Annotated in this window: 29 protein-coding genes and 2 pseudogenes; 10 read left to right on the top strand and 21 right to left on the bottom strand. The window is 58.0% G+C overall.

The genetic code is table 11. The features are described from left to right. A pseudogene (locus AruPA_RS17665) lies at positions 1-114 on the top strand (IS5/IS1182 family transposase); the annotation flags it as partial. Here AruPA_RS17665 and AruPA_RS17670 read toward each other — a convergent pair. The 16 genes from AruPA_RS17670 to AruPA_RS17745 all read right to left on the bottom strand — a co-directional run bounded on the left by AruPA_RS17670 (position 94) and on the right by AruPA_RS17745 (position 32954). Then, positions 94-1263: an AAA family ATPase gene (locus tag AruPA_RS17670; RefSeq protein ID WP_265638075.1), complete on the bottom strand. Its 1170-nt coding sequence runs from the start codon at positions 1261-1263 to the stop codon at positions 94-96. The pseudogene AruPA_RS17665 and the gene AruPA_RS17670 overlap by 21 nt on opposite strands. Continuing rightward, positions 1263-2549, bottom strand: a complete 1287-nt coding sequence (locus tag AruPA_RS17675; RefSeq protein ID WP_265638076.1) for a DNA repair exonuclease — start codon at positions 2547-2549, stop codon at positions 1263-1265. Before AruPA_RS17675 ends, AruPA_RS17670 begins: the two co-directional genes overlap by 1 nt. 1164 nt (positions 2550-3713) lie before the next feature. Beyond that, positions 3714-9611: a DUF3320 domain-containing protein gene (locus AruPA_RS17680; protein WP_265638077.1), complete on the bottom strand. Its 5898-nt coding sequence runs from the start codon at positions 9609-9611 to the stop codon at positions 3714-3716. 242 nt (positions 9612-9853) lie between these two features. Further along, on the bottom strand, positions 9854-11908 hold the full coding sequence (locus AruPA_RS17685; RefSeq protein WP_265638078.1) for a UvrD-helicase domain-containing protein: 2055 nt from the start codon (positions 11906-11908) through the stop codon (positions 9854-9856). 124 nt (positions 11909-12032) lie between these two features. Then, the gene (locus tag AruPA_RS17690) at positions 12033-12605 is read right to left on the bottom strand and encodes a hypothetical protein (protein WP_265638079.1); all 573 of its coding nucleotides are present in this window, start codon (positions 12603-12605) and stop codon (positions 12033-12035) included. Positions 12606-12688: 83 nt separating this feature from the next. After that, a complete protein-coding gene (locus AruPA_RS17695) occupies positions 12689-13156 on the bottom strand; it encodes a DUF6508 domain-containing protein (protein WP_265638080.1) in 468 nt (155 codons plus the stop codon). A 5-nt stretch (positions 13157-13161) separates the two neighbouring features. Further along, the gene (locus AruPA_RS17700; RefSeq protein WP_265638081.1) at positions 13162-13791 is read right to left on the bottom strand and encodes a hypothetical protein; all 630 of its coding nucleotides are present in this window, start codon (positions 13789-13791) and stop codon (positions 13162-13164) included. A 12-nt stretch (positions 13792-13803) separates the two neighbouring features. Further along, positions 13804-16713 carry a site-specific DNA-methyltransferase gene (locus tag AruPA_RS17705; protein ID WP_265638082.1) on the bottom strand — a complete coding sequence of 970 codons (2910 nt, stop codon included), beginning with the start codon at positions 16711-16713 and terminating at the stop codon, positions 13804-13806. After that, positions 16713-18581, bottom strand: a complete 1869-nt coding sequence (locus AruPA_RS17710) for a DUF262 domain-containing protein (protein ID WP_265638083.1) — start codon at positions 18579-18581, stop codon at positions 16713-16715. Before AruPA_RS17710 ends, AruPA_RS17705 begins: the two co-directional genes overlap by 1 nt. After that, entirely contained in the window at positions 18578-21580 is a 3003-nt protein-coding gene (locus AruPA_RS17715) for a BPTD_3080 family restriction endonuclease (protein ID WP_265638084.1), read from the bottom strand. The genes AruPA_RS17710 and AruPA_RS17715 overlap by 4 nt, the downstream gene beginning before the upstream one ends. A 1024-nt stretch (positions 21581-22604) precedes the next feature. After that, positions 22605-23663 carry a PD-(D/E)XK nuclease family protein gene (locus tag AruPA_RS17720; RefSeq protein ID WP_265638085.1) on the bottom strand — a complete coding sequence of 353 codons (1059 nt, stop codon included), beginning with the start codon at positions 23661-23663 and terminating at the stop codon, positions 22605-22607. Then, positions 23656-24672, bottom strand: a complete 1017-nt coding sequence (locus AruPA_RS17725) for a YafY family protein (protein ID WP_265638105.1) — start codon at positions 24670-24672, stop codon at positions 23656-23658. The genes AruPA_RS17720 and AruPA_RS17725 overlap by 8 nt, the downstream gene beginning before the upstream one ends. 16 nt (positions 24673-24688) lie before the next feature. After that, positions 24689-26494 (bottom strand): ATP-binding protein, encoded by a 1806-nt coding sequence (locus tag AruPA_RS17730; protein WP_265638086.1) that lies wholly within the window; start codon positions 26492-26494, stop codon positions 24689-24691. Positions 26495-26820: 326 nt separating this feature from the next. Then, complete coding sequence (locus tag AruPA_RS17735) at positions 26821-27138, bottom strand: hypothetical protein (RefSeq protein ID WP_265638087.1); 318 nt, start codon at positions 27136-27138, stop codon at positions 26821-26823. Between the two features lie 369 nt (positions 27139-27507). Then, positions 27508-32034 carry a hypothetical protein gene (locus AruPA_RS17740; protein ID WP_265638088.1) on the bottom strand — a complete coding sequence of 1509 codons (4527 nt, stop codon included), beginning with the start codon at positions 32032-32034 and terminating at the stop codon, positions 27508-27510. A gap of 431 nt (positions 32035-32465) precedes the next feature. After that, on the bottom strand, positions 32466-32954 hold the full coding sequence (locus AruPA_RS17745; RefSeq protein ID WP_265638089.1) for a hypothetical protein: 489 nt from the start codon (positions 32952-32954) through the stop codon (positions 32466-32468). A gap of 154 nt (positions 32955-33108) precedes the next feature. Here AruPA_RS17745 and AruPA_RS17750 point away from each other — a divergent pair, with 154 nt between their 5' ends. The 7 genes from AruPA_RS17750 (at position 33109) to AruPA_RS17780 (ending at position 38451) form a co-directional block, all read left to right on the top strand. Continuing rightward, positions 33109-33564 carry a hypothetical protein gene (locus tag AruPA_RS17750; protein ID WP_265638090.1) on the top strand — a complete coding sequence of 152 codons (456 nt, stop codon included), beginning with the start codon at positions 33109-33111 and terminating at the stop codon, positions 33562-33564. 296 nt (positions 33565-33860) lie between these two features. Continuing rightward, a complete protein-coding gene (locus AruPA_RS17755; RefSeq protein ID WP_265638091.1) occupies positions 33861-34493 on the top strand; it encodes a tyrosine-type recombinase/integrase in 633 nt (210 codons plus the stop codon). Positions 34494-34687: 194 nt separating this feature from the next. Further along, positions 34688-34942: a FitA-like ribbon-helix-helix domain-containing protein gene (locus AruPA_RS17760; RefSeq protein WP_265638093.1), complete on the top strand. Its 255-nt coding sequence runs from the start codon at positions 34688-34690 to the stop codon at positions 34940-34942. After that, complete coding sequence (locus tag AruPA_RS17765; RefSeq protein WP_265638094.1) at positions 34939-35364, top strand: type II toxin-antitoxin system VapC family toxin; 426 nt, start codon at positions 34939-34941, stop codon at positions 35362-35364. The genes AruPA_RS17760 and AruPA_RS17765 overlap by 4 nt, the downstream gene beginning before the upstream one ends. Positions 35365-35595: 231 nt before the next feature. Further along, positions 35596-36489 (top strand): DUF4238 domain-containing protein, encoded by an 894-nt coding sequence (locus tag AruPA_RS17770; protein WP_265638095.1) that lies wholly within the window; start codon positions 35596-35598, stop codon positions 36487-36489. 501 nt (positions 36490-36990) lie between these two features. Continuing rightward, positions 36991-37755, top strand: a complete 765-nt coding sequence (locus tag AruPA_RS17775) for a hypothetical protein (RefSeq protein WP_265638096.1) — start codon at positions 36991-36993, stop codon at positions 37753-37755. Between the two features lie 15 nt (positions 37756-37770). After that, positions 37771-38451, top strand: coding sequence for a hypothetical protein (locus tag AruPA_RS17780; protein WP_265638098.1), 681 nt, complete (start codon positions 37771-37773; stop codon positions 38449-38451). A 465-nt stretch (positions 38452-38916) separates the two neighbouring features. Here the strand turns inward: AruPA_RS17780 and AruPA_RS17785 are convergent, their stop codons facing one another. From AruPA_RS17785 to AruPA_RS17795, 3 genes are read right to left on the bottom strand one after another with little or no spacing between them, the layout of a single operon-like run. Continuing rightward, positions 38917-42183 (bottom strand): error-prone DNA polymerase, encoded by a 3267-nt coding sequence (locus AruPA_RS17785; RefSeq protein ID WP_265638099.1) that lies wholly within the window; start codon positions 42181-42183, stop codon positions 38917-38919. After that, a complete protein-coding gene (locus AruPA_RS17790) occupies positions 42180-43610 on the bottom strand; it encodes a DNA polymerase Y family protein (RefSeq protein ID WP_265638106.1) in 1431 nt (476 codons plus the stop codon). The genes AruPA_RS17785 and AruPA_RS17790 overlap by 4 nt, the downstream gene beginning before the upstream one ends. A gap of 7 nt (positions 43611-43617) precedes the next feature. Beyond that, entirely contained in the window at positions 43618-44397 is a 780-nt protein-coding gene (locus tag AruPA_RS17795) for an ImuA family protein (RefSeq protein ID WP_265638101.1), read from the bottom strand. Positions 44398-44756: 359 nt separating this feature from the next. Here AruPA_RS17795 and AruPA_RS17800 point away from each other — a divergent pair, with 359 nt between their 5' ends. Both AruPA_RS17800 and AruPA_RS17805 read left to right on the top strand, forming a co-directional pair. Next, entirely contained in the window at positions 44757-46853 is a 2097-nt protein-coding gene (locus tag AruPA_RS17800) for an ATP-dependent helicase (protein WP_265638102.1), read from the top strand. Further along, a complete protein-coding gene (locus AruPA_RS17805; protein ID WP_265638103.1) occupies positions 46846-47526 on the top strand; it encodes an SOS response-associated peptidase in 681 nt (226 codons plus the stop codon). The genes AruPA_RS17800 and AruPA_RS17805 overlap by 8 nt, the downstream gene beginning before the upstream one ends. A gap of 364 nt (positions 47527-47890) precedes the next feature. On the opposite strand, the pseudogene istB reads toward AruPA_RS17805, so the two are convergent. Both istB and AruPA_RS17815 read right to left on the bottom strand, forming a co-directional pair. Further along, positions 47891-48576, bottom strand: a pseudogene (gene istB / locus AruPA_RS17810) (IS21-like element helper ATPase IstB); the annotation flags it as partial. Positions 48577-49079: 503 nt separating this feature from the next. Then, a partial coding sequence (locus AruPA_RS17815) for an ATP-binding protein (protein WP_265638104.1) occupies positions 49080-49337 on the bottom strand: 258 nt, incomplete at its 5' end.

A 49337-nucleotide genomic window follows, 5' to 3' on the forward strand; every position in this document is an offset into this window, starting at 1 on the left:
TGGATCAACCGAAACCGGCGGCTCGCGAAGGACTTCGAGGCCACGATCGAGAGCGTCGAAGCCTTCCTCTACGCCGCGTCCAGCGTCATCCTGCTACGAAGGTTGGCACGTTGATGAACCGATTCGAAATGGACTCTGAGGTCCGGCGGCGATGATCAGATCATCTGGCTCTGCCGTATCGGCGCAGCCGATCCGGTTCAAGATCTGACGAATTCTAAGGTCCGCCGTCTCCAGCTCGGTTTTCCGGAGCGGGATATCGGCCGCGGCTGTGATATGTCGAGCCCGAAGTTCGCTCAAGGCGGCAATCGCGCCGCCGGCGTCGAGTGCCGTTTGATTGATCGTGATGGACTTGAGGACCGTGGTCAGGTTTGCTGTGTCAACTGCGTTGATGGTCAATTTCGTGGCGAGTTGGACCTCGTCGTCCCGCAGACCGGGTAGATCGGTCTGCCATTGCGGAGGTACGGCGGGCAGATCGGCAAGCGGGGCGAGTTGTGCACGAAGCCGGTGCAGGGCGGCAAGGCGTGGTTGGGCGGCGAGCAGGCGTTGGATTTCCGCCTGGCGCGAGAGGATGGCGGATCGATTGTTCAGCGCGGTATCGTAGCGGCTGCGCAGGAGTTTACGTTCGGCCCGGAGCCGGGCGTATTCCGTGGCCAGCACGTCGATACTGTCGCGTTCGGTCTTGAGTGCAGCCAGTTGCTGCTTGAGGCCATAGAGCTCATGGGCACGTGTGCCGGGCCGATAGAAGCGGTCGGCGGTTTCCCGCACCGCCGCAATGCTCTGGCTAAGATCAGTGACGCCGGCACTGGCCGCGTAGAGGAGTCGGCCGACATCGCCCCGGCTGGCGATGATATCCTCCCCGCCGCTTTCGAGACTATCGTCATCGAGCGAGAACATCGCCCGATAGGACTCGCGGTCGATCGAGCCGAGATCACCGCGCAGTACCGAGTCCGACACCGGCTGTCCCGCCCCATTCAGCAGGCTATTCTGCTGGGATTTCACCCTCATGAGGTCATGCACCCCCGCGTTCAGGGCGAGTGTGGCGCCAATGCGCATCGTGCGGTTGTCATGGATAAAATTATAGCGCGTGCGCACTTCGATACCGAACAGCAGATCGAGAAAGGCGGCGAGCAGGGTTGATTTGCCTGCCTCATTCGGACCGTAGATCAAATGGATGTCCGGTTGGCCTCCAACAAGCGTGCCGAAATCGATCATGCGATCGGTGAATTTGCCGAAACGCATGAGGTTGAGGCGATCGATGCGCATCAGGTCCGCCCGGCCTCGGTCCCGGCGTGCAGCCGCGCCAGGACATCGGCGATGCCTTCATCGGCGAGGGCGGTTAGGGCGGCGTCGAGCCCGGCTTCGTCATCGCCGAATGCTTTTCGGCATTCTGGCGGCAGTTGCGCCAACAATTCCTCGGCGATTTCGGCGATTTCGGTGCCGAAGGCGGGCGTGCCGATGATCCTCGTTTCGATGAGGCTGCGCAATTCCGTCAGCGGATGATCGGGAGCGGCCGGACCGCGATCGGGCATCGTGCAGCCGATTTCGACGGATTCAACCCAGCACGTGCCGATGGTCTCGCATACCCTGTCCAATTCAGTGCGCATCACGTCACGATCTCGCCGGATCAGCCAAGCCAGCGGGGTCTGCCCGGTCAGATATAAGCGAGCGACCAGATGCTCGGCTTTGACAGTGCTCCTGGCGGCTGCCAAAGTGCGACTAAATCGACGGATCAAGTCAGGCCATTCGGTGAGCGCCGTGACATCAACGGTCAGTCGTTCGAACTGGGCGACGCTGGTGAAGCGCTCCTCGATGGTCAACCGACGATCGTCGTGGATCGTCACAAGAGTTACCGATTTCGCGCCGGCCTCGCCGATATCGCGTCCCTGCGGAATGCCCGGCATGACAATGGTACTGGTGTCCGCCCGCGAATCGACCGAACGTAGATGAATGTGGCCTAGCGCCCAGTATTCGAAACCGGTCGCGCGCAGGTCCGCGATGCTGCATGGCGCATAGCGATCATGACCGGCGGCACCTCCCAGGCTTGTGTGAAGAATTCCGATGTTGATCGATCCGGCTACTGCCGGCTTGTACTTGCCGAGCAGACTCTCAGGTGCGTCCGGCTGCGCGAAGCTGACACCGTGGATATGGATCGGAACGTCGACGGCCGATCGCTGGACAGGGACCGCCTCGGCATGGCCGCGATAGAGTTTCACACTATCGGGCAATACCAGCTCGGGCGTGATCTTGGACAGCGCGTCGTGATTGCCACGAATGACGAAAGTGCAAATTCCGGCTGCGTGAAGGCGACCCATCTGGTCTGCGAGGAAGCGCGCAGTCTTCATCGAGGTCTGGCTGCCGTCGTAAAGATCGCCGGCGAGGACCAAAGCGTCCACCCGTTCTTCAAGACAGGTATCGATGAGCCGGACGAACGCCAACCTTGTGGCGGTGCCGATCAGGTCCGCTAGCGCAGGATCACGAAGGGCCAGTGATCGCAGAGGCGAGTCGAGGTGAATATCAGCGCTGTGTATGAACCGAAACGCCAACTTCATCTCTCCTTCGTCTACTTCGGTTTATCTTCATGTACCGACTGAAATTTCTTGTGAGGACTCGTAATCTTCTGCACGGTAGTGGTGTTTCTTATAGGTTGGTTGGACGCGGCAGTGATGGAGTTACTTTGGTTAGATTTCTCATCTTCAGATAGCCGGTACGATCCATGAGCGTCAATGCAACTTTAGTTGCGATTCAGTGAGATGCAATGTTTTGGCGTGCGCAGAAAAAATTTTGGCGTCCCTACACCTAATGGTGGACGCGGTGGGGAATCTTTAAAATCACCCTACCCACGGCGATGGGAATTTTTTCGAAAAATGATCCCATCGCAGTGAGTAATTTTTTCCATAGTGGTACCGCAACGAGATTGTCATAACCGCACGTTAATTTATAACTACGTCCATGTCTTTTTCTTACTCTAATTCTTGGTAAGATCTCGTTATAATCTTGCTATAATCTTGCTATAATCTTGCTATAATCTTGGTAAAATCTTACTGAAATCTAACTCACATCGGGGTTACCTGAAGAGTCGCGAAGGTTGCAAGAAAGTCTCCGCTGTGTTCGATGGTGGACGGGTGACTGCCAACGGCGGGATCTTGATTCTGGGGGCGGTGAAAGCGCCGCTCGGCTTTGCAGCAAGGTTCTGGGGGAATTTTCGATCCATGGGACCCTCGGCTCACCACTCATAGCGCTGCCAATATCCTACGGGCACGCATGCTGGCTATCGGGGCGGGTATGAGGATCGCGGTGACCTTGATCAAGTATGAACCGATCCAGGCTTCAAACTGGCCTGCGGACAACTGCCTGACAGAGACACCGATCGGTGGTCGCCGCCAACCATCTCGCGCTGGGGAAATAAGTCGGATCTGTGCGCGATGATCATCCGCATGAGCTACGCCATGAAGCGTATTCCGTTGATCGCGATCGACCGGAATAGATGATCGCGATCAACGGAATACGCAGACACCCTTCCGCGAAATCCCAAACTACCCCACCAACGGGGTCCTCTTTCAACGCCGAGTCATAACCGGTCAAAGTCGTGGCTCCTGCGATGGAGCCAGACCCTACCCGGTCGATCACGGCCAGTCAGACAGGTCTCGAAAGAAACCCGTTCCTGGGTGAAATCCAGCTCGGGTTATTCCCTCACAGAACCCCACCCGGGGTTCTTATCCTGATTGTCGCGCATTCTCATGATGATTGTTGCGCGGCAGGAAATGTTTTAGCGCATCTTCAATCCGCCTGCGTGCAGACGCGCTGAGTCGTCGAACCTCAAAAAAGCGGGCGATCTCGACGATGGTATCGCTTTCACTGCCAATATGGTTTGCCGCGGCAGCCAATTCGGCGAACGCAATGTCATCAATCAAACGGATGTCATCTGCGCTATCGGGCCGACGGCAGATTTGCCAGCCGGAGGCCGACGCGGAGTTCTGCCAAACGAAGGTCCCCTCATTGGCCACATCGGTTACGTGGTACGAACTACGCGTAATTCGCATAATGCGTTCGCGGATAACGCGCCCGGCGCGTTGGAACCCGTGAGCCCGTGCTATCCGCTGAATGAGGGACGATTCGGAAATTGGTGCCTCGACTCCAAGAATATGCTCGATTAGGCTGGACAATGTTTGGTCATAGGTCGACTCGTAGAACTGTTCGGGTTTGAGTTGTTCACTGAAAATGGTGAGATCCGCGAGTCGGTATCGGGGCGATATGGAACTTGGTTTGCCCACCGCGCGTGAGAACTCAACATCACGCGCAGGGGAAAACTCCGGGTCCCGGGAATCGATTCCCGCAATTTCAACCTCGGGGTTTGGGACTTTCGAAATGGATGCGCTGCTGGTGTCCAACGCTGCAGTCGCAGGCTCGTCCGCCGATTCTGCTGCGAGACCGACATATCGCGCCGCTTCAACGGCGGCGCGATCGTTGGCAAGGTATTGCTGAATGGCTCGGTGCAGTCGATCGGCAGCTCCTTGCTTATCGACCCACCAGTCGGTCGACCAGATACGAAGTAGCTTCCATCCCAGATCTTCTAGGATGGCTGTCCTGATTTTATCACGATCCCGCGCTGTAGCGGCGCTATGATAAGTTGCGCCATCACACTCGACGCCAACGAGATAGTCCCCGGATCGATCGGGATGGATGATGCCGAGATCGATCCGGAACCTGGAGACTCCGACCTGAGGCACGACGACCCAGCCGCGTTGTCCCAACTCGCGGGCTACGGCGGTTTCGAACGGCGATTCGTAATCGCCAACCGATCCTCGAACAGCGGTGACTAGTGCGCGCGGCCCGCGCTCGGCGAATTCGAGAAAATGTTTGAGATCGGCGATTGCGCGTGCGCCGGTGCGGTTTAGATCAATCATGGCAGGGCCAAACGATGTGAAGATGATCATTTCTTCCCGTGCTCGGGTCAGTGCGACATTGAGTCGTCGCCAGCCCCCCGCAGCATTCAACGGCCCAAACGACATCGCCATGGTCGAGGAACCTGCTTCAGTCGGCCCAAAACCGACACCAAGCATGATAACGTCACGCTCGTCCCCCTGAACCGTTTCGAGGTTTTTCACCACCACCGGTTCGGCAAGGTCATCAGCGAAATGTGCTTCGAGGGCTGGATTTTCACGTCTTGCCTTGTCGAGCAGATCTTCAACCAATCGCTGTTGCTCGGCATTCAGAGTGATGATGCCTAGCGTCCAGCCACGCGCGATGAAATCCGGATCGGTCAGTCGAGCAACTGCAGACTCGACCAGGGCGCGGGCCTCGACCTGGTTGGTTCGCCCCGCGCCGCGCGCATACGCGCCATCGACCCGCTGCCAAGATACCGCGCTAGGTCGGGTCTGCGGTGCCGGAAACGTGACCAGCCGATTTTCATAGTAACGATGATTAGAAAACGTGATCAGGCTTTCATGACGGCTGCGATAATGCCACGTTAGACTGTGTTGCGTGACACCTGCGGCAAGACATTCGTCAAGAATGCTCTCCATATCTGCCCCGCCGTCGTCATTGCCCTCGTCGCTTTTACGCGCGAAAAAGCTCGTTGGCGGCATTTGGCGCGGATCGCCAGCAATCACGACCTGTCTGCCTCGCGCCATCGCACCGATTGCATCCCATGGCGCGATCTGCGAGGCTTCGTCGAAGATGACAAGATCGAACAGTGCCTGATCGGGCGGCAAATATTGCGCGACTGACAAGGGGCTCATCAACATGCAAGGCGCAAGACGCGTAAATGCGTCGCCCATTTCGCTGGCAAGCTGCCTGATCGGTTTATGAGCCCGTTTGAGTTGGAGCTGATGTCGCAGTACGCCGTAACCTCCTCCCTTGCTGGCAGTCGCCTTGTCCGGGATCAACCCACACAGTTTCGCCTTGATGTAGCGGACCGACAACGCCGCTAGATTGTGATCGAGACGACGAAAGGCCTTCACCTTGTCCAAGTGGTCGGTCGCGGCAAAACGACGGAGATCAGGCTCAGCATCGATCTCGCCGCTCGCAAACCAATATGCGTAGGCCGTTTCAAAGCACGATTGAGCCGTTTCCGGCGATATCTGATCAGATTCTATCGCTGCAACAACAGGAGATAAGCCAATCGCAATTGCTTCATTGCGCGACCGCTGCCAGTCGGTCCAAGGTTTGAGGCGACGGGCAACGCTGATGACGGCCCGTGCGCTGTCACGAAGTGCAGCGAAGGTTTCGCCGTCACGCAATTCACCCCCTCTTATAAAAATCTGGGCCTTGCTTTCGCAGTCTTGCGCTGTATCCGACAAACGCCCAACTGCACGGCAGATCGGTCCATCCGGTGCCAGCAGATCGTTGCCGTCAGACAGCAAAAGTGAAAGCGTTTGGCGGAGTTGTGTCAGCGCCGGTAAGTCGCTGGCTGCGGCTGATGTGGCCAACCGCAGTGCTTCGACGACGTCCACCCCGGCTTGTAAATGATTGAGATCCGTCGCGGTGCCCTTCCAACTCGAAACATTCGCGAGCGCCGAGGTCATCCCATCAAGCGCAGCGAGTTCGTGCGCCATTGCTTCAAGACGAGGAAGGTCCTTGGCTGGGTCGGGTGGTGCGGATGTGCCTCCGACCGTCGCCAGCGTCTGCATCACTTTTTTCCGAACAGCGCCTTTAAACAAGAAAAACTTCTTGCTTGCGGCTATCCATTCGGCATTTAGCGCGGCATGGTCGATCCGCCGTGCAGCTTCAGTTGCGTAGCCTGTCGAGAGGGTTGCTTCGATCTCACGATAGCGCTGTAGGCGCGTCGTCGCCTCACCCAACTTCGACATCAATTCAGTGAATTGCGGTGCGAAAGCAAAGCTCAAATCGTGGCCATGAGCTTTAGGCAACAGCATGGCGAGACGTAGCCAAAGACCAAGTTGCGCACTGGTGTCGGTGATCGGCTCAAGACCAGTCGCGGCAGCGAAGCTCTCGCATGCTTGGCGCAAATTGCTTTCAGCAATGATGAACGCCCGTGCCGCTTCCACAACCGCGTCCTGCCAAGCGTTCGACCATTCCTGCTTCGCCAGATTGCCGAGTGCGGTTGGCACATCGAGGACTTCGCAGCGTGCGAGGTAGAGGCTCCGCACCGCTTCACGCATTGCTGCCAGTTCTACTGAACTATGATGACAATCGGGGGGAAAGACCAACCGCGGCGTCATCTCGGTCCAATCGCGCACGACGCGGCCGATCGCGCCATGCAACGTCAGTCCGTTCGCATGTGGACGATGCAATAAGTTGACGATCCGGTTCAATTCGTCGCGCAGTCTTTTGACTTCTGCTGCTTCACGTACCCACATTTCGGCAGCCATCTGGTCCCGCGTGGTCCAGGCGACATCGAGTTGGCGCAGCACTTCGGTCTTGGTTGCTTTCGCCGAATGCAATTCCAGGCAGAACGATCCAAGCCCAACCGTCGTAAGTCGCCGTTGCACCACCTCCAACGCTGCCATTTTTTCAGCGACGAACAACACGCGACGGCCCCGGGCGAGGTTATGGGCAATAATGTTGGCGATGGTTTGCGATTTGCCGGTACCAGGTGGCCCATCGAGCACGAAATCATGACCCTCGCCGGATGCGACGATCGCAGCAATCTGAGAACTGTCCGCCGGCAGCGGGATGAAAAGATCTGCTGGATCTGTACGCTGGTCGAGTTGCTCCGGGCGCGGAAACTCTCCCGTCGTGGGAAACGCCTCCTGACCCCGCTCAATCAGATGACGCACGACCGGGCTCTCCTTCAACAATTCCGCGCGATCGACCAAATCCTTCCACATCAGATATTTTGCAAAGGAGAACGTACCGAGCACCACGCTGGGAACGACCTCGAATCCCGTCATATCGCGGATTGCCGTTCGTACCGTAGTCCAGATTGCCGCAACATCGATGCCGCTGCGATCTTCTGGCAACGCCCCAGCCAGAGCCGGTATGGTCAAGTCGAAATCCTGGCGCAACAGTTCAAGCAGCGTCAGATTAAAGCAAGCTTCATCCTCGTGCCTTGTCATAATGACTTTCGACACGGCACTTTTCCGTTCAAGCCGAACCGGTACCAGCAAGAGTGGTGCCTGATAGAATCGTTGCTCAGTTGGTGATTTTCGCCATTTCAGAAATCCCAATGCCAAAAAGAGCGTATTGGCTCCACCCTCGGCAAAGTCAGCTTTGGCCTGGCGGAACAGTTCGATCAGCGAGGTGTCGAGCTTTCCCTCCTCGCCCTCGGCCAGAATCTCATTCCGCGCCAGCGCTTCGGTTGCCAGCTCGGTGCGCAGATTCTCGTTGGTTTGTGTCGCGTAGAGTTTTTCATCGCGCCCGCCTGGCTGCAAATCAGGCATCGCGACGATCCGGATTTTCTTTCCGTCGGCCAATTGATCTTCGAGCAGGGCCGGTTCCGGGCAGATCAATCGGATGAATTTGGCACTTGCCGGCACGTTGAGTAGCCGATTCGCAGTCGTGAGATTGAGCAATTTGCGCTGCCACTGCACAATGCGATCGGAAGGACTAAGTGTCGCATCCGGCTCTAAACCCTCCGCATCGAAGTCCGGCAAATTCGGCGGCGCCTCCAAACCCTCAAACGCTGCGGATGCATCGGGCTTGGAAGGTTGGGACGGGTCAGCCATTGCGGCCAAGGGACGGATACGCTGCATCCGCGCACGAGCAATGTCGATCGCCATTTCAAATGGCGCTTCGGCATCCTCGGCGAGCTGGCGACGTCCCTGAGCGATTGCAGCAGAGAGGCCGGGTGGGTGCGCATTGGCAGCGAGGGTCGTTTCGAACACAATCAACTCATCGAGGTCGAGTCGCCTGCGTAGGGCGGCAGCCTCGCCGGTTATCAGGCTCGGCATCACCCCGGGCTGCAACCATACACCGGTAAACGCATGGCCACGTGTGAGGATAATCATCGGATTCAGACGCGCCTGCTCCAGGGCTGCAGCGAACAGCACGGTCGTATCGAGGCAGGTCGCAACGCGTCCTTGCAGGATTGCGCCGGGCGATCGGACTTTCTGACCCTGCTGCTCGAAACTGGCCGGCGGTAACGCGTAGCTGAGCCGCAATTCGCATACCGCAGCCCATATAGCCGCCACCAGTTGCCATACCCGTTGGCGCGATTTGCTTTCATACCCATCGATCGCATCTGGTTTGCCCGAGCGCCGCAGCACGTCCGATGCAGCCTTCAGAACCCGGTCGATCGCCGGGTCGTTCGGCATCACAAATGCTGGCAGCAGTTCCGCCATAGAGCCGATCCCGCCCCATTCGGTACGGGCGAGCAGATCGATCGGATATGACATCACCGCGAGCTCAGCTTCGTCCTCGATCAGGCGCAGCGTGATCGTCCCGGTTATGGCTTCATCAAGCACTCCCAGAAATGCGGCGTTAAGCGCAACATCACGATCCATCACCTGTCGCGTATCGCCAGGGGCAAGATGAGAGAGTGCCCACATACGCGGCGCAAACACCGGGGGATCGGCGGTCAGCGTGAGCTTCAGGTTCTGGTGCGAGATCGTGCCCTGATTTACAATCGACAGCTCGCGCAACACCGGCACAGCATTTTGGTGTGAGGCAAAGCCGATTTTGGTCGCAACGATCGCTCGAATTTCAATCATTAAATCTTCCTGGTATCAATCGTCACTCAATGACGTCAGGTTAGCACGAAGCAGGTCGATATCCGCAACAGATTCAGAGCGGACCGAGCAGTGTCGGGATCGCGATCAGATTTACCCCCACATTTTCGTTGCCACCTGACGGCCGTTCAATCGCGCGTGAGGCAACAGGATTTTCAATTGTCTTATCCCAATCCCACGATCGATCGTGGTGATCGCTGCGGCATCGATGAATGCCGTGTCATTTAATGAAAATCACTGAGATATTCTGAGGGAGGAGAGACACCTGTGAGGAGAAGGTGTTCACGCGCCCGGGTGCAAGCCACATAAAGCAACCGGCGTTCCGTTTCGTAAATTTCATCGAGCTCGGCTTCGTCCGCGGCATCGGCAACGCGTTCATCGAGCGGAAGCGTCCCCTCGTCGCACGCCATGACCACAACAGCGCGGAACTCGAGTCCTTTAGCAAGGCTCATCTGGGCCGTCATGATCTTACCAGCGCCGGCCAAACCGTGAATGGCGGCTTGGGCTCGCGCGACAAGTGATTGCGTCCGGACGAACACGCCGATTTCATGCGCGGCAATGCCTTCGGCGAGCCAGGCCGCAACAGTCTCCCGAACGATTTCTGCCTCGGCGATAGGGCTCGCGACAATTTCGACGTTCGGTACTGGGCCATTGAATACCGAAACGACGCCGCGTCGTTCGTCCTCAAGCCCGTCAGTGTCGCGCAGAACTGTCGGTAACAGGCGATCGGCGGCGCGACGGATTTGCTGCGAGGTACGATAGCAGACTTTGAGCACGAACGACCGCCCGCGGACATCCACGCCAAGACTTGCCCAGGAGTACGGATGCTGGAAAATGCGCTGTCCCGCATCGCCGGCCAGAAAAAGGTTGTTCGCTGATGAGGGTACGATGGCCGAAAAGAAACGCAATTCAGCCGGGGCAAGGTCCTGAGCCTCATCGAGGATAACGTGTTCGAACGGTTTGGATGATCGACCGGCCAGAGCCTCGGCCAGGTCAGTGAACACATGCGCCCACGTCGTATAGCGTTCCGACTCCAATGCTTCGCGCACCGCTTGGAATACCGGCCATAATCGGGCACGCTGATTTGGACCGAGCTTGCTCTTCCTACCCATGCGCTGAACCGTGGTGTAGGACTCTGGCGTCTTGATCCCCCAGGCATCGATGACGTTCGTCCACTCGGACAACAAAAATCGTTCTGAGAAACCTTTCATGTTAGCAGCCGCCGTTCGTAATCTCTCCCGTAGGACGATCTCCGAAGCGATCCGAGGGCGCACGCCGTATTCCAATTGATAGAGTTGCTCGGCGATGCCGTGGAACGACGCTACGGTAATCCGCGGTACGATGCTGCCAGTCTCGGGCGTGAGCACAAGAAGTTTCCTCCCCAGCGCATCGGCGAGCGGTTGCGAGAAACTGGCCAACAAAATTCTGGCATCCGGATTGGCGCGCGCGAGGCGGACTGCACGATGCAAGGCTACAATGGTTTTCCCGGTCCCGGCCGAACCGGCCACCCGCGCGGGACCGGAAAAGGAGCGTTCGACCAGATTGCGCTGCGAAGGATGCAGAAAGACACCCCATTTATCCCATGGAAAAGCCAGAGCCTGCTCGAGTTCCTCGTGACTGACGATAAGCTTTATGCGCCGCAGCGCATCCGGGTGTTCGTAGGGATTGGCCTCAGCCGTGGCTGGAGCAGGGACCACAAGGCGGCCAGATACGGCATATTCGAGCAGGGCTTCTGCGGCTTCACCTGGCAGGTGATTGGCCAACGTCAAGAACCTGTCTTCATTGGCAACTCGAACGTCGGCCAGCCAATCGGGCGGGACGCCCACCGAGAGGAGTGCGTTGTCATCAAGCGTAGCAAACGGGGTCGGGGTAACCGCTTTTTCCGCGGGCACGGGATGCGAAAGGGCGAAATCGAACGAGGGTGGAGGCACCACATCCTCCACGCGTTCGCGGATTTCGACAATCTGGATCGCACCCGTGCGCGGATGGGCTTCGATCCGTCGGCGTGTCGCCCATGCATACGAATCGTCGTGATGGCCGACATAGGCGAGCAACAGGTCAGACCCGGTCTTGTGGATGATGATACGAATGTCCAGATTGACCCTGACGGACCAGAAATTGGGGTCCTTCGATTTGTCGATACGGTGGAATTGCAACCCCGGCCTCGATGGATCGACCTGTAGATCGAAAACCGCCGTCTTCACCGCCCTCTGCTCTTGCGCCGAAAGACGCGCGAGGGCGGCGGTGAACGCATCGGCGATCCGAAAAGTGGCGGTCATACAGGGTTGAGGCTGACTAGTGTCGCTGATCTGCCCCCATCCGAGTGGTTCAGGATCTGTTTTGGTGCCTTCCTCCTCATCTGCCGGATTCCCCGAAGTTATGCATAACCAGCATAATCCTTGATCATATGCGTAGCAGTTGGTCGTTTAATCGGATCTCACCGAGCGTTACATCGAACGCGTCGGCAAGCCCCGCAAACCTTTCACAGAAATCGTACCAATATTTGGCCGATGTATTTTTTTCAAACCAATAATCTGGAGCCGCCAAAATAACTGCGCGGCGCAAGTCCGTATGAGGTTGGCTCTTGGTGGATTTTGAAGTTGCCAGAAGGTGAAGAAAATACCTAACCATCTGAGAGTCATACATACCGTAGTTAATGCTAGCTTGCTCCTTAACTTCAATGTAGATTCGATTTTCGTCAGACACCCCGGAGCGTAGGACAATATCTGGCGTCATTCCGCCTGATATATCCATCAGTATTTGACGGCTGTAAGACGTTTTCCTCTGGCGATTCCAGTCGGAGTTATCCTCGAAGATACTATACTGAAAATCACCGCACAGCGATCCGATCGAACTCTCAGCCGTGACTAAGTTAACGGGAATTGTTGAAAGCAACTCACGATTGCCGCACGAAGCCTGAAGCTTCTCTACAAGCCACTTTTGCCACTTTGTTTCTGACCAGCGTACATCTGACATTGTCTTTACCTCATTCGTGAAAGCTCTGCTGATGATAAAACCCTCGATTCATCCGCGCAATATTCTTATAGGTCCGGATCACTTCAGTTTCGCTCGTTGTTTCCGTGTCCATACAAACCCTCCCGTCCCGCCTGCGCGAGCGTGTCGATCCGGCGAATGATGCGCAGGATAAGGCCGGCTTTGAACGCGTCCAGCAATGTGCCTTCGGCAAAGCGCTCCTGACGGATCAGAACCGTCAGCAGCCGCGCAAGCTCTTCCAGCGTGGCCTCCGCAATCGCGGATTCGTCACTTCGAAGTCGTCGTGCCACCGCTGTGCTGCTCCAGGCTGGCCAGTCGAAATGGCCTACGACCCATCCATTTTCGTAGGCGGCCGTAACAAACGCGCCGGCTTTGTCACTGAGCGCCGCGTAGGGAAACGAGACGCTTCCATCCGCATTCGGACTCATAGGGCTCATCATTCCGGGGCCGAAATTCGGTGCCTCGAACTCAGGAAGAAACTGCGCAAGTGCATTGAGCTGTTGTGCATTGAACGGGCCTATTGTTTCAGTCATTGAAATTAGATCAGAGCTTGCGGTTCATGAAGATGATGAGGTCTCCGACGATAGACCTGGAATTGAAGAGTGGTCACAAGGCCACTCAAATTTTCCTTCAGATACGTGCAGACGTGCTCGATAATTATATTTTCATTCGCATCAGGTTGTGCCTCTCGCTGCCGGAAAATTTGTTGCCAAAAAATGATGTCCAGCGCGGACGATTGTATCCAATCAACTTTGACACCATAACCTGCTATCCATCTTATGCTATTTGCGATTCCTGCGTCACGATTGAAAAAGAATGCCGCATTATTTTGGTTTCCAAATAAACATGATCCAAAAAATATACCTCTTATCTGTGGTCCCACTTGATTTCGGAGAATATTTCTAATTTCTGCTCTGGATATGTTGCTTACCGACCCACGGATGGCGTTCTGATTGCCGTGCGCGCCGATATAGAGATATTTCTTACGTGCCCCTTGCCGGCAAACATGCTCCACAATTGCATGAAGCGCATCCCTATTTGCAAAATTTTCAAAATGATACCGATGAATGGATTGAAATTCCATATCCATTAATAAATCAAAAAGCGATCGTACCGAAACATTCCTATTATTTTGCCAACGCCCTTCAAGAACAACCAGACCTGACATTTTCCGTCCCTTTCAAACTTGAAAAACCTTCATCACCTCGTCTCCGAAGTGATTGATCACCTTCACCGCAATCCGCTTGCTCGCCGGTCGTTCGAATGGGCGCGATGTGTCGGAATACAGTGTGGCCCACGCATCCTCGTCGATTTCGGCCTTCAAAGCGGTTTTTAGGCTTTGATAGGGATCGTTGGCGCCGAGGAAATAGGCGTGACGGACGAAGAAGCTCTCATCGTTATACGCGGTGTCGATGAACCAGGCGGCGATGCCGGCGGTGTCGTTGGAGCGGATATCGCCGGTGTTGGGGTCGAACACATCCACACCGTTCACCTTCACCCGAATTTCGGCGCCGCCTTCGTCCAGAATGTCCACATCTGGTTCGCCGAACACCACGAACATGTTGCCGCGCCCGGTATTTTTCAGTTCGGCGGACATGTGCATGTCCGGGTTGATGCGGGCTTTCAGGATTTTAAGACTGCCGAGATTGCCGAGTTCGGTGGAAAGGGCATCAAAATTGAAGGCGCAGGCAATCAGCACGTCGAACCGTGCATCTACAGCCTCGCGCGCTGCCATCACGATGTCCTGCCGTCCTACCGTACCGTATTCCGGCCCGATCAGGATGGCGGCACGGCGTTCACGGCCGTCTTCGCCCTCGGTGAATTTTCCCTCGGCACCGACATATGTGCCGGGCCACGGCATCAAGCTCTCGAACGTAATTCGATCGTGTTTTTTCTCCTGCTTCACGCCTTCGGACTTGAGATAGTCGATGACGACGGCGGAAAAATCCTGCCCGGCCTGGCTGGCATCGACCGGTTTGGCATCGCCGCGTAGTTCTTCCTCGCTAGCCGGGAGCACGCGGTGCGGCGAGAGGCTTTCGACCGTGAACGGGCCGGCGACGCGGACACGCGCATTGTCGGTATAGGGTTTGTCGTACAGATATTCGACATCGGCGCGCGCGGCGATGCTGGCATCGATCTCGCGCTGCCGGGCGATCCGCGCCGCCCACCAGTCTGCATGCGCCGCGCGCGCGGCGGCCGGCGCGGTTTTCAGCAATTCGCGGGGGATTTGCCATTCCTCCCATCTCTGCCCCATCGCCGTGCTGAGCGTCGCGCGCAAAGGCTCCAGCACCGCCTGATATTTGTCCCAGATCTCGTCAATCACCGGGTTGTTGGCAATTGAGCTAAGCATAACGTGCGGTACGCGCTCATAGACAAAGCCCTGGCGGATATCGTGATGCACCGGTGTGTCAGACGGCGGCCGTTTCGTCAGTTCGGCTTCCTTGGCGCGGCCTTCACGGCTGTCGGCCAGCAGATACCACGGATAGCGTGCAGCCATCAGGCGGGTGCGGGCCAGAGCGAGGGCGACGCGGCTGGTGTCCATGGTGATCCAGCGTCGTCCCCACTGCTCAGCGACGTAAGCGGTGGTGCCGGAGCCGCACGTAGGGTCGAGTACCAGATCGCCGGGGTCGGTGGCCATGAGGATGCAGCGCTGAATTACTTTCTGCGCCGTCTGTACAACGTAGACTTTATCTTCTGTGAAATTTCCCGTCTGCGTATCAGACCAGACGTTTGACAAAGGAATTGCATCGAAGTCGTCTAGATATCGGATATACTGCACACTTTTCTTAGTCTTCCAGATTCGCCCGGCGCGCCCAAGCGTTTTTAGACCCTTTGCGTCCGTTTTGAAGGTTCCCTTCCCCGGAGGAAACGTTTGACCTTCAAATTGGAACTCTCGAACATCTCCGTCTGCGGCAGGACGCGAACTGGTGATGTTATCCGGCCGGAACACACGTTCCCCCAGATCTAGAGCTGACTGTTCCGCTGCCCCTAAGCGTCGGAACGTTCCATCAGATTTCATTGCCATGCGATACACTTGATCAGTCGAAGAGCCAGCAGCTTTCGGCTGAAATGGACTGTGGAATTTTAAACTTGATCCATACTTAGCAAACCAAATGATATAGTTTGTGGCGGCTGACAGAGTAGAGTTAACGCGGCCGGTTGTTGTTTGATAAGCGATCTGGCTCACGAAATTTTCTGTTCCAAACACCTCATCCATCACAGCGCGCACGCGATGCACATTCTCATCGCCAATTTGGACGAAGATCGACCCACCCTCCGTCAGAAGATCATGCATCACCGTCAGCCGGTCGCGCAGATAGGTGAGGTAGGAATGAATCCCGTCCTTCCACGTATCCCGGAACGCCTTCACCTGTTCCGGCTCCCGCGAAATATCGGTCTGTTTACCGTCCTTCACATCGCGCGACTGGGTGGACACCTGCCAGTTGGAATTGAATTTGATGCCGTAAGGCGGGTCGAAATAGATGCATTGCACCTTGCCCTTGAGGCTTTCGCGCTCGGCGAGGCTGGCCATGACCTGGAGCGAATCGCCTAGGATCATGCGGTTCGACCAATGCTGGTCGTGCTGATAGAATTCCGCGCGTTGCTCCGGCGTGATGCCGTTGAAGTCGGCGAACAAATCCGGCTCAGCGGTCTCTGCCTCGCGCTTTTGCGCGGTACGGCGTTTGAGATCGTCGATGATCGCCTTGGGGTGAATTTTTTCCTGGATATAGAGCGGTGGCACGTTGACCACGAGGTCTGACCAGTCCTGCCGATCCTTGCCACGCCAGACCAGTTGCGCATCGGACAGGGTCAGCGTGCCGGTTTCCGCAAGCTCGGCCATTTGCTCATCGGTGATGGTGATGCGCGCGCCGTTCCAGATCAACTCCGGCTGGCTCGGCTCCTCCGCCGTCCGCGTCTCCCCCTCGGCCAACGGCCGCGCGCGCGGATAATGCTGCGCTGGCCGCGGTGCGGAATCCTCATCGCGCCGAAAAAAACTCTCCATCTCGGCGGTCGGAATATTACGGCGCGTCGCCGCCTCATGCTTTAGCGCGTCGATCTGTTTGGCGGAGGATTTCGGTGGGCGGGCCATCAGGCTGCCATTCCGGTCTCATACGTGCCGATCAGTTCGGCTTCGCGTTCCTCGTCGCTGTACCCATCATCAAGATCGGGGGGAGCCACGTCTTCCCGTACGGCGGATTTGCCCATGACGTCTTCAATCATGGCGAGAAGTCCGCGGCGACGTGCGTCGAAAAAGGTCTGGAAATCGTCCGCTCGGAGAAGATTGTCATCGATGACGTGCGTATGAAGGATCGAGTTCAGCCGATCGGACGCAATTGGTGGGTTCTGCGCATTGCCCTGTTCGAGCCGGTTCAGGTAGGCGGACGGACCCACGCCACCGATGATGCGATTGGTGCGGGCCGACAGGGGGGTCTTGTTGATGACACTATTGTAAACCTCCGGCCTGATATTCTGTTTCTTGCACCACGCCTCCGGAAAGATATGATGAATGTCGACATTCTCATCGAAAAAGACAGCCTGGTCGAACGGCTGGCCGGAGCGAAAATCCTGCGCTCCCTTGCGCATCAGCAAGGCATGGACGCCTTTGTAGGCGGCGGAGAGACGGCTTCGAAGCGTGCGCAACCGTTCCTCGCGGAAATCGGCGCGTTCGATTGTCTGCGGCAGAGCACCGCCGTCGAGCCACCGCCCCACATCGCGGATGTCGAGGGCAAAACGTGTCTCGACGGCCGAACCATAAAGCTCACCGAAGACACCGCACCAGAACCATTGGGACAGACGCTGCCGGACAGCATCGTTTTCCCATTTGCCGCCCAGTTCAGCCAGGATGGCCGCGAGTGGGACGAGCTGGGTCTGGTATGGCAGATCACGGGCCCGAAAAATCTTCAGCCCATGGAGAAACTTCGCGGCGAGCTTATACCCCTGTTCGACGCTGTCGGCGTATTGCCGGTAGGCGGCAAGTGGTAGCTGGAGCAGACTGTTACGATTTGCGCTGATGGCCGGTGGTTCACGGCCCTCGGCCTCGGCGGTCTCCCGCACGGCCTTGGTATGAAGCAACGAGATCGCCTGGAGGAATTCAACCGACTCAACATGCGCAAGCACCGGTAGCTTCACCAGGCGTTCGCGTCGCGCCTTCCAATCGTCGCGCAATTGGAAATTCTCAGCGGCATACATGGCTGTGACAAGTTCGAATGCATCGAGTGCTTTGCCGCCCGTATTGACCTTCTCGAATACGAGACAAACGGCTGCGCGGCTGGTGTCCTTTCCAAGCGCAATCACCGGGACCTGGTAGTCCGCAAAATTGTTGATCACCTTGTCCGAGAACTCATTAATCAGATCCAGGTGGTGCTTGCGGGCCTCGGGGGCGTGAAATATCCATTTAAGCGCGGCCTGAATCCAATGCTGGGATTTGAATATCTGATCGACCGGAAAATGAAGCGCCGCAAATTCTGCGTCCTGGGTCGACAGATCCAGAGCGACATCGCGACCGAACGCCCCTCGGATAATTCGGTCCTCGGGCACTGCGACAATTGACTCGCGCCGTGACAGGGTCGGGTTGAGAGCCGCCTGAATGTCAAAATAGAAGTGCAGGCGGACCGGCCGTTTCCGCGCCGTCTGCGTCAGCACAGGATCGCGCGTGGAGGTCGATTGGTACAGCGATGTCATGCGTTGCTGTCCGTCGAGCAGATATGATTCGAGGTGCTTGGTAGCAGAAGGTGCGCCTTCGACGGGCCGGACAGCAAAAGCGATCTCGCCCGAAGCGTCGAGCGTCATCAAGGCCCCGACCGGGAAACCCTCCGACACCGACGCTAGAAGATCAATGATACGATCCTGGTCCCACACCCAGCCACGCTGAAAATCGGGAAGTTGCATTTTTCCGTCGTGGCAATCCTGCATTAGATCCTTGAGAAGGAACGGGTTTGTCTTGAACGACGTTGTCATTTGTCTGCTCCTAACAGCGTATCGACCATTGCGGCAAAATCTTCTTCCATCAACGCCCAGTCCCGGAATTCAGCAAAGCCCCATCGGCCGAAACCGCCCAGGTTGTTGACGCCAGGCACCCATAGGTCGCGCGTGGTCTCCGCCTTGGCCTTGTCGGCCTCCGTGCGCAGCCCCTTCACTTCCAGAATGAGGTTGAGCGGTTCCGCTCCGCCGTCATCGAGCCGGACCAGAAAGTCCGGCACATAACGGCGCATAACCCCTCCATCGAGATAGGGGATTTCAAAGCCCATACCTTGATTCTTCGCATAGGCGATTACCCGCGGATGGCCTTCCAGCGTCAGGGCCAGCGGTTGTTCCCATGTGCTGTCCAGAACCACGTGGCTGATGTGCGATTTGGGCGGTCGCGCGCCGGTGGTCCAGCAGGGTTTGGACGTATTGAAATTGACATGGCGGGTTGAGCCTCGCGGATTATACGGGTCGAGTACCGCGAGCATCGGGCCGTCGCTCGCTCGGGTGAGCGCAATGTCGATCTTACTGGCTGCGCGCGCGAGTTGATCCTCGTACAGGATTGCGCCGATCGGGACGCCCTTGGTAACCAGATATCCTCCGTCGAGCCATAGGCGGGCGATTTTCTGGATTTGCGGAAACAGATGTTGCCGCGGCACGTTATCCTCATCGCGGAAATGATTGTAGAGAAGGTATTTCGCGAGATTGAAGCTGATTTCGGAGGGGCGGAGCCGCTCCATAATTTCGGGCGTGATGGTGACGCCCTGGCCAACAATGCCCTCCATCACCACTGACGTCGGCCCGATATCGGCCGGTGTGATTTCCAGCCTGCTGTCTTCGTTGAAACTGGCTTCAAGGCGGTCCGGTGGGAGGGCGCGCCGATAACCGCTGACGCGCGGAAATTTGATTTCCAATGCCGCGCGATCCTTGATGGCGTGAACATGCGTGACCGGTTTGGGTTTGGTTGGCTTTGTCTCCTGCGGAGACGCCGCAAAATCGAACGGTATGCCCATGATGTCGGCATATTCCACGTCGAACAGGCCGGTTTCCGGATTGAGATCATACGATTGGCGGCGCAGGCCACGACCGACCACCTGCTCGCAGAGCAACTGGGTACCGAAGGCGCGCACGCCGAGAATATGTGTGACCGTGTTGGTATCCCAACCTTCGGTCAGCATGGAGACGGAGACGACGCAGCGGATCTGTTCGCCCAGACGACCAACACGGCCGACCGTGTTCATCGCTTCACGCAACAGATCAGCGTCGCTGGCTTCGCCTTGGACGCTCGCGGCGCCGTCCCGCGTGGCTTTTTCGCGTTTAAACTGCGCGATCTCGGCGGCCGCAGCCGCGGCAAAGCCTTTATCGAGTGCATCGCCAGCTTCGATCTGGCGGGAATCGATCAATAGGGTACGGGGGCGCGGCAGCCTGCCGCCCTGATTGTCATAGTTGCGGAACAGTTCGAGGTGTCCCGCATGAAAGCTTGTGCGTTCGGTCTCATTACCGTCGTCACGCTCAAAGCCGGCGATCCACTCGAACACCAGTTTCGAGATGGCGGTGTTCTGGCAAACCACGATGAATACGGGCGGCACTTCGATCCCTGCGCGCTGCCATCGCTCGAATTCGCCCTCATAATGGCTGTACAGGGCATTGAGTGCGGTCTTAAGCGTGTTGGGAAGGTTGAATGGGCTGAGTTTTGCGGCTCCGGTTGTGGTTTTTGGCAGATCTTTGCCGATATGCTTCCACAAATCCCGATAGACGACGGTATCGGTCTGGACCAGATTGTCCGTGACGGGGACGCGCGGCAGCTTGACGATGCCGCTCTCGATCGCGTCGATCAGGCTGAAATCAGAGACGACCCAGGGAAACAAATAGCCTTCCGCGTAGCCCGATCCCCGCAGGAAGAACGGCGTGGCCGAAAGATCGTAAACCGTGCGCACACCGTTTGAGAGTTTACGATCCAGCGCCTCGATACCGTTGATCCAGAGGCGGGCGGCTTCCTCATTTACGTTTGCCTCTTTCCTCTCGTCAGCGGTCAACGTGCCTTCCACATTGTCGCCGACTTTGTGGCGATAGCAATGATGCGCTTCATCGTTGATGACGTTGACGCTGGCATAGTGAAGCAGCTTCCCACAAGCGCGCTGAAGCATCATCGTGTCGGTTTCGACGGTCTCCACCGGTTCCGGTGCGTTTCCTTGCAAAAAGCTACGGGAAACCTTCGGCAACGCGAGCGTCTCGCGGTGTTGGAAGGCGTGATAGTTGGTGATGACGATTTCGGCGCGGCGGATGTCGGGCAGCATTTCAGGTGGAACCAAACCGCGCGTTTCGTAGTAGTTGTTCGGGTCGCTTGGCTGCAGCACGCGGAGGCGATCCTTGATCGTAATGCCGGGCGCAATGATCAGGAAAGCGCGCGAAAAATCTTTAGAATCCTTGCGCGCGGCGTTCACCGCCTGCCAGGCAATCAACATGGCCATGACCGTGGTTTTGCCACTGCCGGTGGCCATCTTCAGGGCAATGCGAAATAGGGCGGGGTTGGCTTCGGCATTGGCCGCGGCGATACGATTGAGAAAATCTTTCCCGACCTGGCGTTTCGGGGCCACCTCCGTCAACCAGATCACCGTCTCGATTGCCTCGATCTGGCAGAAGAACGGCCGGGGACCGTCGAAATCTTCGCGCCGCCAATGTTGAAGAAGTGCCTGTGTCGCCGGTGAGACGCTCCACTTTGCCGGATCGGTCTGCCGGCGCCACTCATCGACGTGCCGACGGATGTCGTTGATCAGCGGGTTCTCTTCATAAACCTCCAGTCCAAGCGACCCCTGGGCAGAAGCGGCCTTTTTTCGAGTTGCCGGCACCGGTACGACAAATCGGGAGACCCGCCGCCCCGCAACAGGATCCCCACCAAGAGGCTGGCCGTGCTCATCGAGTGAATGGTGCCATTCCGGCACGCGATAAGGCGAGTTCAGGATCGGCCGTTCGTAAAAACTACTCGCCTTCATAGCCTCCCTTTCGCACGCTCATTTTGGATTTGGAGGGCTTGCGTGCGTGTTAACAACGATATCATACTGGGAAGGATAAAAATTTTCGAGTGGGTCCTTTCTCGTCACGGTCACGAATTCGAGATTTCAGCGATGCCCGATCGCCATTCAGCATGACCGCGCGGTTCGCTTCACATCTGTTGCCCTTATAACAGCGGAGCCAGCACGATGCGAACGCGTGATATCCTGAGATATAGGCGTTCTAGCGGAGCGCGGATGGGGATCTCAGGCAGACAGGAACTCTGAAGACGATGAGATGCCAGACAAGCGCACCAACTTCGGCAACATAGGCGCGGTGCCAGAGACGTCCCTCGATACTCGGCACGGGCCCGGGTCGATCGACAAATGCGAGCCGCTCATCCGCCGCCTTGCATGCCGATCGCCAGTTTTAGAGCAGACTGCCCAATATCCGGTGACGCTTCGCCACCACGGATACCCGGCCGCCCTCCGCTTCGACCTCCGCCAGCAACGCGGCCTTCTCGGACTCCGATCACATCCGCCGCCGCTCGACCCGCGCAACGATCTCTCCCTCAACCAGCCGCCTCCTTATAAGTCTTCTGTAACGGGCTGATAGATGTCAAGTCTCTCGCTTAGCGCGGCACCTCCGCCGGTGCCTTGCTTCTTTGTGCAGTCGCCACGTGGCCGCTGCTCAATGGGGTCTAATGAGGACCGGCCGGTCGATCTCCAATAAGCGCAGTCTTCGATTGATGCTACTGGGCTCACAGCGGCCTGACCCGATCCATCGTCCCGGCGAAGGGACCTGCCACGGACGAGAGGTATCAGCCGCGCTCGAACTCGATATCTCCTACCGTGGCGAGACGAACTTGATCGGCAGAAATAACGGTGACTGCGATTCCGGTGCGCATCGCATAAACTTGTATGCCAGCCCATGCGCCGGAATCCCCCAACGGACTCTTTTGTCAGATAATATCTACTAGAAACGCATAGCAGCGATTCCGTTCATACGGCCTAATTTAACTTTCATTTAATCACCATCGTGAAATTCATTATGACATTTCTTAATAAAAAGGCATGCATCCGATACCGCCTTTATTAATTCATCAACTGTATTAACACCCCGATAGAAGCTATAAAATGTACCTTTATCTTCAACATCTAGATATTTAAAATTATCTGCACAATATGTTTCCTTAACACGCTGCGACGTATCGCTCCGATTTCGGATATAGTATTGGACTCGAAACCTATGAGCCGAGTTCATTTTTTCGGGATGAGGCGGCGATAATACATTTATTTTGTGGTCAAGGTCTTTGTAAGGCTTAATACATGTAGTGTTTCCAAAACCGTCTTTGGTCCAATCGTCCGGAAAGATTTGAACGTCTAAGTTTTCGAATATTTTCTTTGCTATTGGGGTAACCATGTGATAGATCGAGTCATAATAAGCTTCAAGAAGATCAGAGACTTGCTTCACTTTGCCAAGATTATCGGACAAATACTGAAAGTCCGCCTCAGTAAGCGTGTTATGTTTCATTGGTTCGAGTATCCTTTCTAACGAAGTTAAGAAATCAGCAAACAAAACATGCCATTTATTATGGCTTGTTATGGAAGATAAAAAGAGTTTTAAGCTCGCAATGAAAAGGTTTGTTGGTATCCACTTCCAGTTGGGGATCTTAGGATCGTATGGCGCGAGGATTACAAAGTGAATACGTTTTTCCGCTCCGGCATAATCCCGAGCCCTACGCTCGTATTCTCCGAATGGATTATTTGCGTGATGAAGTATTTTATTTTCAATTACGAGAGCCCAGTCTTTGCTCTCCAGAAAAATGTCAATGTGCCCTCGTTCGCGAATCGGAGCACCGATAAGAATAGGATCAAGACCGTTAAGATCACAGCATGAAAGAAATTCTTTCAATATAGAATCTCCGAAGTGATGCTGCTCGGCTGGGTTCAAATAGAACGCCAATATGTCTGACATTGGGTTTTCATAGTACCCACGCATACCTACATCAAAAAACGTCTTTTCGACATGTATTTTGGTTATCTTAGACGTCTTTTCAATAAACGACTTTAGCTCATCATCCATTCTGTAAACTCCTCGTTGTTGTTGTGTCTTTGTCCAATATGGTCGCTGTTACCGAATCTCCCCACGTGTAAAGATGCCAATCTAACTCACGCATCCCCCCGCAACGAAACCGCACAATGAGAGATCCATTGGTTTGTGGCTCCATCATTTGCGATGGGTGAAAAATCCATGCTCCCGCATCCTCCGCCGCTTCGGGGGTAAAATGGAGCACCACATCTTGCGGCGGTTCCTGGAATACCCCGAACGACTGAGCTGCATAGGCCGCCAAGTCGAATGGTTGCCGCGTGAACACTTCGCTTGAGACCCTCAGGTCGCTGATCCGGTCGATCCGCCATAGCCGCATTGCCTCCGCGCCAGGGATGTGCGCGATCAGATAGGCGCGACGTCCGTACAGGATTGCATAGGGGCAAAGCGTCCGCACAGTGGCGCGCGTCGCCTCGGCGGGGCGGTATTTCAAGCGGAGCATATTCGATGCCAAAATCGCCTTCCGCAGTTCGCTCAACAAAGACCGATCCAGCTTTAGCCGAGGCCCAGGGCTTGCTGCGCTGCCTTCCGCCTGCATCAGCAGCTCAACATCCGGCTCGGATCGTGTGAGCGCAGCCGGTGTCATCATCGCCCGCAGAGTCGCCGCGGCATCCTTCAAGTCGGACGCACGTGCGTCGTCGCCCCTGACGGATAACTCGCGTGCCAGCGTTTCCAGGGTTGCGATTGCGCCAGGCTGCGCCGGCAGTGCCGGAAGGGTTTCGCGAGGTAGACGCCAGCGCCGCACCCGATCTTCGCCATCGGTGAACGACAAGTGAGGAAAAATCTCCTCGATCCGGTCACGTAACCGTTCAATCGTCCGACGGCCAACTTCGAGATGCTCTGCCATCTCGTCGAGCGATAAACCCACTCGCGATCCCGAGAGCAGAACAGCAAGCCTCACCAGTCTCGTCGCCGGTTCATAACGCACAGAAGCAGACTGAACCGCACGACCGGTTCGAGCAACGTCGATATTCCTCCGGATCATGCGGCTCACGATGTTGTTATCGCCTTACCCCGAACCCGATCGGGCGCGCGCTACCTTCGCGGCCCTCGACCTCCGCAGTGAACAGATCAAGAATGGCGTCTGCGTCCTCGGCCAAACCGAGCACGGCAATCCGCCGGGCCACCCTGCTAAAATCGGCCGGCGTCAGTCGGTCGAGCCGGACCAGCCCCGCCGGCGGCTCGCCGGAGAAGGTTCGACGATACAGCGTTGTGGCCTGATCCGCCCGAAGCGGATGAAAATTCAGCCGCACCAGAAACCGCCGCAGACTTGCCTTATCCAAAAGGTCCGGCAAATTCGTTGTGCATACGAAGGGTAACGGATGGCTCTCCATCCAAGTCAGCATCTCGTTCACCTGGCTCACCTCCCACGATTGGTGCGCACTGGACCGATCCATCAGCAGCGAATCTGCTTCATCGAAAATCAGGAACGCATTGGTCGCCCGCGCCTCGGCAAACGCCGCCGCAATCTTCGCCTCGGTCTGGCCGACGTATGGCCCAAACAGATCCGATCCCCGCTTCTGCAATACGTTCATCCCCATCCGCCGCGCCAGATGCCTGGCGAACGCGCTCTTACCGGTCCCGGGCGGGCCGGACAGCAGCAGCGAAATTGTGCGCGACGCATCCGGCCGTGCCAGTCGCGCCGCGATCGCCGCCAGATCACCGTCGGCATGGCTCAACGCCGGATCATAAAGCGTCTCCACCTCGGCTTCGGGTGCTGCGACCGAACCATGCCCCATCGCCCGCGCCATCCCGGACGCCACCAGTGCGACGGTTTCCCCATCGCCCCCCACCAATCGCGTTGCGCGCAGTGCGGTTCGTGCAATTGAGGGAGCGGATGGGATCAGCCGCGCGAGTTTGTGTGCGGTCGGCGCATCGAGCGTTACATCTTCCGCTACCGCGAGTTCCTGCCACAGCTCCGCCCGTCGATCCTGCGGCGGCAACCGCACCTCGATGCACAGGCTCATCCGCCGCAACACGGCGGAGGAAAACGCATCGAGATCGTTCGCTGCCCAGATCATCGGTACTTTCGAGGTCTCGAGTAGCCGGTGTACGAATATTTTCGGGTCCGGTTCGCGGTCGCTCGTGCGCGGACGGAATAGATCCTCCGCCTCATCGAATAGATACAACGTCTCGTTATTCACGCCGATCCGTTGCGCGAGCAACAAGTCCGACAGGCGCTCACCGCGCGAGGGCTCTCGGCCCCTGTCGCTGCGCTCACCAATCACGTGAAGTTTCAACCCAAGCTCCGCCGCCAGACTTGCGGCACATTCGGTTTTACCCGTACCCGGAGGGCCATACAGCAGGATATGGATGCCCTGTTCGCGGCCCGAGGCGACCGACACGCGCAAGATCTGTCGTGCGATTTCGATTTCCGCGCCGAGATGCCGGAAGGCAACCCAAGGGAGTTTCGCCGGAACAGGTGCGCCCAACAACTCGGTCCGCACATCGGCATCCCCCACCGAGCAGGCCTCGATCAGTGCGACCAACCGCGTGCTGATCTGGATATAGCCTTCATTGTCCACCATGATCGCCCCGGAGGCTAACAACGGTGCGTCGGCACGGAACCGCGCGTTAATCGTGGCTGCTTCACCCCCGATCAGCAGGGCAAACAGATCAGGATAGCGCCGCAGCGTCGTCGCCCGGCCGCGTGCCGAAGCCAGGCCGTCGAATAGCCGCTCAAAGCGGTTGTCCAGCCGGTACAGCACGATCAGGCGGAACAAGGCGGCATCCACACTCTGCAAGCCGAGCGCTGCCGCAACCGCATCAAACCCCGCATCACGAGAGTCTGGCGCCGCAGCTGCCACGTCGTCCCCGTCTCGGGGTCGCTGGTGCAATGCCTGGTCGAACGCAGCCCATCGGACCTTGCCAATCGGCCGGTTCTTGCCTCGCCGGTCGCCCCGTTCCTGATCGTTCGCCGTGAACAGCCCGTCATGCAATCCAAGTTTTTGGCGGTTGCGTGCCAGCCATCCCACAAGCACTTGCGCTTCGTCCGACGCGGGTTCGACGGCCCTGAGAATGTTGCGTGCATAAACGAGAAGGCCATGGGCATCGATGCCGCCTGTGGCAGCATCCGCTATCTTTCCTGTCTCGGCCAATAGTTGCCAATGTGGCATGTCGTTGAATCCCAAGCTCACCGCGCAACCCTCCCGGCCCGTGCGACCGGAATCGCGGTAGCACTGCGCAACGCAGCCCCCTTTATTACTCGGGGGGTTGACGCCGTCGGCGCTATATCGACCTCGGTAATGATCGTGTCAGTTGGCATGATCCGCGCCGACGCAGCATAATCGCCCGAGTCGAGGTGAACCGGCACATAGGCGAGATTGAAGCCACCCGGCGCCGACGCCACAGTGCGAAATATAGTGGGCGCGACGGAGGACACGGAGCAACCAAGCATGGCGTAAGCCTCCGGTGAAAATTGGATCAGAAAAGGGGCATAGGATTTGAACATCGTCTTCTCCTGCTCCCGTGCTGCGGACAGAGAAATCCTGTCACGGCAATCAGCCGGGTTTCCTTCTGGATCAACGATGCGGCGGGCTAATTTCTCATGAGAATTTTTATAGCATGCTTATACGTCAGATATGGACGTACATAAATTCTTTCCGAGCCGACCAGCCAAAGCAGTAAATTCGGACAATTAACTGATACTGGCATGACATAGGGCGTAGGATAGGTGGTTGGCAATGTCATAGTCAGCCGTCTGTAGGTACCGCCAAACGGCAGCTTTGCGCTTCATGTCGGCCATTCCGGAGATACATGCCGGCCTCAAACAGCGGACATTGCGATGAGCATCTGCGCCGCCGCTTGTTGTTGGCGAAGATTAAGAGGATTTTCGCTTTTTCAGTGCCCCCTCGGCGTGACGCCGAAAGATGTGGGGAGCCTTGTCTAGCGCTGGGGCAATCCAAAGGGCGTCGTCGCGATCTGTCAAAAGATGGGGGGCGGCCATCTGCAATAGGGCGAGCAGAATCGACCAGCGTCGGTCGTTGGGCGCTGTCTCGAAGGACCTGAGCAAGTCCAGCGCGACCGTCTGCTGATTTTTGCGATCTAACGCCTCCAGAGCGACCCGCCGAGGATTGTCCTCTGTTTCATCCCTCAACATGGATTCGATTGCAGCGTCCAGACGGCCGGGCGGCAGCCAGCCTGCCAACTCGGCTCCGATCGCGCGAATGGCCCGGGACGGATCGGTCATGCAAGTTGCCAACGTCCTGTCCACCTGTTCCGCGCCCAGCCTCCGCAAGGCATGACCGACCGCCGCCAGGCTGTCTTGACGTTGCTGAGCGATGCCGATCAGACGCGATGATGCGTCATGGGGCGAGAGCCGGGCCAGCAACTGGGCCAGTGGCCGCAACTCATTTCGTGTGATACGAAGCTGCCGTTCGGCCGCCTGAGCGGCGCGTTCGATGTCGAATTTGGCTAGTGCATTGATCGCCTGTGTCTTCTCGCCCACGACGATACCATTCTCGTGAAAAGCTTGCTGGATGATCAGTTCCCGAATTTCACCATCGCCAGACTCGGCTGCGATTTCCAGCAATGGACAATTGCGAGGACGTTCCTTGCACAACCGAACGGCCCATTGGATGGCATCCGCACGGGTTTCCTCATGATGATGAAACTCCGCGACCAGAGCGATCTCAAGGTTGGTCCACTTCTCGAACGGCAAGTCACGGAGATGTGCTGCAAGGTCGGGTACAGCCGCGTCGCCCATGGACAAAAGCGCATCCAAAGCCCAACGGCCATTCTTTTCAGTCCGCAATAAGAGAAGAGCCTGTTGCCGAAAATCGGACGACTTGTCTCCCAACCGGTGAAGGGCGATGCATGCCATGCCTACAATTCGGCTGTCGGGCGGGAAAGTGGAAAGGATCTGCCGGACAGGCAAAATGAATTCAGTGTCCCTGCTCAGCCATGCGACCGTCAGTGCCTTGAGCAAACCCTCTTCCTCCGCTTCAGGAGCGGAGAGAACTTCGAACGCGTGGCTGGTCTGGGCCTTGCTCATAGGCCCAGACTCCGCCCTAAGTTCTTCCAAGTCAGCCGCCACTGCCTCCGGCCCGTCACCCCAGATTGACTCCACCACCCCCTCATCGGAGCCCGCCGCGGCGAGGGCGATGGTCGCCTTATAGCGCTCCTGCCATTCGTTTGAGTTCGGGGTCCCCTTGCCGTCAAACGTCACCGGCCGGCGGCCGATGGCTCGCAGAAGGTCGATAGTTTCCCGGTCAGGAGAAACGATTGCCCATTCTAGTCCGCCCAGACGCCCCCAATAATCGGCGGAACGCAGTTCATGGTTCACCAGCCGTGTAATCCCAATGCCGCCGACATTGATAAGGAACTGTCTGCACGGCTCCAATACGTGATCTAAGTGGTTCTTAGAATGCTTAACTCGAGCGCATGCGACTTCTTCGACCATATGCTCTAATTGGCCACCAGCTTCCTCTCGCAGGACAGCCAGTAGATCCGGTCGGGAGATGCGGTTCAGAAGCCTAAGTGGGAAGGTCAGCCAGGGATGGCCCTCTCGCGCAGAAGCTGCCCCCCCCTTCAGTTCAACCTCCAGCGCTCGTAAACGGAAGCGTAGCATGGATACGTCGAGTTGATCCGCTCGATCCGTGAACAATTCGTCGATGATGTGCGTACCACGGGCCTCAGTGTGTGCCATAGCCAGCAGCTTCCGGTGTGTTTCATCCGGCCGCGCGTTGAGCATCTGCGGCAGCCACCAGTTTCGCGAGCTCGCCAACTCCGGATGGTAGATCTCTGGCAGTTTCTCGATTGCCTGCTCGGGGGCCAATCGGACGAGGTTCGAGAGGGCGGCGCTGTTTGCCCAATCCTCCTGCCGAGTAAGGCAGGATAGAAGAAAATCCATCAGCGACAGATCACCGAACCGCCCGACGCAGTAGATCAGACTGCGCGGGCGACCAGGCGGAACCTTCGTTATCAAGTCATCCTTGACATCAAACCAGATGTCGCGAGCGGCCGAGTAGTCGAGATTGTTGAGGAGGTAGGCGAGTTGATTGACCCGCTCCTGCTTCGGGTCAGCATTCCTTATCCGCTGCCGAAGCCATCCCGGGTCAGCCTGAACCGCAGCGCGCAGGGCAGCAAAGCTGGCGTCATAGTCTCGGTGGTTCCAGCGACAATTCTCCAACTCTTGATGCGTGCAATCTAGCACTTCACACCTTTCTTGGTGCAGTTCCCACAGGCGGTCGAGGAAACGCGCTGAGGACTTCGCAGTCACCAGGGAAATACCGACAGATTGCCGTTCCGCAGACGGAGACCGCAACAGTTGCTCAGCCAAAGACGACAGGTCCACACCGTCCTGCGTTGCGATCACTGAGAGAGCGTGGGTAACGAGCTTGACCCGATAATCCCGCGCAGGCAACTGGTCGAAACGAACCTTCAGAGCATCCACCACCCGTTCACCGAGCGTTGGCAACAGATGTGTATACAGATCCTGGCCGTAACTACCGTAGTGCGGACTTGCCTCCAGACGAGCAATGAGATCGGCAAGAACATCGGCCCTTGTCCCATTGCCGGCCAACAGCCACAGCAAATCCATGGGCACATAACCGAGACGCTTGGCGAAGTTGTTGGAAAACCCATCGACGCACTTCAGCAGGGTTTCCACCATTTGCTCGGCCGTGAGCTTGCCGGCCGACATCTGCTGCGCAAGGAATACCGCCACGGCCCAGTTGAGCAAACGATCATGCGCGAAACTGGTTAGGCCGCCGGGCAGGCAGTTCAGCCATCCCGAGGCACGCAGGCGTTCAACGGCGTCCGGATCGAGACTGACCTCCCGCCAGTGATTCCTCTCGACAGGATAGGAGGCACCTTCCAGAACCCGGATCGCGATGGCTATCAGGATGCCGTCGTCCCCAGCCTTGGTCCTAAACTGCATCCGTCTCCAGAAGGCGTCGAAAATTTCGTATTCACAGTTTGGTGCTGTCCTGAACGTGTCGTAGGGGAGCTGCAGGTATAGGCCGGCGAGGATTGGAGTGCGGAGTAACTGCTGGAGATCGCTCGGTAATTCTCCCCAGTTGCGGCCTTTACGGGCGAGAAAGTCGTTAATTTCCGACACGGAAAACCAACAGACGCGATGGACCCTGACGTCGCTCACGGCGTTCTGTGCCATCGAGGCGACCGAAGCGGGCACCGACATCACGAGACGCATCCCCCAGCGTTTCCATGGCTGGGTAATGAGGTCACGAGCCAAGTCCACATCCTGCACGTCATCGACTGCGATGGTCAGCCACGGCAATGGCGCATCTGGGGCCATGGCACAGTAATGTGATGTCAATGCGCCTGGCGACTTTTCGTCGGTGGCTCCCAACCCCTCCTGCCACACGACTCGTATGGCTCTGGCTAGTGTGGTTTCCGCGTCCCTCCCTGGGGAAACCCAAACGATGGGTTGACGGGCATCGGCTTGGGTTTGAGCCAGTTTCGCAAGCTGCCATGTCTTGCCCTCACCGCTTTCGCCGGCGATGAGGAGTACGGGGGCATCAGTCGGCCATTCAGCAGGCTCGCGAACATCCATGTCCGCCCGGTAGTGTATTCCCCCGAGTTTGTCATCGAGCACAGAGGCAAGAGTTTGGTTGAGTTTCGCAAGATTGCGCAAGCGATCGGGATCAAGGCCCGCACCACGGAGCAGCTCATCAATGTCCGCTGCGGAAAGGTACTTTTCCCCCGTGCTCAACCGTTCCATCAGCATGCCGACAAGTTGCTGCCGCTTGGCGACCTCGTCACCCAGATTCGCGCAAATCGGCCGGATCATCGTCTCGATCAAATCGGAGCAACGGTCGGGCGAGGCATCGAACTCCATCTCGAATTTTTTCAGAAGATCGAGAACTGTTGCCGTTTCATCCTTGCGCTCACGTTCGGAGACGCGCCTTGTCACTTTGACAATGTGATCGAAAAGCTCGCGGAAAGTGTTAGGCAGGTTCTCACCGAAGTGATGAGGTTCGGTCGCATCAAGGTCGGCCGGATCGCTGATCCCCCGTACCGCTTCGAGAAAGGCCTCGAAGGTCGTGAGCCGTCCCTTCCGGCCATCCGTGACGAAGCGGTATCTCCCGTTTGTCAAAGGCGGTTCAGGCACGGCCGTGCGCAGGTCCGGCAGCACGTCCTCGACAATAGCCCGGACGGCCCAAGTGCTGTCGGGTCGAACCTTATACTGTTCGACGAGATACACTCCATGGCCTTCAAGGCGGGCATCCCCGCCATCCTTCGGCTCAAGGATTATGCACGCCTCGTCAGGCAGATCCGTCGTGGAGATCCGGCCCGTGATGCGGACCGACGCCAGCCAGCCGAGATGGCTTAGGATCTGGTACAAGAAGCCGTTAATCGCCGCCGGCCCGCCTCTCTGGACCATACACCACCTCCGGAAACTGAAAGTCTGTCGTAGGGAGTGCTTAAATTATCATGGAGGCATGATTACAACCATGGATAAGCGGAAAAAGCTGAAGTTCAGCCCCCATCCACCAGCATGACCGAGCGCGTCTGATCGACGGCGATGTCAATATCGCGGTCATGATGATTTGCGCGAATTATCTTCGGCCGAGGCTAGGTCAACTCAGTCGGCAGCTTTCTTGGATTTACTGCTCCAGACCTGCTCATCTGCTTCCGGCTGCTTTGTCTACATAATTAGACAGCGCGACGCGCCGGGTGGAAGCGTCAACATAGGATTATAGTCCTATTCCGCGCAATCACTCAATGCTCCCATATTACTCGCTCCGTCGGAGCGGTTTACTTATCGAAACCGGACGTCCCATGGCGCGCAACCAAGGGGAGGATACGCCCGGACTAATAGAGTGGATCTGTAAATACGATCGTGCCATCGGGCCGCTCCATGGCGTTTGCTTCCTTCATATCGAAGCCCCATTTGTTAGTAATGGCCATACTCCGAAGGGCTTCGGCCATTGTGGACCACTCTACTGGTTCCGGTAGTGCCATATTTGATTTTATTGCTGCCATATAGTTACACCACCAAGCCGCGACCTTAGCGGCCCCCGTAGAACTTAGAGGATTCAACCTCTCTATATGGGTTACAGCCCAATTTTGATCATCGCGTATCAGATTTAATCTAGGAAGGCAGGCAGAGGCATTAGCGGAAACAAATTTGACAAAGGCTAGATACCCAGCATCTGCCTCGGACACCTTCACGACAATATCTTGGCCTGTCTTACCATGAACGGTCCCGCCCGCTCCCTGGCCAATTTTGATCCAGCCAACATTTACCAGTTCGTCACGGTAGCTATGAACTGATTTAAAGCAAGCCGGTGATGGTGGCATGGGGCACTCCGTTTGAGGATGAAGTAGAGATCGAAACGAGACATATCATACATAGACAATCTCCTCATGAAATGATATCTGGCCGAGTTCTCAAATCGAGGTATAGGCGTGCCTGATCAAGTTCGGGCGGCTTCACGAATCGCCTCTCGCCCGCTTGGGCCAATTCGGCAAACAGGAAATGCATGTGGTAATTTTCAATTCTAACCCGTCTGACGCGCGGCTCTATTCCCCCACAGAAATTCCGGTGCAGGCTTTGTATGAAGCGGTGACAACTTTTGCCAAACGGGACGGGTGCTCTTGGGTTGATGCGCAGGGCCGGTATCATACCGGCGCTGGCGAAGCGCCGAATGAGTGTCGCAGCCAAACCTCACTCAGACGATTCCAGGCTGCCTCGAAGAACGTCTGCACAATCCAGATTTTTCCAATCTACCTCCTTTTTTTGGAAAACACAGTGAGCGTCAGCGAGGGGCGCCATCATCTGGCTGCCCTGATGGCCTACCATCTGGAGACTGGGCAGCAATTCGATGTGCCAGTTCTCCTGATGCGGGGAAATGGCACGGAATTTCATGCCTGGATGAGGCGCGAGTTCCCATTGGCAATGGGTGCGTAAGCGCGGCTGTCAGGCGCAGGCCGGGTGAACGCTCTGGCCTGGATTGGCTGTTCGGGCTCCAAATGGCCCGCCGGAACGCAATGCGTATCGTTAACGATGCCCGGTGAGTATCTGTGTCCAGGAGGATCGGCTCATTCGGCCCGCGACTGGCAGGCTCAGGGCTACACGGGAATGGCCGCTTTTCTTGGGTGCCCGCCATAATGCGGTCAGGCCACTTACGGCCCATTTCCCAAGATGAACTTTAGCCCTTTTTTTCACACACCGACCGATAAACGGCCGGAGGAAAGGAGAAAAAAATGGGACATTCAGAGTATGATCCGGGTGGCAAAGACAAGCGGCCATGGAATGCAGGGCGACTAGTCGGTGCCAAACGGGGATTAAAACTTCAGCAGGTTTGGGCCATCCGGTTCTGGCTGAACAGCGAACGCCGGTTGCGCGATCGGGCGATGTTCGATTTGGCAATCGACAGCAAGCTGCGAGGCTGTGACATCGTGAAAATGAAAATTGGCGACCTGGTCAGTGGTGGTCGGGTTCGCTCGCGAGCGATCGTTATCCAACAGAAGACCGGCAGGCCCGTCCAATTTGAACTTCTGGAGCCTGCCAGGGCCAGCATTCTGGCTTGGCTTGAATGCCGCGGAGGAACGGTGGATGATTTCGTGTTTCCGAGCCGGATCGACCACGCCCATCATGTAAGCACTCGGCAATATGCTCGACTTGTTGATGAGTGGGTAACTGGGATTGGATTGCTCAGGCAGGACTACGGCACTCACTCGCTACGTCGTACCAAGGCATCGATTATTTACAAACAAACCGGCAACCTGCGGGCTGTGCAGATTTTGCTCGGCCACACCAAACTTGAAAGCACGGTTCGGTATCTGGGCGTCGATGTCGAGGATGCGCTCGCACTCGCAGAAGGCACAGAGGTGTGAGGATTTTGGCCCCTTGACCCAATCGTCAAGGGGCCGCTCCTGAGTATTCACTCATTATGGTCGTTCAGAGTAGCGGCCTGATCTCTCGAGAACGGCCATTCACTGCCGCACGATCCGCCGGTCACCACCTTGAATATGTGATATCATAGGCTTATAAGTGACTTCATTGCTTGCAATCGAAATGAGGTGCCGTGATGACCGCTTTGACAATACGAAACCTGCCTGCCGAAACGCATCGGGCGCTGCGAGTGCGCGCGGCCGAGCACGGCCGAAGCACAGAGGCCGAGATCCGCGACATCCTGGAGAAAGCCGCAAGACCCGAGGGCCGCATCAGGCTCGGCTCGCTGCTAGCCGCCATCGGCCGGGAAGCCGGCCTTACAAATGAGGATGTCGAGTCCATCCGGCAGAACCGCGATCAAACACCAGCGGCGCCTATGACCTTCGAATGATCCTTCTCGATACGAACCTGGTCTCGGAGCCTTGGAAGCCGCAGCCCGATCCGCACGTCGTGGCCTGGATCGATGCACAAGCCGTCGAAACGCTGTATTTGTCGGCTGTCACGGTGGCCGAACTGCGTCTTGGAATTGCCGCGTTGGCAGCAGGAAAGCGCCGCAAAGTTCTCAATGAGCGCCTGGAAGAGGAACTGCTGCCGGTGTTCGCGCGGCGTGTTCTGCCGTTCGATCTGGAGGCGTCTCGCGCCTATGCTGAACTCATGTCGAAGGCAAAAACCGCGGGACAGGCGATCAATATGGCCGATGGCTACATTGCGGCGATTGCCGCAGCACGAGGCTTATCCGTGGCCTCGCGCGATGTCGCGCCGTTTCATGCTGCTGGAATCCCGGTAATCAACCCGTGGGCGGCGGTGACGTAAAGCCCGGCGGCTTCGCGCTTCAAATCGGACATTGCTCTCGGATTAGGAAGTGCTCCGAAGCGGACTTAAAACGGTCATGGTACGGCACCCATTGGCAACCATGCCCATACCTTGCCAGCGGAACCGGCCCGAAATATGGCTTGGGTCTTACCACCGTGGGGCTCGTTCAACACTGGATTCGGCCAAACTGTCCCTATGAAGCCGGATCGGTGCTCTAATGTAAAAGATCCCGTGAACACAGGCCAGAAGCACCACTATATCCCGGAATTTTATTTAAAACGTTGGAGCAACCCCAGCGTAAACGGCCGCCTTTACGAATATTGCAGGCGCTACCAGGGCGTCGTGGCCCGGCCCACATACCCGGGGGGCACGGGATACCAGCGGGGGCTTTATACCTTCAGCGGACTCGATGACGAAGCACGAAATTTTCTCGAAGATGTGTTTCTCGGTCGGGCTGATGATACGGCGAATGACGCACTGCAACGGCTTCTAATGCAAGATACGAACCTCAGACCCGAGCTTCGAGTCGCATGGTCGCGCTACATAATGACCCTCCTTCATCGTAATCCCGAATCGATTCAACGCCTTCGCAACAAGGTCGCCAGGGAACTGCCATCTGCGCTATCGAATTTCAAAGCCGCCTGGGATCTGGCGCGCCGAGAAAGTGATCCACCCACGTTCGAGGAATACGTCACGGCGGTACCGCGGCGCGACGTGCAACAAGCCACACTGATGCTTTTGCAGCAGGTGATGGACAGCCAAAATGTTGGACAATTCTTGGTCAGCATGTTTTGGAGCGTGGTTACTTTTCACACCCTAAGGTATCCGCTGCTCACGTCTGACCGCCCTCTGGTGATGACCAATGGTTTAGAAAAAGCCGACTGCCACCTCATGATGCCCATATCACCCAACGCGATATTTGTCGCGACACGGACCTCTGAAATGATGCATCACTTGCATGCCGAGTGTGACAGAAGGGGGCACCGAATTGCCGAGCATCTGAACGATCTCATTGCACGACAGTCCCATAAGTTCGTATGGGGAACTGATCCGCATCAGGTCTGCTTTGTTTCGAAGCGGATAGGCCAGAAGCTACGGTCGACACCCCTGGAGACGCAGGAATGACGACGAGCCGCCCGCCCGGTCTCGCTCATCTACCCTCTCGCCCCGCGCCAACATCCGCAGCGCATCATTGGGTAAGGGCCGCCGCAAGCTGGACGAATCCGCGCAGGATGCTCGGGTTTAAACGCCGAACTCTTCGGAGGGGGGGATGGCAGGCTTGGACTTCGGGTGGACCCGCGCACAATTTGGCCGGTGTGCGCTTCATATCGGGCGCTGCTGGATATCCTGGCCGATCCCGGGAGCGGACATCGTCCTTGGAACATAAATCGAGAATTATGCATCAGACCCCCTGCTCTGTCTCGATTCGGGCTTTTCTGGTGCAGATGTCCGGTGCATTAGAATGGCATGATTTACGGCTATGCGCGGGTCTCCACGTACGGCCAGGGCGTGACGGCGACCGCCGCCTTGACCAAGGTCGTACAGGTGAGGCCGTGCGAGAAGTCGCCAGAAGCTATAATGTCAGCCAAAGCACCATTTCACAATTAGAGGAAAGTCCGCGAACGAATGTCTGATGACCTCATAGGGAATGAATTTCTCAATCGACCGGATGATCCTGAGTTGGCATTTCTGCATTTCGAAAGGTCATTTCGGAAGCCTCTCGACCAGCAACTCGGAGAATTACAGGAGCAGAATAGGGACGGTTATTGGGATTCTTACAACCATTTTATGCAAACCTATATCAATGGTGTTCTTGCGACAGTTACCGCACTTGAGCTTCCAATACTCAGCTATTGGATAAATAATCCGGCGGCGGCCAATGATGAGAAGAACTTCAAGCAAATAAAATTTGACATCGACGGGGCTATCACCATCATCAAAGTACGTCATTCCCAGATATTACGGAAAGCGTCCGTCCATCTTGAATCCAGCACCCGTGACAGAATTCGGGAACTTATAAACAAGATCAAGCTGACGATTGAGGGGGTTTCGGTACCGATGGCGCGGAAAGAAGCCCTCATGAATAAACTGAATGCTTTTGCCGCAGAAGTGGATCGCGACCGTACCAAATTCGAGGCGTTCGGCGCTTTGATGATCGAGGCCGCAGGTGTGGCCGGGAAGGTTGAGCAAAAGCTCCGCCCGATCCGAAAATGGATAGATTCCATTGCCGGGTTGCTACATGAGGCTAACGCGACGGAAAATGCGGTCATGCGATTAACCGGCCCTGCCAAGCGGCTAGAATCGCCCCCAAAACAGATAGCGGCACCCGTGGACGGGCCATGGAAAACGCCATCGAACAGTTCTGATCTTGACGACGAGATACCGTTTTAAGGGACAGAGACTTCCATGAGCGACGATGAGGAGTCAGTCGTTGGTTCACTTCCAGCGCCTTTTAAGGGAGATATCCTTTTTGGCCCTGGCGCTGAATCACAAACAAACGCCTGTATCGCTCAATGGGATGCCGACTGGGCTTATAGCGATGGGTTTCGCCGCGCAGCTCTCTATTTGGCCGAAAAGGTGTGCGATTCCGGAAGTGACCAAGATAAACTGATATATCCGATTGTTTATCTTTACCGCCATAACACCGAACTCGTACTTAAGGCGATAATGAAATCGGCTTCGCGCTTGCTGGATCGGACAATATCAGAACCTGAGTCGAAGACCTTGGGACGTCATGATCTTTGGGAGCTATGGCAGATGGTTAAGCCGTTTCTCGATCCGGTTTGTGAACGGGCAGGCAACACCCCTTTCCCCGCAGCCGATATGGAGGGTGTGGAATCCTATATCAAGCAAATCCATGAACATGATCCCGACGGCCAACGTTTTCGTTACGCCACAACGGCGGCGAGAAAAGGCGGGAGACCCGTTGCGAGCAAACCGTCGCTAAGCCCTGACCTTCGATTGGTGAACGTGAGAATCTTGGCCGTCGCCATGGAAAAGCTTGCTGACTATCTAGAAGGTATCGAGGCCTGGTTTGGTGATTTAGAGGACGCGAAAAGGGAATGGCAGCACCAGCACCGTGACTGACGCTCCTGAGAGTTCTTTAAGCTGGTGCGGATTGAGTAAGATTTGCTGATAGTTTTAGAAATGGCAGTTGCCAGGGCGGTCGACACCTGCTCCTCCCTTGTAAGCCAGTCCTCCGCCGGGTCATGTTCTGCGGTGGATTCAACGGTAGCAGCGCGTTCGGCGATCAAAAGATAATAGCAAGGAGGATGGGCAGGGCGTAGCGAAGCCATCGGAAACTCGACGAGCAAATGTCCGCTTTTCGGACTTCTGATCAAAAGCCGCCCGTCCGCTTCCGGCCAAAAGCCGTAAGGCGGACCATGCCTATTTTTCTTAATTTTCAGTGCCGACCCTTGAATTTACCTATCATGGCATCTTCGGTGAGCGCTACCACGCCTATCCCATCATGAATTGTATCTATCGGCCCAAGTGGTCAGGCCTTTCGGGTGCCTGCATCCGTCAGATTGTCTAGCGAAAGCGCGTACACACTCACCTAAAATCCCGCGTCTTCACCTTGATTCCATCGATATGCCGATCTGGAACAAAGATATCGCGCGGCGCCCGACCGAGCGTCTCGCGCGGATCGGGACCTCCACCGGATTTCGCGCCATCGCCGTGTCCACGCGATATCGGAAATACCGCGTCGCGACCGCCGATGCTCGCGAGCGCGGCCGACATATCGGCCAGGCGATGGGCGATGAGATGGACGACCTCGCCCTCGCGCTGCACCTGCCCGTAAACCGCGATCATGCCAGATGACAGAATGATGCGCCGCTGTTTTTCGTAGAGATTCGGCCAGATGACGAGATTGGCGATGCCGGTTTCATCTTCGATGGTGATGAACATGACGCCCTTGGCCGAACCCGGCCGCTGGCGGACCAGTACGATGCCGGCGGTTTCCAGGAATTTGCCGTCTCGGGCGGACATGAGTTGGTCACAGGGGGTGATTTTCTGGCACCGCAATTCGTCGCGCAGGTAGGCCACCGGGTGGGAGCGCAGGGATAGGCCCAGATGGGTGTAATCCTCGACCACCTCGCCACCCCCGGTCAGTGGTTTCAAGGCGACTACCGGTTCCTGGAGTTCCGAAACCGGCTGTTCCGTGCGATTGGCAACGGCTGCGAACAAAGGCAACGCCTCGTCGCGCAATGCCTTGATCGCCCACAGGGCATCGCGCCGCGCGAGTTTCAACGATGGCAGAAACGCATCCGCCTCGGCCATCTGCACCAGCGCAGCCGTCGGGATGCCAGCGCGTCGCCAGAGATCATCGACCGAGGTGAAGGAGTGGTTGGCGCGGGACGCAATCAGTGTCGCAACGTGAGAGTTGGCGATCCCCTTCACCATGCGCAGGCCAAGACGGACGGCAAATCGGCTTTCGTCATGGGTGGGCTCGAGCGTGCAGTCCCAGCGTGAGGCGTTGACGCAGACCGGTCTGATCTCGACACCATGGTCCCGGGCATCGCGCACAATCTGCGCCGGCGCGTAGAACCCCATCGGCTGGGCATTCAGCAGGGCAGCGCAGAACACGTCCGGGTGGTGGCATTTCAGCCAGGAGGATGCATAGGCGATCAGCGCGAAGGAGGCGGCGTGGGATTCCGGGAAACCGTAGCTGCCGAAGCCTTCGAGTTGCGAGAAGGTGCGCTCGGCAAACGCTTGTTCGTAGCCGTTGGCGACCATGCCGCTCACCAGCTTGTCACGGAAATGCGACACACTGCCGGTGAATTTGAACGTCGCCATCGAGCGGCGTAGCTGATCCGCCTCGGTCGCGGTGAAGCCGGCGCACTCGATCGCCACGCGCATTGCCTGTTCCTGAAACAGCGGCACGCCGAGGGTTTTGCCGAGCACTCTTTCAAGCTCCGGCTTGGGATAGACCACCGCCTCCTTACCCTCGCGCCGGCGCAGATACGGATGCACCATGTCGCCCTGGATCGGCCCGGGTCGGACGATCGCAACTTCGATGACCAGGTCGTAGAAGGTGCGCGGCTTCATCCGCGGCAGCATCACCATCTGCGCGCGGCTTTCGATCTGGAACGTCCCCAGCGTATCGGCGCGACGGATCATCGCGTAGGTGCGCGGATCTTCGGCGGGGATGGTGGCGAGGTCGAGTTCGATCCCCTTGTGCTGCGCCAGCAGGTCGAACCCGCGCTTCATGCAGGAGAGCATGCCCAGCGCCAGGCAATCGACCTTCATGAATTTCAGCGCGTCGATATCGTCCTTGTCCCACTCGATGATCTGGCGGTTGTCCATCGCGGCGGGTTCGATCGGGACCAACTCATCGAGCCGGTCGCGGGTCAGCACGAAACCGCCGGGATGCTGCGAGAGGTGGCGCGGTGTGCCGATCAACTCCCGCGCCAGATCGATGGCCAGTTTCAGGCGACGGTCTTCGAGGTTGAGGTTCAGTTCCGCGGTGTGTTTGGGTTCGATCCCGTCTTCCGACCAACCCCAGACTTGGGCGTTCAGCGCGGTGATTAGGTCTTCCGGCAGGCCGAGCGCCTTGCCGACGTCGCGCAGCGCCCCCTTGGTCCGATACCGGATCACGGTGGAGCAGAGGGCGGCGTGATCACGGCCATAGGTGTCGAACACCCATTGCATGACGATCTCGCGGCGTTCGTGCTCGAAATCGACATCGATATCGGGCGGTTCGCGCCGTTCTTCGGAGATAAAGCGTTCGAACAGCAGGTCGTTGCGATCCGGATCGATCGAGGTGATGCCGAGCACGAAGCAGACTGCGCTATTGGCCGCCGAGCCGCGCCCCTGGCAGAGAATGCCCCGGCTGCGAGCGAAGCGGACGATTGAATTCACCGTCAGGAAATACGGCGCGTAGTCGAGCGTTTCGATCAGGCGGAGTTCATGCTTGAGGATGGTGACGACCTCGGCAGGCACCCCGGCCGGGTAGCGTTGCGCGGCACCTTCCCATGTGAGTTGCGCCAAAGCTTGCTGTGCGGTGCGGCCGGGGATCACATTTTCATCGGGATATTGGTAACGCAGTTCGTCGAGCGAGAACCGACACCGATCCGCAATCTCCATGGTCCGGGCCAGCGCCTCGGGATAACGACTGAACAGCCGGTGCATCTCCGCCGGCGGTTTCAGGTAGCGATCGGCGTGGCGTTCCCGCCGAAACCCGGCCTCATCGATCGTGCAGCCGTGACGGATGCAGGTAACGACATCCTGCAGGATGCGCCGGTTCCTGGCGTGGAACAGCACGTCGTTGGTCACCACGGTCGGCACCTTTGCGCGCGCGGCCAGGTTCGACAGTTCGAACAACCGCAGTGCATCGTTGGGCCGGCGTCGCAGGGTCAGTGCCAGATAGGCGCGATCGCCGAACGACAGGGCCAGGCGGCGGAGATTGCGCACGCAGGCGTCGTCGGCCTCTTCAGGGATGAGTACGCCGATCAGACCCTCGGCATAGGCCACCAGATCGGACCAATCGAGGCGGCATTGCGCCTTGCCGCCCCGTTGTTTGCCCAGGGACAACAGGCGACAAAGCCGGGAATAGGCCGGGCGGTCGGTAGGATAGACCAGCAGCGATGTGCCATCGGTCAGGTCGAGCCGGCAACCGACGATCAGGCGGATATCGTTGGCCTTGGCCGCGACATGGGCGCGCACGATGCCGGCGAGGCTATTGCGATCGGTGATCGCCAAGGCGGCGAGGCCGAGATGGGCCGCCTGGGCGAATAACTCGTCGCAGGAACTCGCGCCGCGCAGGAAACTGAAATGCGAGGTGCACTGCAGCTCGACATAGGCGGCATCGGGGCTCATCCGAATATCCCGTGCAGGAACCACCGATGCGAGCCGGTGGCGGTATCCTCGCCATCCCCCGCCCGGAATACCCAGAACCGCTCGCCAGCGTCATCCTCGATCCGAAAGTAATCCCGCACCGCGATCAACTCGGCGTCGCGTTTCCACCATTCGCCAAATACCCGCTCGGGTCCGTCGGCCCGTTTGACGCGGCGGCGAATGCCGCGCCAGGTGAAGTTGACGGGCGGATGGTCGGGCAGCAACGCGACGGTCTCAATCGGTTCGGGGTTTGGCAGCAGGCGCGTCGGTCGGGGCCAATGGTCCGGCCAATTGGTTTTGGTCGGTGGCGCGGTCGCCGCGATCCGGCTCAGGGAGCGTTCCGGCACATCGCTTGCTACTGGTGCAAACCGATAGAGCCGGTCGCCGCCAACCCGGTTGGCGATGGTATCGATCAGATCCGAGATATCGGCCTCAGGCTCATCTGCAAGTAGCGACGTCAACTGCTTCGGCCCGAACGGTTCGGATCGTGCGGCGCAGAGCGTCATGATCTCGATCCCGAAGCCAGGATCGATCGTCTCGATCTTGTCGCAGAGCAGTCGGGTCAAGCGTTTGACATTCCGAACCGGCAACGCGGTGCCGACGCGGATCGCCTGGGACTGCGCATCGACCCGATGAAACACCAGATCGAGTCGTCGCGCGCCGAGCCCTTTGGCTTCCAGCATGGTGCAGAGTTCGGCGACCAGGATGCCAGTATAGCGTGCAATGGTTTCCGCCGCGCCGATCGGTTCAGCGAAATTCCGGCGTACCTCGATCAAATCCGGCGGCCGCGCCGCTTCGATCGCCTCTGCCAATGTACCGAACGCCTGATCGAGCCTGCGGTGCAATTGCGGGCCGAACCGCAGGGCGAGCGGCGCGCGCGGTTGATCGGCCAGATCGCCGATCCGTTCGAACCCCAGCCGGCGCAAACCGGCGATCATCTCTGCCGGCAGGCGCAGGGCGGCGATTGGCAAGGTCAGCAGGATGTCCCGTGACGTGCCTGCCGGTGCGAGGAACATCGGCTTCGCGACAAACCGCGCCAGCGCATGCGCCGCTCCCCAGCTATCCGCCATCGCAGCGCGCGCGGCCACGCCGACAGCGCCCAAGCGGGCGACTATGTCGTGTAACATCGGCGCCTCGCCGCCCAGGAGGTGAGCTGCGCCGGTCGCATCGATGACCAACCCATCCGGCGGATCGGCCGCGACAATCGGTGCGTAGCGGTGCAGCGCCCATAGCGCCAGGCGCTCGAGCCCTGCCATATCCGCCATCGGTTCCGCGTCCGTGACCGTCAGGCCGGGGATCAGAGCCTGTGCCTGGGTCACCGGCATGCCGATCCGCAGGCCAAGGTCTTGCGCCAAACCATTGACTGCGAAAACGATCCGTCGATTGCGGTCCCGACCAGCGAGGATCAGTGGTGTCTCAGGCGACGGCGGTGCGATACCCGGGACTTCCGGTACCGGCTGCCCGGGCGGTCGAGCCGAGACGCGCCGCTCCCGATTGTATCGATCGATCGGCCAGTTCGGCAGAAACAGCGAGACGACCCTGGGCATCGCATGCCTCCACTTCAAAATCGGCATTCTCGCCAGCGCGGCACCGGATCAACTCGACATGCCACCGTGCCCGCCCGATCCCCGGCACCGGCAATGGCGCCGAGGGCAGGACGCTCACCCGCCATCGCGTGGTTGCGGCGGTCGGTTGCCCGAAATCACTGGCATCGGCCTGGCGCCGCCAGCGACGCAGCGCGATCCCCGGCGTGCCCGAACTTTCCGCCGCCAATTGCAATCGCCGTGAATGGGTCATCGAAAGCCGGCCAAGCTCAGCGACAACACCGCCCAACCCACCATGACGCAAACCCTCCTCAAAACAGGTCAGCACCGATGTTTCATCGCCCGCCTCGACATAGATTACCCGATCGGCCGACAGACCGGCCTGGGCGATGGCGGGTGCGAACAGATCCGGTCGCGTCAGGCACCACAATACCGGCCCTTTGGTGCGCGCCATGATCCCGGCCGCAAACAATGCCGCCGCGGCACCATCGATCGCGCCGTTGCCGCCGCCCGCCACCTCATGGAGTGCGCCCATGGCCAGCCCGCCACCGGGCAGCCGCCCGTCGAGTTCAGCCACTCCGAACGGCAGAATGGCCGACGCGCGCTTCCTGCCGGCTTCGATCCGCCGGATTGTCTCGCGTAACGCATTCATGGTGGCCGGTGGTTGCACGTCGCGGATCAGCCTTTCGAGGGAGATTAATGTTCGTTATTTGTTCTTATCACTCATCGCGAGTCAAGCGAGCAAAACGGACGCGCGCACCATGATGAAGGATGGCGGTCGCGATCGCCTTGAGTCGTCCAATGAGGTCGTGCGCGCATCTCGTTGACAATGAACGGTTCGCTCGCCCGCCTTTCTGTATCGCGCGGTTCGATCAAATTTTTTGAGGGGTGTCGGTGTGCAGGTCGCCGGTGCTCATCTGGGGACGCTCCTGGCGGCTCAGTGCGTGTTAACACTTGCGAACAAAACAGGAAAATCGGATAATCGGTCTCGACACCGTAAGGGGACCGAAAGTGACCGCCGCGGCCTATCTGGATAAACTCAATGACGAGCAACGAAGCGCGGTCGTCCATGGCATCGATCCCGCCACGACGACGCATATCGGCGCGCCGCTGTTGGTGATCGCCGGTGCGGGGTCAGGCAAGACCAACACGCTGGCGCATCGGGTCGCCCATCTGATCGTCAACGGCGTCGATCCACGCCGCATCCTGTTGATGAGTTTCTCACGCCGCGCCGCTGCCGAGATGACCCGCCGTGCCGAACGCATCTCGGCTCAAGCCTTCGGCGGGAAAACAGGGACCATGACGGACGCCCTGACCTGGGCCGGCACCTTCCATGGCATCGGGGCTCGGCTGCTACGGGACTACGCCGAACAAATTGGATTGGATCCGGCGTTCACGATCCATGACCGTGAAGATTCCGCCGATCTGATGAACCTCGCCCGGCACGAGCTGGGTTTTTCGAAGACAGAACGCCGGTTCCCGACCAAAGGCACCTGCCTTTCGATCTATTCCCGCTGCGTGAACACCGAATTGTCACTCGATGAGGTGCTGCCCACCAGTTTTCCCTGGTGCTCGTCCTGGGAGGCTGAACTGCAACAGCTATTCGGCGCCTATGTCGAGGCGAAGCAGCGGCAGAACGTGCTCGATTACGATGACCTGCTGCTCTACTGGGCACAGATGGTCAGCGAACCAGCTCTGGCCGGGGAGATCGGCGGCCGTTTCGATCACATCCTGGTCGATGAGTATCAGGACACGAACAGGCTGCAATCCTCGATCCTGCTGGCACTGAAACCCGGCGGTCGGGGTCTAACCGTGGTGGGCGACGATGCGCAGTCGATCTACGCGTTCCGCGGTGCGACCGTGCGCAACATTCTCGATTTTACTGGAGCGTTCAGTCCCCCGGCTGACATCATCACGCTGGAGCGGAATTACCGGTCGACCGCCGCGATCCTTGCCGCGGCAAACGGGGTCATTGGCCTCGCCAAGGAGCGGTTCACGAAAAACCTTTGGAGCGAGCGGACGACCGAAACTCTTCCGCAGCTCGTCCATGTCCGCGATGATGCCGATCAGGCCCGCTTCATCGTCGAGCGGGTGCTGGAGAACCGCGAGGCGGGTATTACGCTCAAGCAGCAGGCCGTTCTGTTCCGCACATCCCATCACAGCGGCGCTCTCGAGGTCGAACTGACCCGGCGAAACATCCCGTTCGTCAAATTCGGTGGCCTGAAGTTTCTGGACTCCGCCCACATCAAGGACGTCATCGCGGTTCTGCGCTGGGTCGAGAACCCCCGGGACCGCGTCGCTGGCTTCCGGGTGATGCAATTGCTGCCTGGTGTCGGTCCGACCTCGGCCGCAAAAGTGATGGATCACATAATCGGTGCCGCCGATCCGGTCGGTGCCCTCGGTGACGCGCCAGCACCCGCGCGCGCCGGCGGCGCGTGGACAAGTTTCATCGAAACCATCCAGTTGCTGCGGTCACGCGCCGCCAACTGGCCAAGCGAACTTGAGCTGATCCGCCGATGGTACGAGCCGCACCTGGATCGCATGCATGAAGATGCCAGCGTTCGGCTCGCCGATCTGATCCAACTCGAGCAGATCGCTGGCGGCTATGCTTCACGCGAACGCTTCCTGACTGAATTGACGCTCGATCCACCAGACGCGACCAGCGATCAGGCCGGGGTACCACTCCTCGACGAGGATTACCTCAATCTCTCGACCATCCATTCCGCCAAGGGGCAGGAGTTCCGGTCGGTCTTCGTCCTGAACGTGGTTGACGGGTGCATGCCGTCCGATCTGGGCACTGGGCAATCGCACGAGATCGAGGAGGAGCGCCGTCTCCTTTATGTCGCCATGACGCGTGCCAAGGATGATCTGCATCTGATGATCCCGCAGCGGTTCTTCGTGCATGGCCAGGCCGCTTATGGTGACCGGCATGTCTACGCCGCGCGCACACGGTTCATACCGAACGCCATCGTCCATCTGTTCGACATGACGAACTGGCCGCCTGCAGTCGCTGGCGCCACCAACGCCCAACCGATCAACCCAGCGATACGCATTGATCTCGGCGCGCGGATGCGCGGCATGTGGCGTTCGGGGGCGCAAAATGTGTAACCTCTACAGCGTCACGAAAGGCCAGCAGGCAATCCGCGAATTGACCCGCGCCATGCTCGACACCACGGGCAATCTACCGTCCCTCCCGGCTATCTTCCCCGATACATTGGCCCCAGTGCTTCGCAGTTCACCTGATGGCGAGCGCGAACTGACGATGATGCGGTGGGGTATGCCGGGCCCACCGCAATTCGGCGGCGCGCCGGTAACCAATATCCGCAATACGGCCAGCCCACACTGGCGGCGCTGGCTCCCGCCACAGAACCGGTGCCTCGTGCCCGCCACCTCGTTCAGCGAATGGGAGGACACCAAACCGAAGAAAACCCCGGTCTGGTTCGCGCTCGACCAGAACCGGCCGCTCTTCGCGTTCGCCGGTCTCTGGACAGCCTGGCACGGCAAACGAGGCACGAAGGCAAACCCCGTCGAGGGCGAGCATAGGCTCTTCGGGTTTCTCACGACGGAACCAAACGGCATCGTCCGCCCGATCCATCCGAAAGCCATGCCCGTCATTCTGACGACCCCCGAGGAAATGGACGTCTGGATGCGGGCGCCGTGGGCTGAGGCGGCGGGACTGCAACGGCCCTTGCCTGATCCCAAGCTCGTCGTTGTGGCGAGGGGTGAGCGTCATGATGGGATGAACCCCGGTGCGCCATATTTCACCACTTCATCTGGGTAGTGAAAAGATCTCCAGTCCATTGCCCTACTCACTAGGGCAATGGTCCTTTTATTTCATTTACGAAATGATGTGCAATTTGCCGTGGCGGAAAGCTTGCTTCATGCCGCCCGACGAACACCGGCGCTATCGTGCGGTCCTCTCGGAACGGCTCAACGGTTTCTTCACCTAGGCGGAAACCGCGAAGTGGAAGCTCTCCACCAAAACAACCTTGGCCGAGATACGGATTCCAGAGAACTTGCCCGGTGATTCCGATTTTTACTCGCCCCCCAATCCGACCTTCATTCACTCGGGAATTCCGAGATTTATTCGCCCGGGTAAGGGTCTCTGTGGCTGCTGATTTCGTTGCTCTCCTGTTATCCTGAGGTCAAGCGTTTTTTTGGCTGGACTTTTTGGTCTGGCGCAGGCTTTCGCCGCTGAGTTCGATCAGATGGGCGTTGTGGATCAGGCGGTCGAGCATGGCGTCCGCGTAGGTGGATCGCCAATCACCTCGTGCCATTGCGCCGGCGGGATTTGACTGGTTACGATCGTCGAGCGGCGCCCGTAGCGTTCTTCGACGATCTCGAGCAGATCATGCGGCGCGCCTGCATCGAGCGGTGCGAGGCCGAAGTCGGCAAGGATCAGCAGGCTGACGGCGCCAAAGGTGCGGATCATCCGCCCGTGGCGTCCCTCGGCGCGAGCAACCGCCAGTTTGGTGAACAGTCTTGGCGCGCGCTGATAGAGCGCCGGGCCATCATCGCGGCAAGCTTTACGACCGACGGCGCAAGCCAACCACGATTTGCCCATACCGGTCGGAATGCTCAGCACGAGATTATCGAGGGCGTCGATCCAGTGCCCCTGGATGAGCTTCTGGAACAGCGCCCGATCAAGGCCGCGGACATTCCGGTAATCGACGTCCTCAATCGTGGCGTTGTGGCCTAGCCGAGCATAACGCAGCCTGGTGGTGAGACGCTAATCGCACCGGGCGGCGATCTCGCGGTCCAGCAGCAGGCTAAGCCACTCGCCGTGGCTGAGGCCGGGGGGCTCGGGATTGGCGTCCAGTTCAGTGAACGCCCAGGCCCCAACGTTCCTTTGGTTGGGTGCGCTACTATGGGCGCTTCTACTCCTCGACGTTTCGCGACGCCCTCCCAACCATTGACGTCTTCAGCGTGCTGTGGGTGTCACAAAAACGCCTAAGGTTGCGGTGTCATAAGTTGGCCGCATGGGATTGGCCGCGCTAGCTCAAACGGTGCAACCCCACCATGTTCGCTCACAGGACGCCGGGACCAGCGGCTAGATGATGGGAGCCAGATGTGGCTGTGACAATGGATTCTGGCCCACTTGTGCTGATGAATATTGGCCCACCTCCGGGGGTTGGACAGGCAGTGCCGCCCCGCGGGGCGGCACTGCCTGTCAGCGGTTGTTTTTCTCCTTCCTGTTCATGATTTGCTGGCCGTCCGTTGCGCCGTGGTGCGGCGGAAGCGGTAGGAGTCCGTGCCGGTTGTGATGATGTGGGCACGGTCGGTCAGGCGGTCGATCAGCGCCTTGCACAGGCGCGGATTGGGGATGACCTGCGATCATTCGGAGAACGGCAGGTTGGTGGTGACGATCACCGCCGCCTTCTCCGCCCGGTCGGCGATCACCTGGAACATCAACTCGCACGCGGTCTCCGCCAGCGGCACGTAGCCGAGCTCGTCGATGCAGATCAGGTCGAGCCGTTCCCAGCGGCCGAGTGCGCGGCTGAGCTGGTTGGCGTGCGCCGCCTCAGCCAGTTCGTTGATCATCGCGGTCGCCGTGGTGAACCGCACCCGCCGGCGCTGACGGCAGGCGGCCAC

It is taken from the genome of Acidiphilium sp. PA (assembly GCF_026191915.1).
Classification (GTDB): Bacteria; Pseudomonadota; Alphaproteobacteria; order Acetobacterales; family Acetobacteraceae; genus Acidiphilium.

Coding starts and splice junctions, on each gene's coding strand:
- AruPA_RS17725 (WP_265638105.1), bottom strand. CDS start 24,672: ATGATCCGGAGGAATATCGACGTTGCTCGAACCGGTCGTGCGGTTCAG.
- AruPA_RS17715 (WP_265638084.1), bottom strand. CDS start 21,580: ATGAAGGCGAGTAGTTTTTACGAACGGCCGATCCTGAACTCGCCTTAT.
- AruPA_RS17700 (WP_265638081.1), bottom strand. CDS start 13,791: ATGTCAGGTCTGGTTGTTCTTGAAGGGCGTTGGCAAAATAATAGGAAT.
- AruPA_RS17780 (WP_265638098.1), top strand. CDS start 37,771: ATGAGCGACGATGAGGAGTCAGTCGTTGGTTCACTTCCAGCGCCTTTT.
- AruPA_RS17680 (WP_265638077.1), bottom strand. CDS start 9,611: ATGATTGAAATTCGAGCGATCGTTGCGACCAAAATCGGCTTTGCCTCA.
- AruPA_RS17695 (WP_265638080.1), bottom strand. CDS start 13,156: ATGACTGAAACAATAGGCCCGTTCAATGCACAACAGCTCAATGCACTT.
- AruPA_RS17745 (WP_265638089.1), bottom strand. CDS start 32,954: ATGCCACCATCACCGGCTTGCTTTAAATCAGTTCATAGCTACCGTGAC.
- AruPA_RS17785 (WP_265638099.1), bottom strand. CDS start 42,183: ATGAGCCCCGATGCCGCCTATGTCGAGCTGCAGTGCACCTCGCATTTC.
- AruPA_RS17685 (WP_265638078.1), bottom strand. CDS start 11,908: ATGACCGCCACTTTTCGGATCGCCGATGCGTTCACCGCCGCCCTCGCG.
- AruPA_RS17670 (WP_265638075.1), bottom strand. CDS start 1,263: ATGCGCATCGATCGCCTCAACCTCATGCGTTTCGGCAAATTCACCGAT.
- AruPA_RS17705 (WP_265638082.1), bottom strand. CDS start 16,713: ATGGCCCGCCCACCGAAATCCTCCGCCAAACAGATCGACGCGCTAAAG.
- AruPA_RS17690 (WP_265638079.1), bottom strand. CDS start 12,605: ATGTCAGATGTACGCTGGTCAGAAACAAAGTGGCAAAAGTGGCTTGTA.
- AruPA_RS17775 (WP_265638096.1), top strand. CDS start 36,991: ATGTCTGATGACCTCATAGGGAATGAATTTCTCAATCGACCGGATGAT.
- AruPA_RS17740 (WP_265638088.1), bottom strand. CDS start 32,034: ATGGTCCAGAGAGGCGGGCCGGCGGCGATTAACGGCTTCTTGTACCAG.
- AruPA_RS17675 (WP_265638076.1), bottom strand. CDS start 2,549: ATGAAGTTGGCGTTTCGGTTCATACACAGCGCTGATATTCACCTCGAC.
- AruPA_RS17710 (WP_265638083.1), bottom strand. CDS start 18,581: ATGACAACGTCGTTCAAGACAAACCCGTTCCTTCTCAAGGATCTAATG.
- AruPA_RS17795 (WP_265638101.1), bottom strand. CDS start 44,397: ATGAATGCGTTACGCGAGACAATCCGGCGGATCGAAGCCGGCAGGAAG.
- AruPA_RS17720 (WP_265638085.1), bottom strand. CDS start 23,663: ATGGATGATGAGCTAAAGTCGTTTATTGAAAAGACGTCTAAGATAACC.
- AruPA_RS17735 (WP_265638087.1), bottom strand. CDS start 27,138: ATGTTCAAATCCTATGCCCCTTTTCTGATCCAATTTTCACCGGAGGCT.
- AruPA_RS17765 (WP_265638094.1), top strand. CDS start 34,939: ATGATCCTTCTCGATACGAACCTGGTCTCGGAGCCTTGGAAGCCGCAG.
- AruPA_RS17760 (WP_265638093.1), top strand. CDS start 34,688: ATGACCGCTTTGACAATACGAAACCTGCCTGCCGAAACGCATCGGGCG.
- AruPA_RS17755 (WP_265638091.1), top strand. CDS start 33,861: ATGGGACATTCAGAGTATGATCCGGGTGGCAAAGACAAGCGGCCATGG.
- AruPA_RS17805 (WP_265638103.1), top strand. CDS start 46,846: ATGTGTAACCTCTACAGCGTCACGAAAGGCCAGCAGGCAATCCGCGAA.